The 55,097-nt window shown below is 58.8% G+C and carries 54 protein-coding genes and 1 pseudogene (1 of these 55 running past the window's edge); 30 read left to right on the top strand and 25 right to left on the bottom strand.

The genetic code is table 11. The features are described 5' to 3' along the window. Positions 1-1,201, bottom strand: the 5' portion of a protein-coding gene (locus tag ACH2ED_RS09555; RefSeq protein ID WP_395090529.1) for a Gfo/Idh/MocA family protein. It extends 47 nt beyond the left edge of the window; only the first 1,201 of its 1,248 coding nucleotides appear in the window; the start codon lies at positions 1,199-1,201; its stop codon lies off the left edge, out of view. Between the two features lie 67 nt (positions 1,202-1,268). Further along, complete coding sequence (locus ACH2ED_RS09550) at positions 1,269-2,597, bottom strand: clostripain-related cysteine peptidase (RefSeq protein WP_395090528.1); 1,329 nt, start codon at positions 2,595-2,597, stop codon at positions 1,269-1,271. Between the two features lie 250 nt (positions 2,598-2,847). On the opposite strand from ACH2ED_RS09550, the gene ACH2ED_RS09545 reads away from it, so the two are divergent. Together ACH2ED_RS09545 and ACH2ED_RS09540 are read left to right on the top strand one after the other, a co-directional pair. Then, positions 2,848-3,630 (top strand): sigma-70 family RNA polymerase sigma factor, encoded by a 783-nt coding sequence (locus tag ACH2ED_RS09545; RefSeq protein ID WP_395090527.1) that lies wholly within the window; start codon positions 2,848-2,850, stop codon positions 3,628-3,630. Beyond that, positions 3,627-4,178 (top strand): hypothetical protein, encoded by a 552-nt coding sequence (locus ACH2ED_RS09540; RefSeq protein WP_395090526.1) that lies wholly within the window; start codon positions 3,627-3,629, stop codon positions 4,176-4,178. Before ACH2ED_RS09545 ends, ACH2ED_RS09540 begins: the two co-directional genes overlap by 4 nt. 29 nt (positions 4,179-4,207) lie before the next feature. Here ACH2ED_RS09540 and ACH2ED_RS09535 read toward each other — a convergent pair. Further along, positions 4,208-4,333, bottom strand: a pseudogene (locus ACH2ED_RS09535) (YdeI/OmpD-associated family protein); the annotation flags it as partial. A gap of 131 nt (positions 4,334-4,464) precedes the next feature. Further along, complete coding sequence (locus tag ACH2ED_RS09530; RefSeq protein ID WP_395090525.1) at positions 4,465-5,331, bottom strand: phosphotransferase family protein; 867 nt, start codon at positions 5,329-5,331, stop codon at positions 4,465-4,467. Positions 5,332-5,544: 213 nt separating this feature from the next. Between ACH2ED_RS09530 and ACH2ED_RS09525 the strand changes: the two genes are divergently transcribed. Further along, positions 5,545-5,796: a hypothetical protein gene (locus ACH2ED_RS09525; protein ID WP_309689567.1), complete on the top strand. Its 252-nt coding sequence runs from the start codon at positions 5,545-5,547 to the stop codon at positions 5,794-5,796. A gap of 315 nt (positions 5,797-6,111) precedes the next feature. Here the strand turns inward: ACH2ED_RS09525 and ACH2ED_RS09520 are convergent, their stop codons facing one another. Beyond that, the gene (locus ACH2ED_RS09520; protein WP_395090524.1) at positions 6,112-6,732 is read right to left on the bottom strand and encodes an RNA polymerase sigma factor; all 621 of its coding nucleotides are present in this window, start codon (positions 6,730-6,732) and stop codon (positions 6,112-6,114) included. A gap of 574 nt (positions 6,733-7,306) precedes the next feature. Here ACH2ED_RS09520 and ACH2ED_RS09515 point away from each other — a divergent pair. Further along, complete coding sequence (locus ACH2ED_RS09515; protein WP_395090523.1) at positions 7,307-7,978, top strand: SOS response-associated peptidase; 672 nt, start codon at positions 7,307-7,309, stop codon at positions 7,976-7,978. A gap of 11 nt (positions 7,979-7,989) precedes the next feature. On the opposite strand, the gene ACH2ED_RS09510 is transcribed toward ACH2ED_RS09515, so the two are convergent. Further along, positions 7,990-8,172, bottom strand: coding sequence for a hypothetical protein (locus ACH2ED_RS09510; protein WP_395090541.1), 183 nt, complete (start codon positions 8,170-8,172; stop codon positions 7,990-7,992). Here ACH2ED_RS09510 and ACH2ED_RS09505 point away from each other — a divergent pair. The 4 genes from ACH2ED_RS09505 to ACH2ED_RS09490 are packed head-to-tail and all read left to right on the top strand — an operon-like array spanning position 8,086 to position 9,788. Continuing rightward, the gene (locus ACH2ED_RS09505; RefSeq protein ID WP_395090522.1) at positions 8,086-8,274 is read left to right on the top strand and encodes a transposase; all 189 of its coding nucleotides are present in this window, start codon (positions 8,086-8,088) and stop codon (positions 8,272-8,274) included. The two genes, ACH2ED_RS09510 and ACH2ED_RS09505, sit on opposite strands and share 87 nt — an antisense overlap. Next, complete coding sequence (locus ACH2ED_RS09500; protein ID WP_395090540.1) at positions 8,240-8,338, top strand: PEP-CTERM sorting domain-containing protein; 99 nt, start codon at positions 8,240-8,242, stop codon at positions 8,336-8,338. The genes ACH2ED_RS09505 and ACH2ED_RS09500 overlap by 35 nt, the downstream gene beginning before the upstream one ends. Positions 8,339-8,363: 25 nt before the next feature. After that, positions 8,364-9,434, top strand: coding sequence for a glycoside hydrolase family 172 protein (locus tag ACH2ED_RS09495; RefSeq protein ID WP_395090521.1), 1,071 nt, complete (start codon positions 8,364-8,366; stop codon positions 9,432-9,434). A gap of 36 nt (positions 9,435-9,470) precedes the next feature. Further along, positions 9,471-9,788: a hypothetical protein gene (locus ACH2ED_RS09490; protein ID WP_395090520.1), complete on the top strand. Its 318-nt coding sequence runs from the start codon at positions 9,471-9,473 to the stop codon at positions 9,786-9,788. Between the two features lie 3 nt (positions 9,789-9,791). Here ACH2ED_RS09490 and ACH2ED_RS09485 read toward each other — a convergent pair whose 3' ends face one another. Genes ACH2ED_RS09485 through queD form a run of 8 tightly spaced genes read right to left on the bottom strand, consistent with a single transcriptional unit; the run spans position 9,792 to position 20,086 of the window. Continuing rightward, positions 9,792-10,364 (bottom strand): Uma2 family endonuclease, encoded by a 573-nt coding sequence (locus tag ACH2ED_RS09485; RefSeq protein WP_395090519.1) that lies wholly within the window; start codon positions 10,362-10,364, stop codon positions 9,792-9,794. Positions 10,365-10,397: 33 nt separating this feature from the next. Further along, complete coding sequence (locus tag ACH2ED_RS09480; protein WP_395090518.1) at positions 10,398-11,459, bottom strand: glycosyltransferase; 1,062 nt, start codon at positions 11,457-11,459, stop codon at positions 10,398-10,400. Position 11,460: 1 nt separating this feature from the next. Beyond that, positions 11,461-14,013, bottom strand: coding sequence for a glycosyltransferase family 4 protein (locus ACH2ED_RS09475; protein WP_395090517.1), 2,553 nt, complete (start codon positions 14,011-14,013; stop codon positions 11,461-11,463). Continuing rightward, positions 14,010-15,146, bottom strand: a complete 1,137-nt coding sequence (locus tag ACH2ED_RS09470) for a hypothetical protein (RefSeq protein ID WP_395090516.1) — start codon at positions 15,144-15,146, stop codon at positions 14,010-14,012. The genes ACH2ED_RS09475 and ACH2ED_RS09470 overlap by 4 nt, the downstream gene beginning before the upstream one ends. Next, a complete protein-coding gene (locus ACH2ED_RS09465) occupies positions 15,143-16,543 on the bottom strand; it encodes an ATP-binding cassette domain-containing protein (RefSeq protein ID WP_395090515.1) in 1,401 nt (466 codons plus the stop codon). The genes ACH2ED_RS09470 and ACH2ED_RS09465 overlap by 4 nt, the downstream gene beginning before the upstream one ends. Next, positions 16,540-17,763: a polysaccharide biosynthesis/export family protein gene (locus ACH2ED_RS09460; RefSeq protein WP_395090514.1), complete on the bottom strand. Its 1,224-nt coding sequence runs from the start codon at positions 17,761-17,763 to the stop codon at positions 16,540-16,542. Before ACH2ED_RS09460 ends, ACH2ED_RS09465 begins: the two co-directional genes overlap by 4 nt. A gap of 16 nt (positions 17,764-17,779) precedes the next feature. Next, positions 17,780-19,696: a GumC family protein gene (locus tag ACH2ED_RS09455; RefSeq protein ID WP_395090513.1), complete on the bottom strand. Its 1,917-nt coding sequence runs from the start codon at positions 19,694-19,696 to the stop codon at positions 17,780-17,782. Between the two features lie 9 nt (positions 19,697-19,705). Continuing rightward, entirely contained in the window at positions 19,706-20,086 is a 381-nt protein-coding gene (gene queD / locus ACH2ED_RS09450) for a 6-carboxytetrahydropterin synthase QueD (protein ID WP_395090512.1), read from the bottom strand. Between the two features lie 104 nt (positions 20,087-20,190). Here queD and ACH2ED_RS09445 point away from each other — a divergent pair, with 104 nt between their 5' ends. Continuing rightward, complete coding sequence (locus ACH2ED_RS09445) at positions 20,191-20,646, top strand: GyrI-like domain-containing protein (RefSeq protein ID WP_395090511.1); 456 nt, start codon at positions 20,191-20,193, stop codon at positions 20,644-20,646. A 26-nt stretch (positions 20,647-20,672) separates the two neighbouring features. On the opposite strand, the gene ACH2ED_RS09440 is transcribed toward ACH2ED_RS09445, so the two are convergent. Together ACH2ED_RS09440 and ACH2ED_RS09435 are read right to left on the bottom strand one after the other, a co-directional pair. Continuing rightward, the gene (locus ACH2ED_RS09440) at positions 20,673-21,575 is read right to left on the bottom strand and encodes an aldo/keto reductase (RefSeq protein WP_395090510.1); all 903 of its coding nucleotides are present in this window, start codon (positions 21,573-21,575) and stop codon (positions 20,673-20,675) included. Beyond that, the gene (locus ACH2ED_RS09435) at positions 21,572-22,183 is read right to left on the bottom strand and encodes a hypothetical protein (protein WP_395090509.1); all 612 of its coding nucleotides are present in this window, start codon (positions 22,181-22,183) and stop codon (positions 21,572-21,574) included. The genes ACH2ED_RS09440 and ACH2ED_RS09435 overlap by 4 nt, the downstream gene beginning before the upstream one ends. Positions 22,184-22,368: 185 nt before the next feature. Here ACH2ED_RS09435 and ACH2ED_RS09430 point away from each other — a divergent pair, with 185 nt between their 5' ends. The 4 genes from ACH2ED_RS09430 to ACH2ED_RS09415 all read left to right on the top strand — a co-directional run bounded on the left by ACH2ED_RS09430 (position 22,369) and on the right by ACH2ED_RS09415 (position 27,512). Further along, entirely contained in the window at positions 22,369-22,704 is a 336-nt protein-coding gene (locus ACH2ED_RS09430; protein ID WP_395090507.1) for an element excision factor XisI family protein, read from the top strand. 108 nt (positions 22,705-22,812) lie between these two features. Beyond that, positions 22,813-24,405 carry a site-specific DNA-methyltransferase gene (locus ACH2ED_RS09425; protein WP_395090505.1) on the top strand — a complete coding sequence of 531 codons (1,593 nt, stop codon included), beginning with the start codon at positions 22,813-22,815 and terminating at the stop codon, positions 24,403-24,405. Continuing rightward, positions 24,402-26,798 (top strand): DEAD/DEAH box helicase, encoded by a 2,397-nt coding sequence (locus ACH2ED_RS09420; RefSeq protein ID WP_395090503.1) that lies wholly within the window; start codon positions 24,402-24,404, stop codon positions 26,796-26,798. The genes ACH2ED_RS09425 and ACH2ED_RS09420 overlap by 4 nt, the downstream gene beginning before the upstream one ends. An 18-nt stretch (positions 26,799-26,816) precedes the next feature. Next, complete coding sequence (locus ACH2ED_RS09415; protein ID WP_395090501.1) at positions 26,817-27,512, top strand: hypothetical protein; 696 nt, start codon at positions 26,817-26,819, stop codon at positions 27,510-27,512. A gap of 193 nt (positions 27,513-27,705) precedes the next feature. Here ACH2ED_RS09415 and ACH2ED_RS09410 read toward each other — a convergent pair whose 3' ends face one another. Further along, on the bottom strand, positions 27,706-28,842 hold the full coding sequence (locus ACH2ED_RS09410; RefSeq protein WP_395090499.1) for a heavy metal-binding domain-containing protein: 1,137 nt from the start codon (positions 28,840-28,842) through the stop codon (positions 27,706-27,708). Positions 28,843-29,000: 158 nt separating this feature from the next. Between ACH2ED_RS09410 and ACH2ED_RS09405 the strand changes: the two genes are divergently transcribed. After that, positions 29,001-29,906, top strand: a complete 906-nt coding sequence (locus ACH2ED_RS09405; RefSeq protein ID WP_395090497.1) for a hypothetical protein — start codon at positions 29,001-29,003, stop codon at positions 29,904-29,906. Here ACH2ED_RS09405 and ACH2ED_RS09400 read toward each other — a convergent pair. Then, positions 29,903-30,307 (bottom strand): YbaN family protein, encoded by a 405-nt coding sequence (locus ACH2ED_RS09400; protein WP_395090495.1) that lies wholly within the window; start codon positions 30,305-30,307, stop codon positions 29,903-29,905. The genes ACH2ED_RS09405 and ACH2ED_RS09400 overlap by 4 nt on opposite strands. 103 nt (positions 30,308-30,410) lie before the next feature. On the opposite strand from ACH2ED_RS09400, the gene ACH2ED_RS09395 reads away from it, so the two are divergent. From ACH2ED_RS09395 to ACH2ED_RS09385, 3 genes are read left to right on the top strand one after another with little or no spacing between them, the layout of a single operon-like run. Continuing rightward, positions 30,411-31,109: a pirin family protein gene (locus tag ACH2ED_RS09395; RefSeq protein WP_395090494.1), complete on the top strand. Its 699-nt coding sequence runs from the start codon at positions 30,411-30,413 to the stop codon at positions 31,107-31,109. 36 nt (positions 31,110-31,145) lie between these two features. Beyond that, positions 31,146-31,592: a MarR family transcriptional regulator gene (locus tag ACH2ED_RS09390; protein WP_395090492.1), complete on the top strand. Its 447-nt coding sequence runs from the start codon at positions 31,146-31,148 to the stop codon at positions 31,590-31,592. Positions 31,593-31,618: 26 nt separating this feature from the next. Continuing rightward, the gene (locus tag ACH2ED_RS09385) at positions 31,619-32,680 is read left to right on the top strand and encodes a BMP family protein (RefSeq protein ID WP_395090490.1); all 1,062 of its coding nucleotides are present in this window, start codon (positions 31,619-31,621) and stop codon (positions 32,678-32,680) included. 12 nt (positions 32,681-32,692) lie between these two features. Here ACH2ED_RS09385 and ACH2ED_RS09380 read toward each other — a convergent pair whose 3' ends face one another. From ACH2ED_RS09380 to ACH2ED_RS09360, 5 genes are all read right to left on the bottom strand, one after another. Next, positions 32,693-33,097, bottom strand: coding sequence for a ribonuclease HI family protein (locus ACH2ED_RS09380; protein WP_309686835.1), 405 nt, complete (start codon positions 33,095-33,097; stop codon positions 32,693-32,695). Positions 33,098-33,115: 18 nt separating this feature from the next. Then, a complete protein-coding gene (locus ACH2ED_RS09375) occupies positions 33,116-34,108 on the bottom strand; it encodes an SGNH/GDSL hydrolase family protein (RefSeq protein WP_395090488.1) in 993 nt (330 codons plus the stop codon). A 2-nt stretch (positions 34,109-34,110) separates the two neighbouring features. Next, positions 34,111-35,571 carry a DUF1501 domain-containing protein gene (locus ACH2ED_RS09370; protein ID WP_395090486.1) on the bottom strand — a complete coding sequence of 487 codons (1,461 nt, stop codon included), beginning with the start codon at positions 35,569-35,571 and terminating at the stop codon, positions 34,111-34,113. Between the two features lie 41 nt (positions 35,572-35,612). Next, positions 35,613-37,802 carry a PSD1 and planctomycete cytochrome C domain-containing protein gene (locus ACH2ED_RS09365; RefSeq protein WP_395090484.1) on the bottom strand — a complete coding sequence of 730 codons (2,190 nt, stop codon included), beginning with the start codon at positions 37,800-37,802 and terminating at the stop codon, positions 35,613-35,615. Between the two features lie 166 nt (positions 37,803-37,968). Further along, positions 37,969-39,324, bottom strand: a complete 1,356-nt coding sequence (locus tag ACH2ED_RS09360; RefSeq protein ID WP_395090482.1) for an alkaline phosphatase PhoX — start codon at positions 39,322-39,324, stop codon at positions 37,969-37,971. Between the two features lie 88 nt (positions 39,325-39,412). Here ACH2ED_RS09360 and ACH2ED_RS09355 point away from each other — a divergent pair, with 88 nt between their 5' ends. The 8 genes from ACH2ED_RS09355 to ACH2ED_RS09320 all read left to right on the top strand — a co-directional run bounded on the left by ACH2ED_RS09355 (position 39,413) and on the right by ACH2ED_RS09320 (position 47,774). Then, on the top strand, positions 39,413-39,856 hold the full coding sequence (locus ACH2ED_RS09355) for a Fur family transcriptional regulator (protein ID WP_395090480.1): 444 nt from the start codon (positions 39,413-39,415) through the stop codon (positions 39,854-39,856). Positions 39,857-39,893: 37 nt separating this feature from the next. Continuing rightward, complete coding sequence (locus tag ACH2ED_RS09350) at positions 39,894-40,229, top strand: hypothetical protein (RefSeq protein WP_395090479.1); 336 nt, start codon at positions 39,894-39,896, stop codon at positions 40,227-40,229. A gap of 51 nt (positions 40,230-40,280) precedes the next feature. After that, the gene (locus ACH2ED_RS09345) at positions 40,281-42,749 is read left to right on the top strand and encodes a TonB-dependent receptor domain-containing protein (RefSeq protein WP_395090477.1); all 2,469 of its coding nucleotides are present in this window, start codon (positions 40,281-40,283) and stop codon (positions 42,747-42,749) included. Positions 42,750-42,753: 4 nt separating this feature from the next. Next, the gene (locus ACH2ED_RS09340) at positions 42,754-43,593 is read left to right on the top strand and encodes an energy transducer TonB (protein ID WP_395090475.1); all 840 of its coding nucleotides are present in this window, start codon (positions 42,754-42,756) and stop codon (positions 43,591-43,593) included. 48 nt (positions 43,594-43,641) lie between these two features. Further along, complete coding sequence (locus tag ACH2ED_RS09335; protein ID WP_395090473.1) at positions 43,642-44,739, top strand: multiheme c-type cytochrome; 1,098 nt, start codon at positions 43,642-43,644, stop codon at positions 44,737-44,739. Positions 44,740-44,916: 177 nt separating this feature from the next. After that, complete coding sequence (locus ACH2ED_RS09330; protein ID WP_395090471.1) at positions 44,917-45,729, top strand: DUF1559 domain-containing protein; 813 nt, start codon at positions 44,917-44,919, stop codon at positions 45,727-45,729. A gap of 81 nt (positions 45,730-45,810) precedes the next feature. Next, a complete protein-coding gene (locus tag ACH2ED_RS09325; RefSeq protein WP_395090469.1) occupies positions 45,811-46,062 on the top strand; it encodes a hypothetical protein in 252 nt (83 codons plus the stop codon). Positions 46,063-46,085: 23 nt separating this feature from the next. Further along, positions 46,086-47,774: a tetratricopeptide repeat protein gene (locus tag ACH2ED_RS09320; protein ID WP_395090468.1), complete on the top strand. Its 1,689-nt coding sequence runs from the start codon at positions 46,086-46,088 to the stop codon at positions 47,772-47,774. On the opposite strand, the gene ACH2ED_RS09315 is transcribed toward ACH2ED_RS09320, so the two are convergent. Beyond that, positions 47,771-49,411 (bottom strand): CRTAC1 family protein, encoded by a 1,641-nt coding sequence (locus ACH2ED_RS09315; protein WP_395090466.1) that lies wholly within the window; start codon positions 49,409-49,411, stop codon positions 47,771-47,773. The two genes, ACH2ED_RS09320 and ACH2ED_RS09315, sit on opposite strands and share 4 nt — an antisense overlap. A 36-nt stretch (positions 49,412-49,447) precedes the next feature. Here ACH2ED_RS09315 and ACH2ED_RS09310 point away from each other — a divergent pair, with 36 nt between their 5' ends. The 5 genes from ACH2ED_RS09310 (at position 49,448) to ACH2ED_RS09290 (ending at position 54,594) form a co-directional block, all read left to right on the top strand. Next, complete coding sequence (locus ACH2ED_RS09310; protein ID WP_395090464.1) at positions 49,448-51,247, top strand: ABC transporter ATP-binding protein; 1,800 nt, start codon at positions 49,448-49,450, stop codon at positions 51,245-51,247. Between the two features lie 3 nt (positions 51,248-51,250). After that, complete coding sequence (locus ACH2ED_RS09305) at positions 51,251-52,225, top strand: glycosyltransferase family 9 protein (protein ID WP_395090462.1); 975 nt, start codon at positions 51,251-51,253, stop codon at positions 52,223-52,225. Between the two features lie 66 nt (positions 52,226-52,291). Then, positions 52,292-53,188 carry a nucleoside hydrolase gene (locus tag ACH2ED_RS09300; RefSeq protein WP_395090461.1) on the top strand — a complete coding sequence of 299 codons (897 nt, stop codon included), beginning with the start codon at positions 52,292-52,294 and terminating at the stop codon, positions 53,186-53,188. Between the two features lie 15 nt (positions 53,189-53,203). Continuing rightward, the gene (locus ACH2ED_RS09295) at positions 53,204-53,998 is read left to right on the top strand and encodes a hypothetical protein (protein WP_395090459.1); all 795 of its coding nucleotides are present in this window, start codon (positions 53,204-53,206) and stop codon (positions 53,996-53,998) included. Continuing rightward, the gene (locus tag ACH2ED_RS09290; protein WP_395090457.1) at positions 53,959-54,594 is read left to right on the top strand and encodes a hypothetical protein; all 636 of its coding nucleotides are present in this window, start codon (positions 53,959-53,961) and stop codon (positions 54,592-54,594) included. The genes ACH2ED_RS09295 and ACH2ED_RS09290 overlap by 40 nt, the downstream gene beginning before the upstream one ends. On the opposite strand, the gene ACH2ED_RS09285 is transcribed toward ACH2ED_RS09290, so the two are convergent. Beyond that, positions 54,569-54,859 carry a hypothetical protein gene (locus tag ACH2ED_RS09285; RefSeq protein ID WP_395090455.1) on the bottom strand — a complete coding sequence of 97 codons (291 nt, stop codon included), beginning with the start codon at positions 54,857-54,859 and terminating at the stop codon, positions 54,569-54,571. The genes ACH2ED_RS09290 and ACH2ED_RS09285 overlap by 26 nt on opposite strands. Positions 54,860-55,097 lie beyond the last annotated feature (238 nt).

Genomic DNA, 55,097 nt, shown 5'->3' with positions numbered 1-55,097 from the left:
AGTTGGCATCGCTTGCACCCTCGCCATGGAACTGGCAGGCGTCGGCGTTGAAGTTGAGCACCTTCTTGGGCTGCCAGGAGGCGATATTGCCCATCAGGACAATCTCCGTGAGCGGGCCGGAGTAGCCAAAGTGGGTGCTGCACTTGCCGGGCGTGGAGCCGTGGCCGGGGATACGGCCCAGCGCGACATCCACCCACTCGTGGTAGTGGCTCACCGACTCCACTTTGGGCGGGAGCTTCTCCACCCGCTTGCCGCTGTTGTCCCACACGGAGGGCGTCGCCCAGTGCGGCACCACCATTTTTCCGTGCTCCCCAACCACGACCGAGCCGGTATTGAGTTCCTCAAACAGCTCGGGCAGGAGGCTCTTGGCGGGGCGCGTGTCGCCGTGGTACCAGTGCAGTGCCACGGTGCGCGCTGTGTTGCGCGTCCCTGCGAGCTGCCAGGTGATATGGGCATTGTAGGGGTAGTTCAGCACATTGGGCGGAGCCTCTAGGTGGCTCACCACCGAGAGAGGGGTCGTCAGGCGCGTGCCCGCGAGTACCGGATCGAGGATATGGCAGGCCATGTCCCCCAGAGTTCCCGTGCCAAAGTTCTGCCAGCGCCGCCAGTTGCCTGGGTGAAAAGTCTCCGGGATAAAGCCTACTTTCCGGCTGACGCCACAGTAGAGATCCCAGTCGAGATTCGCGGGAGGAGGCTCGGCCATGCGCGGGGCAGGGACACCGCCCCAGCCCTTACCACAGAACGAGTGGATCTCCTGAATATTTCCCAGCACCCCTGCTTGGAGCCAAGCCATGGCGGTACGATAGGAGCCCTCACCGTGGATTTGGATACCCATCTGAGTGGCGGACTTTGGATGTTTCTCTGCAGCTTGACGTAGGGCGCGGCACTCCCCCACACCACGGGCGAGGGGTTTCTGGACGTAGGCATGGCGGCCCAGTGAGAGTGCCTTCAGCCCTACGGCGGCGTGCATGTGATCTGGTGTGGCGCAGAAGACCGCATCGCACTCCACGGTACTGAGCAACTTCGTATAATCTGCAAACCGCGCCGACTCAGGAACACCGTAGCGCTCCCCAAAGCGTGCCTGTGCTCCCTTATCCGGGTCACAGACCGCGACAATCTTCACCTCTTTGTGCGAGGCGATATTAGGCACATCCCCCCCCGCTTGTCCCCCACACCCCACCAGCGCCAGACGAAATGGCATAGAAAAAATCCTCCTGCACACACCATTCGGTGTGTGCAGGAAGATTTCCTTTATCGAAACGAGGGTCTTACCGGGGACCGTCAGCGAGAAACGCCTGCCAGCTTGCGGCATCTTGTGCAAGCTTCAGCTTGGTGTAGCGCTGCCCGAATCCATTGGCCTGCTCAATGTCAATCGTTTTATAGCGGCTTGGGGTGGGCAAGAAGGCGGCGATTCCCTGGGAGCTTGGCGTGAAGTGCTTCGTCGTGACGTTGCGGACAATCGCCGCCTTCATCGCAGTGCGCAGTACCGCCGTCTTACGCTTGAGCTCCGCATCGTTAACCCGAACCTCCAGCCGATCCAGGAAGTGCAGCAGGTCTTTATTCTCCAGGTACTCGTAAGACTGTGCATCTTCCCGTGCCAGGCTGATCTCGGTTGCAGCGCTCACTTTAAGATCCAGCAGAGTCGCGCCCAGGTCGTTCATTGCACTGACAATCGGCGCGACTTTTGCCGTCTCGACCACGGACTGCGTGATGCCGTACTGGTTGGCAAAGCGCGTTGCCGTGTCATCCGCGTAGTGTATCCCTAGCTCCCGACCATCCATCAGAGGATTACCTGCCAGCTTGCCAATGGTCAAGTCGTAGGCATATCCCTCACCGGGGGGGGATTCTTCGGAGCCGACGATATAATTGGCAGTGTTGCGCCACTCGTAGAGCACCTCGATCATCTGCATCAACGAGCAGTCCACGCTCAGCAAGTCCCATTTCTTCCCCTCGGGATGAACAATTGCCCCCGGCAGTGCAATCGTGTCAATATGATTGTTTGTGGTATCGTCGTAGGAAACGCCACGGGTGACGGGGGGCCGCTGTGCACGCGTCTTCACCGAGCGCCAGCCGGCACCGTGGTTCCAGATCACGAGGTTGTAGCGCTCCGCCGGGAATGTCTCCACGCCCCAGTTAATAAACTCCTGAAGGGTGCTAGGATCGCCCATGTCCAGATTATTTTTCTGGGACAGTACCTGGGAGTTGATTAGAGAATCCTCGCTATCACGGCGGACATAGAAGCGGCGGGTGTCGCTCCAGTCGCCGTTGGAGTTATCGAAGCGCCCCCCGATCCGCTTGAACTGTGTCACAATATTGACATCCGCTGTCGAGCCAATTTTCTCCAGCTGGTTCATGTTCAGAACCCCGTAGGTCTCCAGGTCATTTGCTCCGTTGATGTAGACCAGCACAGTCCATTTTTTCTTGGGCTGTACCCCCACACTCTTCTGCACCGTCCACCCCGTCTGCCCAACCACGCGGCCTCCCTCTAGCAGGTCCGCCGCCGGAGGAATAACGATCCCGCCGCCCCCTCCACAGCCCGGCAGGGCCAGTGTCATTGCGCTCACTCCCAGCAGAGAGAGTAACTCTTTTCGTGTCATGCTCAACGTCCATCTCCTCATCGCAGTACCCCTACTTCTAGGAATGCCTTTCAACACTTTCTGATACATTCCGCAAGCTAATGCTTCAAACTTCATGCCGTGTGTCTTTGTGACAGAGTCAGCGGCCTAACTCTATTATCGGCAGAGTTAGTTCCACAGGCTATAATGAAGTTGGTGTTTTCATCATACCTGGAACAAAACTCGTAAAAATACCTTTTCCGGGTTTTCCACTCCCCAAGCAGTATGCCTCATGATTGATGTACAAAAAACAGATCGCTGGGTCTACCGACCTCTCACCCGTACCCGAAAGGACGACGGAAACCTCTACCACCGTGAGCGACACGCCGAGGAGGAAATCCATAGGCTTTGCGGCCTCGGGCAGCGTACACGAAAAGAAGTGCTTCTGGCGCGGCACCCGGCAGGCGCTCCTGACCGGCTTCGGGAAGAGACCCTGGTCTATGCCTTGCGAGAGTGCACGACGAGAGGCGATGATGAAACGGCGTGGCAGCTTGCGGAGCTATTAACGGAGCGGGTGAGTGGACATATCGCCCGGCAGCTTGCCAAGTGGCGGCTCCCGGAAGCGGATGCAGACGATGTGACGCGGGACTTGTTCGCGCTTCTTTTTGATGCACTGTTCTCACGAGAGCCATCGGGAGAGTTCTGGGAAGTACGTTTCTGGGTTTGCCTGGACCGACGGCTCTGGAACTTAGTGGAGAAGCGGCAGGCTAGTTTAGATGTCCAGCTCAGTGAGAGTGCAGAGCCTGAGACATCGGAGGGCGGGGAATCGTCGTTGATGCGACTCGCCGAGAGACATCCTGGCCCGGAGGCGCTTGCGGAGTATAGTGAGGCACTGACGGTTCTGGCGGAACATGAGCGGCTGGCCGTTTACTTGAAGTACATTGAGGGGTTACCAGAAGAGAGTGATGACCCAGAGCGCCAGAGCGTGGCGAAGATTTTGGGAGTGACGGGACGTACGGTGCGCAACTATCTGCGCCGCGCCGAACAGAAACTGCGGGAGTGGAACGAAAAATGAACGAAGAACGAGCGGATGCAATTTTAACGGAGTTTGCTAGCGACGCCACTGCACAGGTGGGGGACTGGGCGATGCGCTACCCAGCGCAGGCCCGTGAGTTCGCCTACCTGGCAGCGGATCGCACGTTTGCGGCTCCCGCCTCTGATTCCTCCCGTGTCCAGTCTCTTGGCCTCTCCGTGCTACGCGAAAAACGCGCAGCCTACGGCACTACATTTATCAGCCTGAAGTCTGTCGCGGAGGCAAGAGGCCACACCGCCGAGAGCCTCGCGGCTGCGCTGAAGCTCCCCCTCGGGCTGTTCTGGAAGCTGCACCGACGGTTAGTCTCCTTTGAGACGATTCCTCAGGCGCTGATCCACCAGCTCGCCGAAAAATTAGACCATAGCGTGGAAGAGATCGCCCGTTATCTGCGCCAGCCCCCACAGCTCGCCGCCCGTGCCAGCCACCGCAATGACTCCGCCCCACAGGCTACACAAGAGTCTTTCTCAAACGCCCTGACTACCGACCCGGAAACCACCGACACCATGCGCCAGAGCTGGCCGACCCCCTAACCCCCGCCGGGCGGGGGACGCCAGTTAGGTCACGGAACTGACTTCTTTCCCTGGGCTGCAAGTGCGATAATTTCATCAAGGCGCTTCTGCCGTGTCTCGGGGCGCTTGGCGCTGGCGAGTCGAAAAAGAGCGAGCTTGAGGGTGGAGGGGCTGTAGCTAGCAAACGTTACCGGACGTCTAACAACTCTGGAAAGCCCTTCTGGACGCCCGCGCGCGCCGCATCGTCTGTATTAACTGCGAGAGTGGAGAACCACCTCTACATCCGTGACCAGGCTGGCTCGAGCTGCTACGCGGTGTAACGGCTTAATAGTGGGACGCGCTCGGGTGGGACAGAGCAGGCATCCTGAAGCGCCGCGACCAACAGACGGAGACCACGCACGTCGCGCAACAGTGCAAACGTGCGTGAGCCACTCGGGTCAGCGAAGTCCTCGCGACGGAAGAGCAGGTTATCGCCGTTATCGAGCCGGTACCACAGCTCGGGTGCAAGGGCGAGGGCACGGAGCGCAACATAGATCGCTAGCGCCGGAAACCGATCCATAGTGCTCACATACACACGCTGGGGGTGTTGGTACGAGGGATGCCCCCACTCGCCGGGGGGGAGTGCTGCCAGCGATGGTGCCCACAGGCCGTCGTAGTCTAGCAAGCGGAGCTCTCCCCCCGGAGTCACAACAATATTGCCGTGCTGCAAGTCGCCATGGGCAAGCTGGGCTCTGCCAAGCTCTCCGATAAGCGCAGCCCACAGATCCGCCATGGCCTGCAATGCGGCACTCTGGTTGAGGTTTTTCTCCACCCAGGCATTGAGCAGCTCGCCTGCTTGCCAGGGCACCTTCAGCAGAGGGAAGCTGCCTGTGGTTAGGGTAATGCCCGTGGGCTGGTAGGTGAAGGGCAAAAGGCAGCGTGGCCAAGGGGAGTGCACCGCAAGACGAGCATAGCGCTCGCTCCGCACGGCATCCTCGCGCAGAAAGAGGCGCACTGCCCATGTACTGGTGTCATTTTTCAGAGGGTAGACGTTGGCAAAGTTACCTGTGATAGGCTGAGGTAGCCCAAAGAGCCCTGGTGAGGCGACTAGGGCGGTTGCCAGCTCCATATCAGTAAAGCAGTGGTGTGGGAAGGCAAGCGCTTCTTGATAATCGAGCTGGGTAGGCCAAGGCATGCCGAACTCGATTCTATCGTATCTAAGGAGCCTATGGTATACTGAATTTGTTGTGTACCTAAGAGTGCAATGTGTACCTAAGAGTGCAAAGAGTTAGTTTGTCACAAAACCATAAACGGCAGGTTGTTTCCTGACCGTTTTTTTTATGCGAGAGCGGTGGTTTGTGAAAAATTTCGCAAAGGCACTGAGAGTGTGCTGGTAAGGAGTTGAAAAATGAAATCCCCTGTAATGGGCGGCGGACGCCGCGAGCTCACCGTGACCTGCCCTAATTGTAGTTTTACTTGTATGTTGCCCCCCTCCGCCATTATGCGCAATCAGTTTTTCTGCTCCGGATGTGGCAAGCCGCTTGACTTGAAGCAGCTCCTGCGGGCAATGGCAGGTGATGGCCCCAGTGTTGGGCTCGGCGCACGCAACGACCGTGAGAGCCGCTACAAGAGTGCCCGTAAAGCCGCAGGTCGCCGCTAACTTTTTCAATACCGTGGTACAATTTCTGTATCGCAATCCGCAAAGACATCTGGCAGGGAACGGCTTGCCGTCGGTGTGGGCTTACGTTTGATGCGCTCTGCGCGGAGGGGCTTCTTGGCTGTGCACACTGCTATGTCACCTTCCGTAGCCTCATCGAAGCCGCCATTGCCGAGCTGCATGGAGTGATCGTCCCCCGTGCCTGGGCCACGCGCCGCGCCATCCCTCTTAGTACCGAAGTCGAAAATACAGCGGGCGAGGAGCCCGAAAGCTCCCCGCCCACTGTGTCTGCTCCCTCTCCTCTGTCTCGCAGACCCACTAGTCCACAGCGCACGCACTCTGGGTGACATCGGCGTAGGCCTGTCGGATTCCACGGACGTGGTAGGCGACGTTGGCCGATGTGCAGCCCAGCGTGTCGCCGATCTGCCGCCAGGTGTGCCCATCCAGCAACCCCCATAGGATCGCTCGCTGACGCGTGCTGAGGCGTGCCTCCAGGATCTCCAGCATCAGCCGGGTCTCGACGTCTTCGGCACCGGGCAGGTTCGCCCGAGTTGCGAAGCTGCTTTGCGTCAGCTCCTCCGTCTCCACCATCAGTTCATCAAGCGCATCGTGAGAGCGCTTCTTGTTCCAGCGGATGTGGTCAAGAATCTGCCAGCGTGCGTGCTTGAGCAAGTACTGCGAAGGAGTTCCAATGGTCATGTCAACCGTCGGAAGCACCTCGTAGACCGCGACCCAAGCCTCTTGCAGTAAGTCATTGGCATCCATTCCCGTTCGGGAAGCGTAGTAGCCCGCCAGAGATTCCAGGCGGGGAGTGAGCGACTTGCGAAGACGCTCTTGCGCCCGGGTGTCACCCTGTTTGGCACGCTGAAGCGTCAGCGTGTCTTGGTGCTGCGTACCTCTGTTGTGCAGTATTCCCTTGTCTATAATTGCAGTTTTCACGGGATTCTCTCCGTCGGACCTACGTAGAGACACAGCTCTAGCAGGAGCGGGCAGCATAAAACCAGCCACTCTGCCCGGCATAAAGCCTGAGGCAGACCAACACAAAAGTTGGGGCTATCGCTGCGATAAAGTGACGAATGAGCGAAATTGCGGTGTAGGATGGGGGCCTGGCTGCTTTCTCTGCAGCCTCTCCCCTCCTGCGCTTCGCTCTACAGGCGCGTTAGGGGTTGATACCCTGGTGAGACTTGGGTGATTTGGGTACTTCTTGTTCCCAAAATCAAGCCGCGTTCTCGCGCTGCGGAGAGTAGATGGAGTAGGGAGGTCTCACTACAGAGAAACGCCATGGGTGCGTCCATCGGCTTACCGTTATTTAAGAGCCAATTATTGCTTACCATTTTGATCGTTCCTCCTGAGCATTCTGATGGGCCGTCTTTTAGGGGTGCCGTCGTTCACGCACGAGCCCATCGCACACATTATAGCCCGTTCTCCCCCGTTTGCTAAAGGGTAAAACAAAATATTTTTATTTTTATTTTTTGTCCCTATTATCGCCCCGATCAACGGGTATAACAAACTTATGTGTGGACGATTCACGATGCATCACGACGCGGCAGAGATTGTGGCGCGCTTCGACGTGCAGGGCAGCCTCTTTGAGCCGCAGGCCCGCTACAACATCGCTCCGACCCAGCCGGTGGCAGCCATTGCGGCGCAGGGGCCAAGTGCGGAGCGCTTGCTGGAGCCGCTTCGGTGGGGGCTCGTGCCGTTCTGGGCCAAAGATACAGCAATCGCCAGTAAGCTCATCAACGCCCGCAGTGAGACGGTGCAAGAGAAGCCCTCGTTCAAACACGCACTCTCGCGGCGGCGCTGTTTAATCCCCGCGGATGGCTTTTATGAGTGGGATCGGAAAACCAAGCAGCCCACACACTTTCGCGTCCGAGACGGAGAGCTGTTTGCCTTCGCAGGGCTCTACGAAGAGTGGCACGCCCCCGATGGCTCGTCTTTGCGAACCTGCACGGTGCTCACCACGCAGGCCAATGCGCTGGTTGCCCCGATTCACGAGCGCATGCCGGTGATTTTGCAAAACAAAGACGACGAAGCGATGTGGCTGGAGGTCGGGCGCTACAAACCCCTCGATCTCCAGTCACTGTTTTCCCCTTTTCCCACCGACCAGATGGACGCTTTTTTTGTGAGCAAGCGTGTCGGCTCGCCTGCCAACGATGATCCGCTCCTCATTGGAGCAATAATCTAACCACAAACTCACTACCCGACACTTTTTCCAGCTCCTTTCGTGTACTCAGAAAATGTTCTTAGAGGTAGGCCTTTGTTGAGGCAGTATTCTATCCAACTGAGGCCCAGATGAAACAGATTCCAGTCGCAGCGATCCGTGTGGTGGATCAGAGTGGTGGCAAAGTCCTTTCCCATCGCACTCGTCAAGGTAATCATAACCTCAAACGTGTTCTCATCAAAGTGGCTCAAGCAGCGGCTCGTGTAAAGGAGTTAGGAGGTAACTATAGCGGTTTTAGGGAATTCTTCCTCCGCTCCTGAGCCAGGAACCCTGGCGTTTCTGGCTATCGGCGGTGTCGCGCTCACAAAACGACGCAGGAAATAGGCGGCTTGCTGGCGAACCGAGTTCTATGTTTAACGGACTCGGTATGAACCTCGGGAACCTTTCCCGGCTCTCGATGGCAAAGACGCGCTCGATCTCCCCGGAGAACTTCACCGGGGAAAAGGGCAAGGGCGGGATGAGCACCGATGGCCCCGCCAAAGAGTGCGCCCGCGATCTGGGAGTCGGCTGGAAGCTCAGCCCGTATGTCAAGATCGCCGCTGGGAGCACGTTTACCCTTGCGGAGATAGACGGCCCCGGCGCGATCCAGCAGATCTGGATGACCCCGACGGGCAACTGGCGCTATTCTATTTTGCGCTTCTACTGGGACGACGAAGAGACGCCGTCGGTGGAGTGTCCGGTGGGGGACTTTTTTGCCAATGGCTGGTGCCAGTACGCTCCGGTGAACTCGCTTCCCATCTGCGTGAATCCCGGGAGTGCGTTTAACTGCTACTGGGAGATGCCCTTTCGCAAGAAATGCCGCATCACGCTGGAGAACATCGGCTACGACGAGATGGTGCTCTACTACCAGGTCAACTACACGCTCACTGAAATCCCCGACGACGCGGCGTATTTCCACGCGCAGTTTCGCCGCACCAACCCGCTCCCGTACAAAGATGTCTACACGATTCTGGACGGCGTGAGCGGCCACGGGCAGTTTGTGGGGTGCTACATGGCCTGGGGCGTGAACAATAATAGCTGGTGGGGCGAGGGCGAGATCAAGTTCTTCCTAGACGGCGATGGCGAGTTCCCCACAATCTGCGGTACGGGCACGGAGGACTACTTCTGCGGCTCGTACAACTTCGACAGAAACGGCCAGTACACCGAGTTCTCGACTGCCTATGCCGGTCTGCCGCAAGTCATTCGCGGCGATGGTTCGTATAAATGCCAGCAGCGCTTCGGGCTGTATCGCTGGCACATCATGGACCCTGTGCGCTTTGAGCAAGACCTACGAATCACCATGCAAGCCCTCGGCTGGCGCAGCAAAGGCCGCTACCTACCACTCCAAGACGACATCGCCTCCGTTGCCTTCTGGTACCAAGCCGAACCCCACGCCCCGTTCCCGGTTCTGCCAGACCGCGACTACTTAGAGGTAATCTAGAACAATATGGCCTCTGAAGAGATAGAACTCTGGGGAATGTCTCTCACTCCGCGGATGTTGCAACAGCGCCTCCCTTGGCTACAAAACCGTTCCTGGAAGCAAACTCGCTATGAGCAGAAAGCGGCTTTGATCTCACGTGATGGAACTCGTCATGAACTTTATACAGGGCAGACCTTCGATCCCAAAGAGCAAACGCTGGTAGAGCGAGCTTGGACACACGATCACTGCATCATCTGCACCTGGAGTATTGGGGAGAGTGCAGAACTCGCACAAGGCTCAGGCTACACCGACGGCCAACACTGGCTTTGCATAGGTTGTGGCGAGCGATTCGCCCAAGACTCGATACCAGAGTAAGGTTTAAGACTCGAAGAGGTCGTCTACGGGCAATATCCAGCCAGGGACGGCGGGTTCGGCTTCGGCGTGCTCGCCACGGGTGAAGGTTGCGGAGGGTACGGCGGCTCCGGTGGCGGCGGTGTACTTGCGGACGATGACTTCCTCGCCCAGTAGGTCCACATCCCAGACGATTTCACAGCCAGCGGCGAAGTAGTCGTGACGCTTTTGTTCTAGCTCGTGCTCGGCGACCACGCCGTAGTCGTTTTCGGAGCGTACCTCGACGGCAAAGCGTGGAGCGCCCTCATAGAACTTCATCCCCGAGTTGGGGCCTTCGTAGTAGGCGGCATCCGTGGAGAACGAGCGACGGTACGGGAGATTGACGACAAAACCCGCGTTATCTGTGACAGCAACACCAGGAAGCCCGGCGCTACGGATATGCTGACGCAAGGAGACGGCAATCTCGAAAGCGGCGTAGCTGGGAGCGCGTCCCGTGGGCATCAGAGGCACCACACGCCCGTGCAGTAGCTCTGCTTTTTCGGTGTACTGGTAGAGATCCTCCAGAGTTGCCTCACGTTCTTGAAGTGCGGGAAGTGCCATTGCATTGCTCCTGGGTAGATTATAACACAGTGATTAGAGCGTCATTCGTTCGCGCCGAGGGAGCTTCTGATTGAGAATCGCTAGCGGCCAGAGGAACCAGAGGGGGAAGCGGGGCATCTCGCCCGATGGTCGAACGCGGGCGCAGAGCATTCCAAGAAGTGCCGCAGCGCCTGCATCTTTGGAGCGTCCGCCCACAAACGAGGCGAGCCAGAGTCCTTGCCGAAGCCAGGTGCGTTTGTAGGCGGTTTGCCGCTCGGGTGAGCCGTGGCGCAGGGCGACCGTGCGGGAGTTGCGGAAGGTGTAGAACAGCGAGCGCGGCGACTCGCTGCCGCCGGTTGAGGCGCTGCCCTTGTGCCACGCGAGCGCTGTGGGGATCACTTGGCACGTGCCTTTACTTGCCAGCTTCAGGCACAGATCAATGTCCTCGTAGTAGGCGAAGAGCGCCTCATCGAAGCCGCCCACGCGCTTAAAATCAGTGGCACGGACGAGCAGAGCGCAGCCTGAGCAGAAATCCGTGGGGGTATTATTTATTGCTTCTACGTGGCGGGCAATAACAAACTCCTGAAGGCTGAGTGCGCCGCGCTCGAACCAGAAGTGCTCTTCCGCAGGGCACTCCCCCGGCTCGTTCCTCGCCACCCCCTCTCCCTCTTTTTCCTCCTGCGTCGGGAGGAGAGGGGGGAACCCAACGCCTACTCCCCCTCCCTTCGCCCCGACAGAGGAGGGTTTCAGGCGAAGGGAGGGGGCAGGAGGGAGGGATGCAATGCGTGGCGAGACCGCGACCACATTCTCATTGACAAGGGCGGCGCGGAGCTTTTCCAGTGTGTCGAGCGCGAGGGTAGCGTCGTTGTTAAGGAAGAAAAGCTCTGTTGCGCCGTCTTTGATGGCTTGCCATGCTCCGGTGTTGCAGCCGCCCGCGAAGCCGAGATTACGCCCGTTGCGGAGGATCACATCGGCGGTGAGCGTTTCGAGCGAGCCGTCGGTGGAGCCATTGTCCACCAGATAGACGCGGTGCGGCAGCGTGGAGGGGGTGAGGCTTTCCAAACAGCGCCGGGTGTCGTCGCCGCCGTTCCAGTTCAGCACAATCACGGCGAGCATATCAGGCGCGCTCTCGCAGAATCTCCCGCAAGCGCTCCTCGATGCGCCGACCTGCAGCCTGTGGGCTGAAGTTGGTATGAATGTCCTGGCGTGCTTGCGCCCCGATTCGCGCCGCAAGTGCGGGGTCCTCCACCAGTTTCTGCATCACTTCCGTGGCATGACCAGTGTCAGGATCGGCCCAGAGGTTACCTTTTTTGTAGACACCGTAGTCCTGCGCGATCTCGATAAGCTTGTAGCGGATCAGGAGGCTATTATCCTCATTCATAAAGTCCATATTCCCCGAGTAGCCCGTTCCGATCACGGGTTTGCCCAGATACATCGCCTCCGCCATTCCTAGGCCCAGTCCCTCGGTGCGATGCAGGGAGACATAGCTGTTGCAGGCAGCAATCAGGCTGAACATCTCGTAGCGTTCGAGATAACGATCGACAAAAAAGGCATTGATCCCCGCCAGTGAGGCATGAAGTGCCTGCGCCTTCTCGGGGTAGGTCGCGCTGTTGAGGCACTTGATAACCAGGCCCACATCCTTCCGGGCACCAAACGCCTGCTTGAACGCCTCGACCACAGCCATCGGGTACTTGCGCTCGGCATAGCTGTGAAAATCAAAGGAGAATAGAAAAAGAAATGTTTCCTCAGGCAAGCCAAACGGAGCACGTTCGGGAACCACCCGGGTTTCGTCGATCTGAATCGGGTTAAGAATACGGGAAACCTTTGCGCCTGTGGACTTCGCCACGGCCTCCGCGACAAAGGCGGAGGTTGTCCAGACCTCATCGAGCACTTTCAGAGCGGGGAACCAGTCGTCGGGGATTTTCTGAGTCTCCCAGTACCACAGCCCCACGTTGTACTTTCCCCGAAACCAAGCATCCCCGAACTCCTGCCGGATCAGAGGAAGCTCCGGGCCATTGAACATCAGGAGGTTGATCGGGTAGGGCGCCTCGTCGGAGAATGTGGTCAGGGTCTGGTCACCCCAGCGGTGGCTGGCAAGAATGTAGTTACGCAGGACAAAGGGAATCTCAGCGCTCTGGATCGCCCGCACAACACTGCGCCCGGCCTCGGCGAGCCCGAACTCGCCGGTCAGGTACCCGGCGACATTCACCCCAAAGGTGGTGGCATGGGAAAGGGGCTCCGACGAAGGCCGGGGGGCGGCGAGAGCGGCGAGACTCTGCTGTGCCTGTGCCTGGGTAGTACGCTCCACGTAGGTGAAGTAGAGCTGATCCAGTAGCTCGGGACGACCTTTGAGCACGAGGCGGAGTACGCTTCCCCCGGTCTTACGGGCTAGGTGGGCGGTGCGCCGCAGCAGGGAGCCGCGTAGCCCAAGCGCACGATCTCGCTGGAGAGCCGAGGCGGACAGGGGCTGGGGCGAGGGAAGGAAGGCGGGATCGTAGACGGCAGGATCCAGAGTACCCAGCGGTTTGCCGGCTTGTGCCCACTGGGCAAAGGCGCGGCGATCCTGGGCGAAGGGCTCGGGGAAGCGCGAGGCCAGCTCCGGGGTTCGTCGCCACACCTCCCACCACAGGCGGGGAATACCTCCCTTGCAGAGAGCTCCCGAGGGTCCGACCTCCTCCTTCAGGTGCACAAAGAGACAGTCATCGTCGTTGACCAGGAAAGGGCGCTCCCAGCGCCGAGCCATCGCGGCATTCTCCCGGTAGAGCTCCCGGCCCAGCGGCGGAACGCGCACCCCATTGGAAAAGTGCGACCAGCCGTAGCGCCAGGTACGCGCCGCCGCTCCCCCTGCCTGCTCCAGCTTCGCCCGGTAGTCGTCTAGGAGAGGGCGGACAAAGGGATACTCAGCCAGGGGCGCTCGATCCTGGCCAACGGCGATCTCGTCGGGGAAATGAGGGTCGTAGCCCAGGAAGTGAAAGACAACCAGCGTCTGCACCAGCTCCGGGGTTTGCTCATGCAGGTTCCAGTAGGAGATGCCGTAGCCCGGCGCGGAGAAGACAGCACTGGAGCGGGGCCACAAGAAGACTAGGCTGTCGGGCTTGAGCGGCACAAAGTGCGCGGGGTGCTCAAGGTGGTGAAAAGAGAAGGTCCACTCGCGCCACTGCCGCAGAGCATAGCGGTTCTCGACATGGGTCGTCAGCCCGATCAGTAGCGTACTCGCCGCGCCCGCCTGGAGCCAGTCGAAGTGGTTCGGTCGGGCGGAGCCGTGCAGCGGCTGTGTCAGGCGTGGGGTCAAAACAAATCGGTTGCACTCCAGCGCCTCGAGGAGCCCGGTCATGGGCGCATAGAGGTACGAGCGGGCATCCAGATAGACGATTTTCTCCCACGCTCCAAAGGCGATCAGCTCATCGAGAAAGACCGGAGTGGCGGCCTGGCGAAGTGCCTCTTGCTCACAGACAAAGGCGCAGACACGCCAGCGTGGCCAGCTCGCCCGCTGCGAGAGCTGCCAGATTTGGAAGGGTTCGGTAGCGGGATCGAAAGCCCCCTCGGGCTCATCCAGGAGCAGGACGAGGAAATCCGTACCGGGGTGATGTTGTTGCACAGAGGCATGGAGCAGACGAACAGAAGGTAGCTCTGTTTTTGCGGCAATGGTGACGAAGACAGTGGGGCTCATAGTGATCGTTGGGGGGCTTCCCAGTGCGAAAAGTGTTCTAAAGGAAGGCTGAGTAGCAGAGCATTCTGCTCCGCATAGCTCTTTCGGAGAACCTGGGCGATGGTCTTTCCCTGCTCTGGATCGTGCCACTCCGCGTGCTGACCGGCGCGAAATGCCTCCGCAACGGTACGGCGCGGTAGGGTCGGCGGCCGGACATCACGGCGGACAAAGAAGGCATTGACGCCGCCATCCGAGCAGCCCACCAGCTCGTAGCCTCGCTCGTCGGCAAGCCCGGTAAGGGCACGGAGCGAAGCGCCGTAGTAGAGGCGGCTTGGATGAGCCGTATTTTTATCGAAGGTCGGGCTATAAGGCACGGCCACGGCTGCATCCGGGCCGAAACGGAAGTTGTACTCCACGGAGACAAGCTGAGGGGTGACCGCCTCGATTGCTTGCCATACCCAGAGATCGTTGCCGTCAATGTCGATTGAGAGAAGTCCCAGCTCACCGGTAAAGCCATGCTGCATTAGTAGCGCATTGATATTTTCTCGGGTGATAAAAGCGGCGACAGCGGTCAGGTCCCGCATCCAGTAGGCGGCATCTCCTCCACAAAGGGCGGCAATATTCTCCTCACTGCCATCCAGAACAAGCCCTCGCCAGCGATCCTTTTCCAGCAGAAAGCGGGTGTTTGCTTGGCGGTAGTCCTCCACCCCGAACTCCACAAAGCTACGGGGAGCTCCAGGAACCTGTCGGATCAAGTGCTGGAGAAAGCCATCCTCTCCAAACTGCGACGTGACACCAAAGCCCATCGCATCCCAATTCTCGGGGGGAATCGTCTGGGTCTGGCGGCTCTCAATGCGTCCCTGCGCGAGCCGCAGGGGCTCCAGCGCCGCCAGGACATGGCCCCGGCTGTCTAGCTCCGCCTGGAGCAGTAGCTCCAGCTGGGGAGAGAGGGCTGAGAGTGCCGCACGCAGCGCTGTAGTATCGGCTTCCTGTTTCGCCGTGAGCTGGGCTTGGCTCTGCGCGTGCTCTGCGCGTAGCGCCGCGAGCTCCGCACGAACTGCCGCAAGCTCGGTGAGTAGCACTGCCTGCCGATCCCCGATCTCGTCTATGCGATGGAGACGGTTGGAGAGCTTGGCCAGGAGCGGACGGATCATGTATTCCACTCCACAGCAAGAAAAGCGACTCCATGAGTTACACACGAGTGGGTCACGCTAAAGTGTACCGCATCCGGGAGGACATCTTCGGGAGCCACAGACCAGTCGGGCTGGGTGGTGTCGGGGTAGACATTGACCTGAACCCGGTAGGTGCCCGTGGGCAGAGTGAGGGAGGGGATGGTGAACCGGAGGGTGCCTGCTCCACTGGCATTGGCATAGGAGACACAGTGATCAAAGTTGCTGGTGGTAAAGACATGCAGGTTGTCGGGTACGCGAAAGAGGTCGAAGCCGATAGCCGGCTCCGGAAGAGGGCGGCCAAAGAGGTAGCTGATCTCGATACCAACACGCTCCCCCACTTGAAAGGCCGTGCGGGCCACCCCGTGAGCGTCGCGGAGGGTGACCCCGGTCAGTCGCGCACGGGTGGGGGTAGCTCTGCGAGCGGCCTCTGCTTCCTGGAGGAGAGCCTCGCCGGCGCGGCGCTCGGTCTCTTGGGCGGCAAGGCGCTCTTGCTCGACTCGCTCCGCGTCGTAGGCTTCACGCTGAACACGCTGCGCCTCAAGCCGCGCTTCCTCGGCGATGCGGCATTTCTCAGCTTGTTGGGCCTCCCACTCCACGGGATAGAGGCGTGCGAACTCAGCGTCCTCGCGCTCGTTGACCACGTCGTGGTAGAGCATAATTGCTTTTTCGGTGGGGCCAAAGAAGCGTGCTTTACCATGATCCAGCCACAGGCAGTCCTCGCAGAGAAGCTCCACTTGCCCCAGTGCGTGGCTGACAAAGACCACCGTGCCGCCTTTCTTCACAAACTCTTTTAAGAAGCGCAGGCACTTGTTCTGAAAAAACGCATCGCCCACGGCGAGCACCTCATCAATGAGCAGCACTTCCGGGTCTAGGTGCGCGACAATGGCAAAGCCCAGGCGCATGTACATCCCCGACGAGTAGCGCTTCACGGGGGTCTCCATAAAGTCCGCGAGTCCGGCAAAGTCCACGATCTGGTCGTAGCGCTCGCGCACTTGCTGGCGGGTGAGCCCAAGAATCGAGCCCGCCAGAAAGACATTCTCGCGGCCCGAGAGATCCGGATGGAAGCCCGCGCCCACTTCGATCAGCGCCCCGATACGCCCATGAACCGCGAGGCTACCACTGGTGGGCTTGAGAATCCCGGTGAGGAGCTTGAGGAGGGTAGACTTCCCCGAGCCGTTGTGTCCGATGATCCCGACAGGCTGGCCGGGCTTGACCGTAAAACAGACATCGTCCAGCGCGAGAAACGCCCCGCTGGGCTGCTTTTCCCCGCGCACACGCCGCGCAAAACGCTCACGCAAGTCGCCACCGCGTCCGGCAGTGCGCTGGAAGCTCTTGGAAACACTCTGAACAAGAATCGAGGGGGGGGAGGGCTCGCTCAAAGCTTGAAGATACTGCGCAGGAAGAAGAGTCCCTGCACCCCCCCCACAATTTGATTGATGACCGTATTGGGATCCGCGTGACGCACCGACGGCACATAGACCAGATCCTGCGGCTTGATCTCCGGGTTGCGCTCCGGCTTGAAGTCCTTGAGGTACTTGCCCCAGTCGAACTCACCTAGAAGCGTGTACTTGCCATCGGCTCCCAGGCGGGCGACTTTAATGGCTCCGATACGCGCCTGCCCCGTGGTGATACTGGCGTTTGCCATGATGTCCTGGAGATAGGTCTTACGGTCCTGGGGCAGCGGGTACTTGCGCGAGCCGCCCAGCTCTCCCCAGACATAGACAAACTCCAGCGAGGCGGGAATCTCCAGGGTGTCTAGGTCTTGCAGCGGCACGTCCGCGACACTCTCATCTGTGAGCAGCGCGTAGAGATCGAGCTTGGTGATGGTCTCCGGGGAGTTCACATCGCCCGCAATACTCTTGCGTTTTAGCACAACATGGTGCAGGTCACCCGATGCATTCACGACACTGTAGCCAAACTGTGTCAGCACGGCACGTAGCCCGAAGCGCTCGTCTATTTCATGGAGCCCACGAGGGCCTTCGCCCTTGATGAAGAGCCGCTTTCGGAGTGGCTGGTCCATCGTGAGCGTGTCGCCTTCGAGGAGCGCGACATTTTGAGGATGATCGGGAGTTTTCAAGATCGCCGCAATGTCCAGCAGGAGCGGTGCAGGGCGCACGGGGTTGATGAGGCGCACCGTGATGCGATCTGGCTGAGGAATTCCGCCCAGCATGGTGATCAGCTCCGTCACCCGCCAGCCGTTTCTCAGATCCAGATCGCGCCCCCAAGTGGCATTTCCCCGAACATAGATGCGGCGGACGCGCGTCCCGACAAGGGCTACCTGAACCTGCCCTTCGCGCAGGCGCAGCTTGCCCTCTTTTTGCAAGGCATCCGTGATCTTAGTGGCAATCTGGGCGCAGGTGAGGCCTCGAACGGGAATAGGCGTCAGAAGGCGTGGCAGGCGCAAAGCGCCATCAATAGGGACGCGCATTGCCCGGTTGAGGTAGCCATGCCGATCCACCTCAATCTGCACCACATCGTCGGTGTCGAGCTTGTAGTCCGTCGGGACATTGACAGCAAGCACACTGGGAGGAACGGGCAACGGTGGCTGCTGCGTCTCCTGAGCGCTTAAAAGTAGAAATGCGGCAAGAAGCGGGGTCATGGTTTGCTTGTCTCCGTCATGGCTTTGTTGTCTCCATTGCAACAAGTGCGGGTAGCTCCTCGGCGGCGACCACACCGTGAAAGCGCGGGGTGTAGCCATTGGTCAGGAGCCGCCGTGCGCGGGCGACGCTTTCTTCCAGAGGCGTGTCGGGTGAGGCGACTAAAACCACCCCCCCTGCCAGCTTCTCCAGCGGCCCAACGGCGCGAACATTCCAGACCGCAGGCCCCGCCAGTAGGATCAGATCGTTGCCCGCTGCCGTGAGGTTCGCAAGCTGCTTGGGAAGCTCCGCTAGCGACGGTGCATCCACTTCCAGATGGGCCACCCGGATACCGTCCTGGCCGAGCACGTCAGCAAGCTGCGCTGCCAGCGTCGCCGCACGGTCATCGGAGCGAACCCCGAGCAGAAGATGCACAGGGACGGACCCGCCGGGCTCACGGTGCGCCAGCCAGTAGCCGATCTCCCGGAGCCGGTCCTCATCGCGTGTGCTCAGGTTACCTGGCGCGGCGGCGGGTGCGGTTCCAAGAAGGGGAATACCCCCTACTAAGGGTAGAGCGGGCAGCGGCTCCTCGAAGAACGGTGGTTCTTGCTCGGGTTTGGTCGAGAAATACTCCGCCAGCAGCGACAGCCCGATTCCCAGAAAGAGACCCAGAAAGACGGAGAGAATCGTGTTGAGGAGCGGCTTGGGGGAGAGAGGCATATCTGGCTTGCGACCCCAGTCAATCACGCGCACATAGGGCTGCCCCGTAGCCTCTTTGAGCGTGCTGGCGATCAGGCCGGTCTGCGCTGTTTTGTCCGCTTCCGCGGCTGCCTCAAAATCGGTGCGTAGCCGCAGGTACTGGAACTGCTTATCCGCGAGCCCTGTCTGCTCTTTTTCCAGCGCGTTTAACAGGTTTTGAGTTTCGGCGATTGTCTTGCGCAGGGTCGCCAGAGTGGAACGGGCACGGAGGAGCTCACTTCTCGTATTGATGTAGTCCGGGTTGAGACCGACATTCTTATTGCCGATAGAAAACGCATCTTTCTGCGCCTCCTCAATGGCTTTTTGCTTGGCGGCAATCTCGGTATCGAGAGTCTGCACCTCGGGGCTATCTTCCTGATAGTCGAGAAGCTTAATCTTTCGCTGAGTCTTCAGGAGGGCGATCTCACTGCGAAATCCATCAATGACGGTGTTCTTGATAAGGCCATAGCTATTGATGAGCTCTTTAGGCAAGCTCTTAGACTGTTTCTCCTGGGTCTGGATCTGCGTCACGAGGGCCGCTTCTTGCTTGCGCGCTTCCTCCAGGTCTCTACGTACCAGGATCGTCCGCTCTGCGCGACCCCGGAAGTAGGCCGTGGGATCGGAGGCGGCCATCCCCTTGTTGAAGCGCTCTAACGCACGCTCTGTGCGGTTTTTTCCCTGACGAGCAAGGGCGGAGGCATCGAGCAGGCGCTTACGGTCGAGCTGGATCCGGTCTTTTGCGTCCTTGCGAGCCAGCTCGATGTAGAGAACGGCGGCACTATTGGCGATTTTTTGTGCTTGCTCCGCCGTTAACCCGCGGGCATTGAAGTTCATCACCTGTCCCCCACGTCCGGCGGAGAGCTGGAGTCGCCACTGAACCTCTTCGAGCCCCATCTCCCCCAACCCCGCGAGCTGGCGGAGCTTCTTGTAGAACTCCTGGGTCTCGATCTTCTCCATCTCCGTGTCTAGCGAGGCATTGCCACTGCCCCCGCCGGTGACTAGGCCCAGAAGGCTTCCCAGTCCACTCGATGAACCACTGGTGCCGGACTCTAACAGCACCCGCGACTTGCTCTCGTAGACCGGTGTGATGCGCTTCGTAAGTAAGTAAGTGGCAACGACGGTCAGGAGAAAAACACTGACCGCCAGCAGCCAGCGACGGCCGACAATACGCGTCAGCTCACGCAACGTGATGGGGGGCGGAAGTGCTCTCTCGTCCATGGTTCTCTTTTATCCTGCCTGCGGCAGTGGGTAGTAGGTTGCGGCTTGCCCAGGCGTTTCCCAGACCTCGACTTTGTACACATATGCGCCGCCCAGCTCCTGTGCACACAGCGTCTCCGCGATCCACCGGGCGATATTCTCTGTGGTCGGGTTTTGTGTGGCGAAGGCGGGCAGCTCGTTGAGAGGGTAGTGATCCAGCTCCTCTAGTATTTCCAGCAGTGCCTTTTTCAGCACCCCGAAGTCTACGAGCATGCCACGCGCATCCAAACGCTCGCCACGGACATAGGCCCGGACGATAAAGTTATGCCCATGAAGCCGTGAACACGGCCCTGGGTAGTCCGGCAGAAAATGCGCGGCGGAAAAATGCCTCTCAACAACCAGTTCGTACATTGCAACCGTTTATTATATCCTGCCCAGAGAAAAGAAAAAATCCGAAGTTGTCTTCTTGTCTTCTTGCCTTTCCGGGCGAGAGGCATCTTTGGTAGTATGCGGTTATGCAATCACAAATTCAAAAGCTTCCCGCCTTCGTGGTCGTGGGAGCTCGTCATCAGGGCGGCATTCACGGCGGCGAGATTCCCGCGCTCTGGGAGTGCTGGGGAAAAGATCTCAGCACCTTGCCCACAGCCGATCCGGGGATTTTCTACGGCCTTACCGTCGGCTTTGAGATGTCAACCATGACCATTGACTATCTCGCCGCCATTCCCGTCGCCGACGATGCCACCGTTCCCGAGGGCATGATGCGCTGGGAAGTGTCCGCCCAAACCTACGCGGTCTTTGACTGCACACTGGCGACGATCAGCCAGACCATTATGGCCGTCTACAGCGACTGGCTCCCTGGCTCTGGCTACACGCGGGGCTCCGGCCCGGAGCTAGAGCGCTACGACGAAACCTTCGAGCTTCCCGAGAAACCGCTGACCTTCTGGTTGCCGATTACGAAGCCGGGCGGGTAACTGTTGGCAGGTCAACTGCGCTGGCGCTAGCCTGCGGCCTCGGTAAGGCGACGCTTGGCCTCGGTGTAGACCTCGGGGGTGAGCGGGCCTCGGGACGCGGCGAGCACGTTGTCGGCGAGGTGGGCCGGGTTCTTGGTGCCAACAATATTGGTGTGCATGCCGGGGTGCGTATTGGTGAAGCGCAGGAGCCACTGGGTGCGCGTCTCGCCCTCGTCTAACAGCTCGTCGAGGTTGGCTTTCTCCCATACCGTCCAGCGATCCGTGTTGCCCAGACCCGCACCGGGCTCGCCACGTGCGACGCCGCCACGGATAATCACGCCCGCGCCAGAATCTGCAGCCGCCTGGATGGCCTCCTCGTGGACACGCTCCAGCGCCGAGTAGGGAATCTGGAAGACATCAAAGACGCCAGAGGCGATGTAGGTCTCGATATGGGGGTGGGTTGAGCTAATTCCCACCCAGCGCACTTTTCCCTGCGACTTCATCTCGGCAAGTGCGGCAACCAACTCCCCCGATTCAGTCTGCTCGACACTGGGGTTGTGGAGCTGCATGATGTCTATGTAGTCCGTCTTCATGCGCTCTAAGCTCTCATGCAGGCCACGAAAGAGATTCTCCCGCGTCCAGACATGGGGCGTCTCGTCGGTGTGCTCGTCTTTGTGAACCACGGTGCAGCCGCACTTGGTCGCCAGAACAAACTCGCTGCGCCGGTGCGCGAGAAACTTACCGATAAACTCCTCGGAGCGCCCGTAGTCGTTGGCGGTGTCAATGAACGTGATGCCGGAATCCAAGACGGCGTTCAGGATCGTATCGGCTTCTTGCTCCGTGACAGCCCGCCCGCCCCAGATGCGTGTGCCGCGCACTTCCATCGCACCGTAGCCAAGTTTCGTGATATTCAGGCCGGTTCGGCCAAAGGTGTTTGTTGGAATGCTCATAATGTGCTTTCTTTACGCAACATGCGTACAAAAATCCCTAAGATACTCTCGATTTCAGAGATGTCATATTCCTGCAAGGCGATGGTTGCGGTGGTTTCGTGCAGGGAAAGAAACTTCCAGTCGGTTCCGCTTGTGACAGCGCCGTAGACGGTTTCTACCGTTTTATCGTGGCGTTGGTTAAAGCGCAAGGCGGCAACCATCTCGGCAAGACACTGGGCCAGGCCGGAGCTGAGGTCGCCTTTTTTAGCTTCCACCAGAGCAATCACCGGCGCTTGAACCGTGAACTGGATTGCGGAGGCGCTGATGAGGTAGTCGCAGAAGCCATCGAGTCCCTGGCTGCGATCCACATTGAACTCTACCCCAGGAAAGAGACTGACTTGTAGCCCGAGCTGCCGCCGTACTTCCAGCAGAACGGGAGACACCAGTAGCTCCGAGCGGGAGCGCTCCGACCCGAAGGCCAGCACTACCGGCAGGTTATTGTGGAGCGTTTCCTGAAGCAGTGGGCTGGGAGTGACCGGGGCAACACTGGGAAAGAGGGTATCGGCCTGTACATAGCGCAGCCCAAAACGCTCCGAGAGAAGCTCCAGGGTAAATTTACTATAGGCCATGTGCGTATTGTAGCACCAAAGCTCCCCAACCCCCTGACCCCCGCCGGGCGGGGGAAATACAAGGAAAGAGATTCTTCCTTATTGTCCCCCCGTCGGACGGGGGTTAGGGGGCGGGTACAATGCTGCTCTATCTCGCCATTCCGGCGCGTCTGTGTGTATAGAATTGAAGAGGAGAAGATAGTACAGTGGATTCCTTAAATCATCTACGTGACGTTATACGCCAGGTTTTTATGTCTTGGGAAGAGCTTGCAAAGCAGGGCATTGGATTTCATGTCGTGACATTTCTCGATACGCAAAACGACCGCTACTTGCTTCAACAAGTTCAGACAACCGGCGAGCGCTATCAATCCCAAACTCTGGCACATCTGGAGATTCGCGACAATAAGATTTGGATTCTCACGGACAACACAGAGCAGGGCATTGCCACCGAGCTTGTCGCGGCGGGCCTAGAGAAGTCGCAGATTGTTCTAGGTTTCTATCCGCCCCGTGTCCGCTTGCGCGGTGAGTTCGCCGCCGCGTAACGTCATTGCCCCCTGCCCCCCGCCGGGCGGGGGAAATACAAGGAAAGAGATTCTTCCTTATTGTCCCCCCGTCGGACGGGGGTTAGGGGGCGGGTACAATACCGCTGTATGCCTGAGCTGACTTGGACGGGGAAAAGCGCCGTCAAAAACCACCACGAATCCGTCCCGTTTCGCCTTCTGAAACCCGAACCGAACCTGTCGCTGCCGCAGGGGGCATCGTCGCTGTCGGAGAAGGGGAACCTGCTGGTGCAGGGGGACAATCTGCTGGCGTTAAAGGCGTTGCTGCCGTACTACGCGGGGCAGGTGAAGTGTATTTACATTGATCCGCCGTATAACACGGGCAATGAGGGCTGGGTTTATAATGATAATGTGAACTCTGCTGAGATGAAGGAGTGGATTCACAAGACGGTGGGCAAAGAGGCGGAGGATTTGAACCGTCACGATAAGTGGCTGTGCATGATGTATCCGAGGCTTCAGTTGCTCAAGCAATTCCTACGTGATGATGGTGTCATTTTTATCAGTATCGACGACAATGAAATTTCAAATTTAACAATAGCTGCCAATGAAATATTTGGTACATCTAATCTACTAGGAAATTTTATTTGGCGCAGAAGACCTGTGCCTGACGCTCGAAACCTAACTGGTATCTCCACGGATCATGAGTATGTTCTCTGCTATGGAAAAGGAAAAGCAAAAAATTTCAAATTTCGTGGCTCCGAAAAGGATTTATCGAAATATTCAAATCCAGACAATGATCCTCGTGGCTTATGGATGAGTGATAATCTAACTGGTCTTGCAAATGAACGAGAAAGACCGAATCTACATTATGATTTAATTGATCCAAAAACAGGAAAGATATACAAACCAAATCTTTCGCGTGGTTGGTCTGCTGGTAAAGATAGAATGCAGATGCTAATCACTGAAAATAAGATTCTATGGCCTAAATCAGATTCAGGAAGACCAAGGTTGAAACGTTTTATTACAGACATGCAATCTGATACTACAGGGTTTTCAACAATTCTAACGAGTGCTACAAATGTTGAAGGCTCAAAAGAGCAAGTCAGTATTTTTGGAGAAAAGGTTTTTGCTTTTCCTAAGCCTGTTGGATTGATTAAAGATTTACTACGGCAAGTTTCATCCGACAATGATTTGGTTTTAGATTCTTTTGCAGGTTCTGGAACGGCGGGCCATGCGGTGCTGGGGCTTAACAAAGACGATGGAGGCAACCGGCGGTTTATTCTGGTGGAGATGGACTCCCATATTGCGAGCAACATCACAGCGGAACGGCTGCGGCGGGTGGCTTCGGGGTACGGAGATATGCCGGGATTGGGTGGGGAGTTTACGTTCTGCACACTGGGAGAGACGCTTCTGGAACCAGCGGGGGCGATCAATCCGAAGGTTTCTTGGGGAGAGCTAGCACGACATATTTTCTTCTCAGAGACAGGAACGGCGATAAGCGGGGCGCTTGATGAAAGCACAGGGCTTTTAGGCGTGCATAACGGGACGGCGTACTATCTGCTTTGGAAAGGCGACGGCACCGGGGCGCTGACAAATAAGAGCTTGAAGACGCTTGCGCCGCACCCTGACGGAGAGGGGCAGCCTCGGGTGGTGTTTGCGGAAGCGTGCTTGATTGCACCGGGGCGACTGGCGACCGAGGGGATTTTGTTTAAGCAGGTGCCCTACGAGGTAAAAACACGATGAGCCTAGCCCTGAAACCCTACCAGAGCGCGGCACTGTTGGCGCTGGCAAGCTACTTGAAAGAGTGCCACCGGCTCGGGGACGTAGACACGGCGTTTATTAAGGCTAGAAAGGAACAATACTTGTTTGTGGAAGGCATAAGTGGGATTGAGAGTATTCCTCATGTCTGTCTGCGAATTCCCACGGGTGGCGGTAAGACACTGGTTGCCTGTCATGCAGTCGGAACTCTCTTGCAGGAGTGGAAGCAGGCAGACCGGGGAATTGTGCTCTGGCTGGCTCCCACAAATATCATTGTGGAGCAGACTCTGCGGGCGCTTCGTGCGCGAAAACACCCTTACCGGCAGGCACTGGAAACCGCAACCGATGGGCCGATAGAAGTCCTCACGGCCTCTGAGGCGCTCTCGCTCTCTCCCGCAACGGTGGCGACAAGCACGGTGATTATTGTGGCGACAATGGCAGCGTTTCGTGTGGACGAAACCGAGGGGCGGAAGGTCTACGACGATAACAGTACACTCAGTGGGCACTTTTCGGGGCGCAGTGCAAAGGAGCTTTCGGAGCTAGAGCCTTTTCCTGGGGCAAGTAGACCCAAATACTCTCTGGCAAACTTGCTGGCAATGAGCCGCCCTGTGATCATCGTGGACGAAGCACATCGGTTCTCGACGGGGCTTTCGTTTCAGACACTCGGGCGCTTTTCCCCTGCGGTCATCCTAGAGCTTTCCGCGACTCCTGATAAGCAGAAGTGGGATACTAATGTTCTGCACCGCACCAGTGCGTATGAGCTCAAAAGCGACTCTATGATTAAGCTGCCTCTTTTCATGCAAGAGTCGCCGCACTGGGAGGAGTCGCTGCGTGATGCTTTGCTAAAGCGCGCGGAGCTAGAGGCCGAAGCACTTGCACAGGAAAGAGCGGGAGGGCAGTACCTGCGGCCTATTCTTCTGCTTCAGGCGCAAAAGAGCAACGAACCACTGACCGTTGAGTTTTTAGAGACCTACCTCACCGAGAAATCAGGCGTGCCTAAAGAGTGGGTCGCCGTGGAGTACAAAAACCGGGCGGACTTGGAAAGCGTGGATATTTCGTCGCCCACTTGCTCCATTCGGGTGATTATCACCGTGGATAAGCTCAAGGAAGGCTGGGACTGTCCCTTTGCCTATGTGCTTTGCTCAGTGCGCGACAGCAAGTCCGCTACCGCTGTGGAGCAGCTACTGGGTCGGGTGTTGCGAATGCCGGGGGCAAAGAAGCAAGCAAAGGCCAGCTTAAATAAAGCCTATATCTATGTCACTGGAGAGTTTGCCCGCTGTGTAAAGCAGCTAGAAGACGCGCTGGTTGAGAGTGGCTTTACGTTAGGCGAAGTAAGGCAGATACTCCAGACGAAGCTCAACTTACCCAGCAATGATGCAATGCGCGAGCTTTTCGAGAGAAAACAAGCCCCCGCCCAGCGTGGCGAGCGTTTCTCGGTGCCTCAGCTCACACTCTTTGCAGAGGGTAAGGCAGAGCCGCTGGAGCCTGAGCAGTTTCTCTCTAGTGCCTGGAAGCTCTCCGAGTGTACTGCCACCCTCTCACAGACCGAGTTTGAGCCAGAGCCACCCCGTGGAATCACAGCGGAGCTTGATATTACTGAGCGCGGACAGCTAGACATTCAAAAACTTGCCGAGCGCATGGCACAGTACAGCTTTGAGGGTTTTATAGTTGGCCAAGAGACAACCTACTCGCTCGCAGTCTGGCTAGATCGGCATATCAAAGAGCACCGCATCCCACAGACACAGAAAGTTTTCTTCTGCCAGAAAGTTCTGGAGTACCTGGTACAGACACGCGGCCTCACTCTGGAAACTCTGGCAGGGCAGCGGATGCGCTTGCGTGCCGCGATAGAGCACAAAATCGCGGAGCATATTGAAAGTGCCATGCGAGAGCAAGCGCAGGTAATGCTCTTTGATACACCACAAACAAACTTACAAGTGAGCGCCGAGCGTGTCTTCACGTTTGACCCCGATGCCTACCCGGTGAACAAGCCACACCCTAATATCAGTGAGTTTCGCAAGCATTACTACCCCGAGATAGAGCTGATGAATAGCGAAGAAGTGCCGTGTGCAAGATTTTTGGAGAGCGACGAAGCAAAAGTGAAGTTTTGGGTGCGTAATATCCCCCAACGAGAGCGCACGTCTTTCTGGTTACCACTCCCCAACGGCTACAAGTTCTACCCCGACTTTATCGCTGCACTAGATAATGGTAAAACACTGGTGATAGAATACAAAGGTGCCCACTTAATTGATAACCCAGAAGAGCGGGATAAAGAGCGAGTGGGAAAACTCTGGGCCGAGAGTAGCAAGGGAGAGTGTCTGTTTATCTATGCGAATCAAACAGACTTAATTCAGCAAGTCACTGCCCAGCTACGTCGTTAAACAAAAAGGAATAACAAGATGGCCCGACGAGACTCCGATGCCGCTATTCAAACGGCACGCTTAATTCAGACTGTAGATAATGGACGTAACTCCAATGATTCGTTTCGCTTATTACCAACACTGCGCCACGAACTAGATCAACGGCTTACGTCACTGATTAACTTAGAAAACCAACAGCAAGGAGCAACAGGGAACCGGCTGAGAGACTCTGAGAAATTAAAAGAGACGCTTCCGATCCTGGCGAACTTGCTCCGCGATGGCTACAACCACATTAAAGCTCTGCCGAGCTACTCCATCACCCCTGCCGAACGAAGTGCCGCCTTTGCTGCCTATGGCTGGACATCGGGGAACATCGGTAGCCTCCAAGGACTTGATCGGGTGCTTGCCCTTGCACGAAAGGCACTCGCGGCCACACCAGAGATCGAACCCCTTGCAGCCCGTTACCCTGCCGAGCTTCTCTCCCGTATCCAGGTCAGCTTAGATATTTTGGATACCAGCGGAGCCGGGTCAAAGGTAGGGACACGTCAGCAAGCCACCAAAGCCCGCAACGAAGCCCTTCGCTTGCTGATCCTAGTCAATGCTCGTGTCCGCCTCTTCTATGGCTCCGCCAGCGATGATTTAGACAAGACCGCCGAGCTTGCCAAGATCGGTCTGAACCCACGCAACACCAGCGGTCAGCGCCGCGTGGCAGGGGAGCCTGCTCCGACCCCCTAACCCCCGCCGTAAGAGCCTCCCCCCACTCGCACTGCTCGTGACCCCCTCCGGCTGATCATTCGTTCCTCACTGCGAAGGGGGAAAGCATGGTGACGAGAAGCAAGTGCAACGTTCGTACCCTCTTCGCGAAGCCGGAGAGGGTCGCGCGCTAAAGCGCGGGGAGAGGCAATTAAAACGTGTGGGGCAACGGAGGTTATCTTTTGCTCTCGTTCAGATTCGCCCCCAGAGTTTTCTCTGCGGCGTTGTAGAACGTGTCCTTGTCTTTAATCACCGCTTGGGGTGGGAGCGCGTTGGTGAGGGGTTTGGTACCCGCTACTTTCTTGACCGCAGTGCCAATGGCCATGAACTCGATCAGGCCGCTGCCAAGGTTATAGACATAGGTCTTGATTCCCACCACGTCGTCGGCTCCAACCAGCTCCGCATCGGCGCGGATGCGGCGAATGGCATTCTCACGGGCCTCGTAGATCAGGGAGCTCAGCTCGGGGATCTCGCCACGCACGAACGACTTAAACGCGGCGGTGAAGCTGCCCACAAAGCCCAGCGAGTAGACTGAGACACCCAGCACAAGCTGAATCGGCTGGTAGCCCATGTACCAGATATTCCAGAGCTCCTCGTTGGTCAGATCACTGGTAATAGGGCTCTCGAAGTGGCGCGGATCCAGGTCGGCGTGGCGCGAGGCGGTGCCTACCATCACCATCTCCTGCATCCCATTGAGCGGCAGAATGGAGGTCTGGATACCGAGAACGGCGTTGGCCCCCACTTCCCGCGCCTCCTCGGTGATACGCCAGAGCGCCCTGTGCCGCGTCTCATTGAAGACATCGGAGAACTCCTTGACCTCGCCACGCGAGAGTGAGCGCAGGCCACCCATGATCCCACCGCCCACCCCAATGGAGTAGGCGACATTGCCGAAGACGAACTTCACCGGCATGAAACCGCAGTCGAGCTGGCAGTAGAGCTCCTGGCCGTCGGCGGAGGTTGAGAACGCCAGCTTCTCAGACTTATTGCCCTCGTGGTGGATGCACGAGCCAATCGAGAGAAACTCTACATTGCCGGCCTGCCAGATCAGCTCGCTGGAGACTCCGGTGATGCCGATTCCGCCGTGGTGCTCTGCCTCTTTTACCATACGCGACAGTGCGCTCTGTCGCCCCTCATGGATGATCTTGGTGACCTGTTCGATCTCACCACCCATCATTGTCTTCAAGCCCGCTCCTACGGAGCCGACAAAACCCATTGAGTACACACTATTGCCAATCACCAGCTCGCCGGGCGCGAAGCCCTTCAGGTGCAGGCAGAACATCTCATTGCCGGAAAGCCCGGTCATAATCGCCATTCTTTTGTCCTCTTCTTTTCTCCGACAACTGAGTTTATCGCCTGGTTGCATCAATCATGCCTCGCATTTTGTGTTGGTTGAACTTTTGGTAAGGCCCGGGGAGTTATAAAGTGAGGGGTGCCGGCCCGGTGCCCAAAAAACAACTCAGGAGACTTTCCATGAAGCATCTGCTTTTTCCCGGTGCGGCGCTGTCTGCCCTCGCGCTTCTTTCAGGCTGTGGCGGTGGCAGTTCTGTTACACCGACTCGTGCGGTTTTGAAGATCACGAACAATGGCTTGCCGACACTTGCCAATGGCTATCACTACGAAAACTGGGTGCTTGTGGGCGGCAAGGCACTGCCCGCAGGCAAGTTTAATATCAATGCGAGTGGTCAGATTGTTAACCTGGATGGCACCGTGGTGAGCAATGGCGAGTTTGCCACAGGAAAAGAGCTGACAGGCGCAACTTCGATTGTCGTGACCATTGAGCCGACAGGCGACACGGACACCAGTCCGGCAAAGACGCATATTATCGCCGGAGATGTCTCGGCCAATGCGGCCAGCCTAACTATTGGACATCCGATGGCGCTGGGAAATAGCTTCGCCACGGCAGCGGGCAGCTTTATTCTGGCGACGCCTACCGATGGCGATGGTACGAATGAGAATAGCGGCGTCTGGTTCCTAAAGATTGACAGTGGCCCCAAGCAGGGTCTCACGCTCCCCACGCTCCCTGAGGGCTGGAAGTACGAGGGCTGGACGGTCATCGGGGGCAAGCCGGTCTCGACGGGGCGCTTCCGTAGCCTCAACACTACGGATGAGAGTGCGCTCTTCTCGGGCACTTCCGCAGGCCCCGCCTTCCCCGGCGAGGACTTTCTGCGCAACGCTCCTGCAGGATTAACTTTCCCCACCGACGTTCGAGGGGGCAAGGTGGTGATCTCCATTGAACCGGACAGCGACGATAGCACACTGCCTTTTGAACTCAAGCCACTTGTGGGCAATATCCCCGCCGACGCCGTGGATCACACCAACCTGCCACTGGGCAACAATGCCAGTGTCTTCCCCAGCGCCAGCGCACAACTTCTCTAAGCCTGGTTAGAATCAGAGTGTTTCCTCTCCGCAAGAACCTTCTCGCGGAGCGGAACACGAGTCCAAATAAACCAGAGTCCGATTAGCCCGAGCGTGATACAGCTCGCTTTGGCCCAGGGCATGCGGATCGCAAAAATGGCGCTGATGCTCACAGCAAGAGAGAGACTGACTGAGGCGAGCCACTTGGTTTTGAGGGGCATTCCTAGCCCCGCCCGGTAGTCGCAAAGAAGCGGCCCGACAAGCGGCAAGTGGAGGAGCCAGCTGAGAAATTTCTCGCTACTGCGGGAGAAGCACCAGGCCGCCGCGACAAAGAACCCCGTCGCGGGTAGCCCCGGCACGATAATTCCCACAAACCCCAGTCCCACACAGAGAAATCCCAGAGTCAGCCAGAGATAGCGCATCCTCTAGCGAGTATACCGCGTCGCTTCCAAGCAATTCTAAAATCATTCACAACTGGAACTATTTTAACCGTTTGGGGTTTAATAACTCTGGAGGATGACGAAGATGATGACAATACGGCGCTCTAACGAGCGAGGGCATGCAGATCGCGGGTGGCTCAATGCCTACCACTCTTTCTCGTTCAATACATACTACGATCCCACCAACATGGGCTTTGGGCCACTGCGGGTTATTAACGAGGACAAGTTCGGGCCGGGCCGGGGCTTTGGGATGCACCCGCACGAGAACATGGAGATTATTACCTACGTGCTCTCCGGGGCGCTGGTTCACGAGGATAATACCGGCGGCAAAGGCGTGCTGAAGCCCGGCGATATTCAGCGGATGAGCGCCGGGACCGGGGTCTTTCATAGCGAGGCCAACGCCTCCCCGACCGAGTGGCTCCACTTATTCCAGATCTGGATCGAGCCCAGTGTACTGGGAGCCGCACCCCGCTACGGCGAGAGCCACCTCTCGGAGAGCGAGAAGCGCGGCAAGTGGGCGGTGGTCGTCTCCGGCACGGGCCGCGACGGCGCGATGCACATCCACCAAGACGCCGAGCTTCTCACCACCATTCTGGAGCTTGGTGAGAGCCGCGAGCACACTCTGGCGGTGGGGCGGCGTGCCTACGTGCATGTGGTCTCCGGCGAGGTGAGTGTGAATGGGCAGGTTCTGAGCACGGGAGATGCGGGGAAGCTGGAGCAAGAGAGCCAGATAACTCTCCAGGCAAGTGCGCCCAGTGAGGTTCTCCTCTTTGATCTCCCGTAGGGGTCGCTCTGCCCTAGGGATTGGTATAATGCCCGCATGCCGACCCATTTTGAAGGACCTGACGATCAGAAACGGGCACTGGATACCTACATCAAGCTCATGCGCGCCGCCGAGTCCGTTGCGCGGCGCGCCCTCGTGCATGTCCAGGCAGCGGGACTTACGGAGGGACAGTTCGGGGTACTGGAAGCACTGCACCACCTGGGGCCGCTGAAACTCTCCGAGCTGGCCCGAAAGCACCTGCGGAGCCCGAACAACCTCACCGTTATTGTCAATAATCTAGAGAAAAATGGGCTGGTGGAGCGTCGGCGCTGCGCCACTGACCGCCGCATCATCTTTGTGCACCTGACTGGGGCGGGTGCGGAGGCGATTGCGCATCTCTTTCCGCTCCATGCCGCGGCGGTGGCGCAGGAGCTGGCGCTACTCACCAAGGAGGAGCAAGTCCTCCTCGATGGCCTGCTACGTCGGTTGGGCAAAGGTCAGTAGCCTGCATTCGACGGTATACTGCTGGCATGAACCGTCGTTATTTTCTTGCGCTGGGGCTCACGCTCTCAGGTGCGCTCCTGACAAGCTGCGATAAGAACAAGCCTACCGACTCTCCCAAGCCGACTCCGGGGACGGGCAAAGGTACGAATAAGCTCAAGGCCGGACTGGTCACGGACACCGGGGGGGTGGGAGATAAGTCGTTCAATGCACAGGCGTGGACAGGGCTCCAGGCAGCGCAAAAAGAGCTGGGCGCGGAGGTCAAGTATGTTGAATCCAAACAAAATGCGGACTATGTTGCCAATCTGACCAAGTTTGCAAAGGCGAAGTATGATGTGATCTTCGCCGTGGGTTTTCTGATGCAGGATGCTCTGCGTGAAGTAGCGGGCAACTACCCCAAGATCAAGTTTGCGATCATTGATGGCGATGCTCCTGCACTCTCTAACTGTGTTGCCTATAAGTTCCGTGAGGAAGAGGGCTCGTTTCTAGCCGGAGCACTCGCGGCATCTATGAGCAAGACGGGGGTTCTGGGATTTATCGGGGGGATGGAGATGCCACTCATCAAGAAGTTTGAGTTCGGCTATCAGGCAGGTGCCTACACCATCAAGCCAGAGATCCAGACCCGCGTTGCCTATGTGGGAGACTTCAATGACTCGCAAAAAGGCATGGAGCTAGCGCTCTCCCAAATGAGCGGGCAGGCAGATATTATCTACCATGCTGCGGGCAAGGCGGGCATTGGGGTCATCAAGGCGGCCCAGATCAAGGGGGAGGGCTTTTACGCAATTGGGGTTGACAAAGACCAAGACGATGAAGCGCCTGGGCGGGTACTGACTTCGATGGTCAAGCGCGTGGATGTCGCTGTTTTGGAGGTCTGCAAGAAAGTGGCCACGGATCGCTTCGAGAGCGGCGAGGTTATTTTAGGTCTCAAAGAGGGGGGCGTGGGCCTCTCCGAGATGAAGAACACAAAGGGCAAGGTTCCTGCGGAAGTGCTGAAGAAAATCGAGGAGCTTAAGCAACAGATCATTGACGAAAAGCTACACCCACCCTACGATGCCCGTGGCTTTCTGGATTTCACCAAGCCTGCGAGCTAGGCTGAGCTCCGTCTAAAGCGGCATTTTGACACCCTGGTTGGCAAGCTTGTCGGCCAGGGTGTTTTGTTCTCTGCGGACGTGCACCACTTTGGCTTTGTCGAACTTGCTCATCAGGCGCTTGGCCTCCGCGAAGAGCGGCTGCAGGTCGGCGGACTTCACGGCGTAGAGCCCGGCGATCTGCTTTGCCATCAGCTCGGAGTCCGTGCGCACTTCCACCTCGCTCGCGCCTTTGAGCAGCGCCTCTTGCAGGCCCCGTAGCAGCGCGGTGTACTCCGCCGCGTTATTCGTGGTGTCGGGAAGCCGCTCCGCCAGGGTGTGAAAGGGCTCCGCCTCGCCGTCGCGCCAGAACGCCACGCCAATGCCTGCGGTTCCGGGGTTACCCTTACTCGCCCCATCGGTGTGTAGAATAAACTTCATGCGGGGCATTGTATCGCGTCAGAACCTCATTGCTTCAAATGCTTGCGCGTAGAGCCAGTGGCCGAAGTCGTTGGGGTGGTTGATATTATTGCCCAGCAGCGACGGCTGATCTTTGCGCTTCAGAACCCACTCCCACGTACTAAACACATCCGCATAGGCACAGCCCGCCTCGCTCGCTGCTTGTTTTGTCGCCGCCGCGAACTGTGCCATACGGTGCGTCCCGTAGTGCCAGTCGTCGTTGGGGGGAAACGCCGAGAACAGCACCACGCTTGCGCCTTTACGCTCGCCAATCAGCTTCGTCAGTGTGACCAAATTACTCTTGAATACCTCTGGCTCCGCGCTTCCCCGGTTGTGATCGTTCATTCCAAAGCCAACAAGCACCAGATCGGGGCTCTCACAGGTTCCCAGCGTCGTTACGGGCCGTAGCGCTTCGGGTTTCTTGTCGAACCAGTCAGTGCCCTGCCGCGATGAGTACCCGGAGAGCGAGAGATCCTCTACCGTGATCGTCGCCTTCGGAAACTTCTTGCCAAGAGACGCCGCCCAGCGCCACTGAAAGCGCAGTGCGTCCTCCGAGGCTTCCCCGCCCGCCGTGATGCTATCGCCGTAGCTGACTATCTTAAACGCACCGCCCGTTTGGAGCTTTTTCTTCACGGTACTCAGAGCGCGACTCTGATCGTTGCGCCGTGCCCAGGGTGTTTTAGCGTTGGTCTTGTAGTCTACCCAGACAAACCACGGGTGGTTGGTAAAGCCCGGAAACTTCGTATGGTCAAAGTCCTTCTGGCCGTAGAGCATGTTGGTCGCAAAATCCGGAATGCGCGAGCCCGGGGTGCGCGCCAGAGTTCCCTTGGCGTAGTCCACCACATAGTCCTGGCCCTCGGTGTAGACCACGGAGCCCGGCTTCTCTGCGCGAAACGTACTACGGACGCTCACGCTGCCCTTAGCAATTCTCTCGACGCAGAACTTGCCCGGCTCGGTGCGCGTGAGCACGAAGCTCTCAGCGTGAATGTCCATATTTACGCCACGACTCCTCGGATGATACTGGTCGGTAGCACGCCGGTGAGCTTCTCATTGAGGCCGCCGTGGGGATAGGTCAGCCGTGTGTGATCCAGGCCCATCAGGTGCAGAATGGTCGCGTGTAAGTCTCGCAGGTGATGCCGATTGACCACCGCCGCCTCGCCGAGCTCATCAGTCTCGCCGTAGCTCGTGCCCGGTTTCACCCCCGCACCCGCCAGCCAGTAGGTGAAGCCCTTTGGGTTGTGATCGCGCCCGCCTGGCTTTCCACCCGTATTGAAGGTCTCTGAGACCGGCATGCGGCCGAACTCCCCACCCCAGACCACCAGTGTCTCGTCAAGCAAGCCGCGCTGCTCCAGATCCGCGAGCAGCGCGGCGATGGGCTGATCCACCTCCGGACAGTGTAATTTCAAGTTCTCCTCGATCCCGTGGTGCCCGTCCCAGGTGTTTTGCCCACCCGCTCCGCCGCCGCCTGAGTAGATCTGCACAAAGCGCACGCCCCGCTCCACCAGCCGCCGGGCCGTGAGGCACTGCCGTCCAAATGCCGCTGGGCCCTGTGCGAGCGAGTGCCAGGTGGGTTTAGGCGCGTTGATGCCGTACATTTCGAGCGTCCGCGAGTCCTCTTTCGAGAGATCCAGCGCTTCAGGAGCCGTGGTTTGCAGCTTAAAGGCCAGCTCATAGCTCGCAATCCGCGCTGAGAGCTCGGAGTAGCCCGGGTGGGATTTCTCATGCTCGGCATTCACGGCCTGCAAAAAGTCCAGCTCCCGCCGCTGCTGCTCCGGGCTGGTTCCAGCGGAGGGCTTGAGATTCACCATAGGCTGGCCGTCGGTGCGCAGAACAGTCCCCTGAAACCTCGCGGGCATGTAGCCACTGCTCCAGTTCGGTGCACCCGTGGTCGGGCCGCCGCGTGGATCAAGCATCACGACATAGTCCGGCAGGTTCTTATTGAGTGTCCCGAGGCCATAGCTTAGCCACGCGCCCAGCGACGGATGACCTTGCAGAATGCGCCCACTGTTCATCTGGAGTAGAGCGCTACCGTGTGCGAAAGAGTCGGAGTAGAGCGATTTCACCACGGCGAGTTTATCCATGTGCTGCGCAATATGGGGGAACGCATCCGAGCACCAGAGCCCCGATTTCCCATGCTGCTTGAAGCTGCGACGGCTTGCCTGGAGTGTAGCTTTGGTCTTTGTCCCGCGCCGGAACTCATTGTCAATGGTCTGGCCATCGCGTTTTTGTAGCTCGGGTTTGTAGTCAAAAAGATCTACTTGGCTTGGGCCACCGAACATGAACAAAAAAATGCAGGACTTGGCTTTCTTGCGCGTATTTTGCCTCCCCCCGGCCCCCTCCGGCTTCGCGAAGGAGGAGTCAGAGAGCATGCCGGCCAGGGCGAGGGCGGGAAAGCCCGCGCCCTGCTCCCAGAGCGGCGTGTGGCGCGGCAGAAGTCGGTGGTCTTCAGGGTTCATGTCAGCCCCCTAACCCCCGCCGGGCGGGGGTTAGGGGGTAATTAGTCCACATAGATTACCTCGTTGAGATTGAGCAGGGCGCGGCAGAGGCCGATCCAGTCGGCGCGGTCGGGTGTGGCCGAGAGCAGATGCTCGGCGGCGGCGCGCTCGGTGGGGCGTGGTGTGCGCTGCAGCGTGAGGGCAAAAGCGCGGGTGAGCTTGTCGGTGCCGCCCTCGGTTTCGAGGCGTGTGACGAGCGCCTCGGCCTGCTTCTGGACAAAGGCATCATTGAGGAGCATGAGTGCCTGCGGGGCCGTGGTTGTGATTGAGCGAACTCCGGCGGGCGAGGTGCTATTGGCGAAGTCCAGCGCATCGAGCAGCGGCACTTTCAGCGCACGCTTCACGACCAAATAGACACTGCGCCGGTTCTGCTCCGCCTCGGGGCTGTCTTTCCAGCCCGCGTTGGCAGGGTTGCCTGAGTCGCGAACCTCAGGCGGAAGGCTTGGGTAGGCACTGGGACCGCCTTGCTTAAAATTTAGCTGGCCGCTGATCGAGAGCAGCGTATCGCGTACGGCCTCGGCTTCGATGCGCCTCAGATTCTGCCGCCAGAGGAGCGTGTTGTCTTGGTCCACGTTGAGTGCTTTTGGATTGGCCGTGCGCGACGACATCCGATAGGCGCGGCTGGCGACAATGAGTTTGTGGAGCCGCTTGAGCTTCCAGCCGCCGCTGACGAGCTCCGAGGCGAGGTAGTCTAGCAGGGGTAAGTTGGTCGGGCGCAGGCCGACCTGCCCGAAGTCATCGGGAGTGGGGACGATGCCCCTCCCAAAGTGGTGCTGCCAGAGCCGGTTGGCCAGCACGCGCGCCGTGAGTGGGTTCTTATCACTTGCAATCCAGTTGGCGAGGAGCATCCGGCGACCTGTGGTGGGCGCGTTGTCGAGGAGCGTGGGAAGCGTGGGTGCGGGCAGGCCGAGCACTTCGGGGAAGGCGGGCATGACTTCGTCGCGTGGGGAGCCTACCTCGCCCCGAGCAAGAATAAAAGTCGGCTTGGCTTTAGGGCCGTTCTCATTCACCGCCAGCGCCTGCTCCGTCGGGTTGGCGAGAGGCCGCGTGATCTTGCCCGTGCCGCGCCCGCCGCCGCCGGTCTTGTGCTGGCCGTAGGGATCCACGCCGCGCAGAAAACTGAGCAGCGAGTAGTAGTCGCGCTGGCTCACGGGATCGTACTTGTGGTCGTGGCAGCGTGCACAGCCAATCGTGAGTCCGAGAAACGCCGCACCGGTCGTCACCATGACATCGTCCAGATCGTCGAACTCCGCCACCAGCGTGCTATCGGGCTCATCGTCCCAGACATGCAAGCGGAAGAAACCCGTGGCGATAATGCCCGCATCGCCGCTCCCCTCAAGCTCATCGCCCGCGAGCTGCTCTTTGATAAATCTATCGTAGGGCTTGTCGACATTGAACGCATCAATTACGTAGTCACGGTAGCGCCAGGCGTGGGGCTTGTCGCTGTCGCGCTCGTAGCCGTTGGTCTCGCCGTAGCGCACGAGATCCAGCCAGTGCCGCCCCCAGCGCTCCCCGTAGTGGGGCGAGGCGAGTAGCTTGTCTGTGAGCTGCGCCCACGCGGCGGCGGTTGGGGTACGCTCAAACGTCGCGACTTCCTCGGGGCTGGGTGGCAGTCCCCAGAGATCAAAGTAGAGCCGCCGCACTTGCTCACGCGGCGTCGCGGGAGGGCTGAGCGCCAGTCCCTTGGGCGTAAGTTTCGCCAGTAGCAATTTATCAATGCTTGTCGGTGCGGTGGGGGACTTGACTGGCTGGAATGCCCACCACTTTCGATCCGCCTCGCTGATGACAAAATCACGGCTCCGTAGCTTTGGCCCTAGTGCGGGGCTGGCCGCTGTTATCTTAGGCGCGACTCGCGGGTCGGGAGCACCGAGCTTTACCCATGCCTCCAGCGCAGCTTGCTCGCTGGCGGGAAGCAGGCCGGTGGGCGGCATCGGCGCGGTTTTGCTCTTAATGCGCTCGATCAGACGGCTTTTTTCGGGCTTGCCAGGCACAACAACCCCGCTGGCTTGCCAGCCGGTTTTGCTATCCAGGCGCAGGCCGCCTTGCTGTTTCTCCGCACCATGACAAGGTGTGCAGCGCTTGAGCAGCAGCGGTCGGATTTTTGCCTCGAAGAGCTGAGCACGGGCGGGAGGCGCGAGAAAGAGCAACAGGCCCAGTGCCAGAAACGCCTCAATGCGTGCAGTGTTTGTCATTGCACGCTTTATTTCAGCGACGTGGCAAGAATCTCCTTGTTGTCGCGTGCGTAGAGCGTCTCACCAATTCGTGTCGCCCTGACCGGAGATAACAAGGCGTTGATCCGAGAGCACCCGTGGCGTCGGGACATTAACCACAAACGCCCCATCGTATTTCCCAGAGCGGCTAGAATGGGCCGCGCTCCCATGGTCCCCAGATCGCCAGCGTGACGCCAGGAAGCTGTAGGTTCACAAAGAGCGTCTGGCCGTCAGGGGAGAAGCAGGCTCCAGCGAACTCGCTCTCTTCGTAGCCAAGATAGGCATTTCGGGCGAAGCTAAAGATCTCGCCTTTTTTTGTCAAGCCACGCAGGTAGCAATCCCCGCCGTAGGTGTCTTCGCAGAGCACCAAGCCGCCGCGCGGCGTGACGCAGAGATTATCCGGGTTCCATAAAACGCTCTTGGACTTAGACTCGAAGAGCAAGATCAGCTCGCCTTTATCCGCACCCTTGGGCTGGTAGCGCCACACCTGGCCCAGTTGTTTATCACCGCCCGTCGTGGCATTGATATAGACGTAGCCATTGCCCCACCAGCAGCCTTCGAGCCGCGCAAAAGTGGCCGCGCCTTTGGCTTTCCCGGACTCATAGACAGCTAGCGGGTTGGTTGAGGTGGCAGCAGGATCGGGGTCGTCAATATCTATCCAGACACACGCAAGCGGCTCACCAACGGTTTGCTTCTTGCGGAGATCGGCCTGGGGCTTACCCTCGACCACCAGCATCTGGAGCCGTCCGCCCTCGATAAGTTGCCCCGGCTTGGTCGGCAAAAAGCGATAGAATCCGGCGCTGGTGCGGTCCTCAGTCTCGTAGATAATCCCGGTGGCAGGGTCTACGGCAATCGCCTCGTGTACAAAGCGCCCCATGGCTTTGAGTGGTATGGGCATCACGGGGCTATCACTTGCAGCAGGGACCTCGAAGATATAGCCGTGTTCTCTCTCGAAGCCACCAATCGGCTTGCCTTTATCGTCTTTGCCTCGTGCCGCCCCGAGAGTTGTTTCCTCGCACGAGAGCCAGCTCCCCCACGGCGTGGGGCCGCCCGCACAGTTGGTGTGCGTTCCGGCTAGGCTAATATGGCTCTCTATCAGCTCGCGGGTTACTGGGTCAATCGTGAGGGTTGTCACTCCACCGCCCGCGCTTGTATCGTAGGCATGCTCGTCTTGGAGAATTGCGGTACCAGGCCGGGCGAGTGTGTTGGGAACCTCGTGGTTGCGCACCAGGCGCAGTTTGCCATTGACTAAAAACGCGCCCATTCCATCGTGCTTGGTGGGCGTGAGATTCCCATCGGTCATCCGGGTTCCCTGTCGCCCAAGCACGTTGTAGGAGAACCCCTCTGGCAGCTCTAAGAGCACCTCCCCCGTGTTGTGCGCCGCCGTGGGCACCAGATTCCCGTAGCCAAGTGCTACCGCGCTCCGGTCCAGCGCCAGCGCCCCACGGGTCACTAGGCCCGTCAGGCCAACTCCACCGCCCAGAAGAAGCTCTCTACGATTCATGTGCTTAGCGTACCCTCTCAGACACACTTACAGCTCAAGTGAGGATTAAGAAAACAGCTCCTCCATGATATAATTTTGCCTAGTAACGATGACTAAGGATGAGCGCCTCCAGTGGTTTGAAGCCACCCTTGAACGAGCGGGTATGCGACGAACGCTCCCACGACGGGTTCTTTTGCGCCTGCTAGCCGCCAGTGAGCGTCCTCTCTCTGCTCAAGATATTTATGAGCAGACCGGAGCGGATATTAATCTCGTTACGATCTACCGGACGCTGAATGAGCTTACCCGCCTAGAGTTACTCACCCGTACTGAGTTTGGCGAAGGCTTCTACCGCTACGAGCCCGCCCCTGGCCCCTCGGATACGGATCATCACCACCATCTGGTCTGTGATAGCTGTGGCTCGATTGCCGACTTTCGGGGCTGTATGGTAGATGCCATGCTCACCCAAACCTCTCTGCCCAATAACTTCCAGGTCGCCAGCCACACGCTGACGCTGCACGGAACCTGTGGGCGCTGTCAGACCTCCCCAAAGTAGTTTTTGTTATTGTGTTATAATAAACACACAAAGACATATGGCTACTACTTGCAAAAAACAACGAGTTCTAAAACGCCTCGCCTCTGTGGTCGCGGCGCTCTGGTTGTTCGTCTGCCTCTGGTGCCCTCTTACTCACTACAAAAGCCACACACCACAGCCTGAAGGGACACCCGCACACCTGACACTCGGTGCGGGAGATCCTTGTGCCATCTGTTCACTCCAAGCGGCCCCGACTGCTCTGGCAAGTTCCTCCCTCACACTTCCGGCCCCAACCGTGGCGCTCAAAACGTCGCGGGTAGCTCTCTTGCTTCCCACTACGGCTCTGATCTCTCCACGACACACCACGCGCGGCCCACCAAGCTCTCTCTCCTAAAAAAACATTTATCGTCGTCTTTCTTTTTCTTTTTCAGGAGTTTGATACCTCATGCGTCTTTCGTCTGTTGCCCGTTTTGGGCTTGTCCTTGCTCTTTCTGTCTCTCTTTCCGCCGCCGCCCATGCCGATGTGGTGGGCCGCTTAAAAATCAAAGTGCTCAACGCCGAGTCCGAGAAGCCGCTTGTCGGGGCTAAAATTATTCTCACCGACAGTGCGGGGGTACGCACCCCGCTGACGGTCACCACGGGAGCCGATGGCACGGCGCTCACTCCGCCGCTCGAAAATCGTGTCTGGAAGCTTTCGACATCCGGCGGGGAGTTCCAGAAGGACACCCAGTCCGTCACCGTGGTCGCCGATGCCACAACCGAGGTTGAGATTCTGCTGGAGCCTCTCAAAGAGAAGACCATCAAGATCACGGCGGAGCGGGATCGGATTCGTAGCGGCGATGCGTCCTCGGCAAAGTCTCTTTCGAGCGAGGCTGTTCAGAAGTTCCCGCTGACGGCAGGCAACCGCCAGAGCCTCACCAAGGCAGTGCGCGCGGTGCCCGGTTTTGCGGAGGACTCGGTGAACCAGGCCCACCCCCGCGCCGAGCACTCCGCGACCTCCATCTACCTCAACGGGTTTCTGCTTCCTGGCGCGTTTCAGGGCCGTGCGGGGCAGTTTCTTGCGCCAGATGCACTCCAGACCATTGATGTGATTACCGGGGGCTTTGCGCCCGAGTACGGCTCGGAGACGGCGGCGGCGCTGAACCTCACGCTACGCTCGGGGACGCTTGTGCCGTTTCGCTCTTTAACGGTGACAGGTGGTGGGTTTGGCACCGGAGAGACCAGCTTTACCGCAGGTGGTCAGACAGGCTCCGAGAAGAAAAAGCTGGGCTATCTCATCAACTACACGGGCCGCACCACCGACAATGCCATCGAGGCTCCCCAGCCTGATAAGCAAACCCGCCACAACGGCCAGACCTCCCAGACTCTCTTTGCCAACTTTGACTACGACCTCTCTAGCGCAGAGAAGCTCTCACTCACGGTCAACTCAGCTCCAGCGCGAACCCAAATAGCCAACCGCACGGGTCTGGGCGCAAAGTTTGAGCCCGTCGGGCAGGGCTTTGGCTACGGGGGGCTTAAAAACGCCAGCAGCGGCCTCGCCTCCCAGGACGCGCTGGGCCAAGACATCTATCAGCAAGACAACAACGGCTTTGGGACACTTCAGTACCGCAAGCAGCTCAATGCCAAGACCACAGCGGTTGTCACCTACGGCTCGTCGGAGTCCCAGCAGGATCTGCTCAACAACACAGCGAGCAATGGCGCGACAATCTCCTCCAGTAGTCTTGCTGCTGACTCGTCCATTGAGTTCCACCCGACTATCAAGCGCACGTACAACCAGAGCCAGCTTCAAGCCAACCTCACGCTCAATGAGGGTAAGCACACCTACAAGTTTGGCGGAATCTTCTCCGATCAGCGCGGCAACGAGAGCTACCAGATCGTCCCTGGCAGCCAGAGCGCACTCAATACCCTCCATGAGCTTGATGCGCGTCTTGTGGCTCCAGGTGGCAGCATGGTCGGCGATGATTATATCGTCGGAACTGCCACCGCCACGCCCACGCTTCGGGTCAAGCGCAAGGGCTACTACGGCGCGGCCTACGCCCAAGACACGTTTAAAGCCACTGAGAAGCTGACGGTCAACTACGGCCTGCGCCTGGACACCTTCAACTCACAGCAGACGGTAGATGGCACGGCGGGTGCGTCTCTCACCGCAACAGACCTCTCGCCGCGTGTGAACCTGGCTTACAGCGTGGCTCCTAAGACCATTGTCCGCGCCTCGTACAACCAGCTTTTCTCGCAGCCGCCACTGGCCCAAGGAGGGCTGATCGGAGAGGCAGTCAAGCCGCAGCGTGTCAAGATGATCGAAACCAGCCTAGAGCGCCAGCTCCCCCAGAATCAAACCATCAAGCTTGCCGCCTACCGCAAGTGGTTCCACGATCAGCTCGATACCGCGATCTTGATTCCGGGGACGCAGATAGGGGTGTTCTCGACGGTCAATATCAGCACGGGCTCGTTTGCCAATGGCCTGGAACTCTCTTATGATAAAACACCTAAAAACGGAGTCGGGCTAGGGAGTTTCTTCACCTGGGCCAATGCCATCAACAAGCTCGTGAATGGGGAAGAAGCCTACTCCGACCACGACCAGCTCAACACACTCTCGGGTGGCCTGAACTATGGCCTCAAGAATGGCTCGAATGTCGCCCTGAGTGCCTACTACGGCAGCGGCGCGTTTTCGTCCCCGATTATCAACCCGCAGGATGCGGATGCAACCGTGGACGGTGGCAAGAGGCAGGCGCGTGCGGAGTTCAACTTTCGCTACTCCACAGGCAGCAAACTCCTTCCCAATGGCCTCCAAGCTGACCTCTCCGTGGAGAACTTGCTCGACAGCCGTAGCGTGATGAACTTCAACTCGCCCTTCACCGGCACTCGCTTCCAGCAGGGTCGCCGCGTGATGCTCAGCCTCACCAGCAAGTTCTAAAGCTATGGAAATCCTGAAAGACAATCTTCGCCCACGCTTTGGTACCGCCCTCGGGCTCTCCCTCGCGTTCAATGCGGTGTTTCTTGTTGCCGTGATGCGCATCTCAATAGCCCATAGTGGCCACCGAGACTCGCATCCAGGGCCGCTGGAGCTTGTCTTTCAGGACTGTCCTGAGTGTAAAACGACCACCACGCCCGCTCCAAAAGCCACCCCAGCTCCTACTCTAACGAGCACTCCGCCGCCTTCCCCGCCCACGGCTCGTTCTCTCTCGCCCAAGCTTGCTCTCATGGCCTCATCAACACGCACCGCTCCTGCACCAGAGGAGCGCCCTGTTCTCACTGCTGTCGGTGGAGCTGCGGCAAAACCAGCTATCCCTACGCAAGCAGCTCAAGCGTCGCCCGTAGCAGCGCAAGCCACACCCGGTGCGCCTGCGGCAACCCCGAAGCCGACTCCAGAGCCTACCCCCACCCCGCGTCCCACCCCTAGGCCCACGCCGGAGCCAACTCCCACCCCGCGCCCGACACCCGCCCCGACTCCGAAGCCAACACCCGCTCCCACACCAAAGCCCTCTGGGCCAACACGTGAGGCCGAGCCGGGTCGCCAGGTTCAGCCCAGCATTCCTGACTCTCTCAAGAAAGGCGAGTTCAAGTCGTTTGTGCGCGTGGTAGTGGAGATCGAGGCCGATGGGAGCTTCGAGATCAGCCTACGCACGTCGTCGGGGAATACGGAGGTGGATCAGCGCGTGCTGGAGGCCCTCAAAAAATGGACGTGGAAGCCTGCTCTCAAGAATGGCCAAGCAGTTGCCAGCACCCAGCGCTTCAAGTTTGAGTTTGAGGTGCAATAACCACGATTCGCCCTAACTTCGCAGTAAAATTCGGTACAATCCCGCAAGATGCGCTACCGTACTGCTCCTGGGAAATTGTTCGGGCTGGGACTGACTCTGGTTCTGTTGGTCATGGCGGGCTGCCTGGGTGATCCCAGTCTGACACCCGCTTCTCCCAAACCAAAGGCCACTTTATTGACGACCGAAGCCTTTGTGGGCAATGCCGTCTGCGCCGAGTGCCACCCCGATATCGCTCGCAGCCACGGACAGAGCTACCATGCCCAGACCCTGAGCCTGCTCTCCGCACGCGACCTCGGAGCACGTGTGCCGCCCCGAGGCAACATTGCCCAATCAGAGTTCGTGCTCCATGAGACAGCGGGAGTGTTCACCGTTGCCGCTCCGGCCCTCTCGGATCAGAAAGTGCCACTGGATCTTGCCGTGGGGTCGGGGAAAACCGGAGTGACCTATGTCGCCTTTATGGACGATAACAAAATGGCGGAGTTTCGGATGAGCTACTTTCCGGTAAAAAAAAGCTGGTACATCACCCCCGGCCAGGAAAAGCTAGCACCAGGCTCTCTGGGCAAGGTGCACCCGGTAGCCAATGGGAAAAAATGCATGCTCTGCCACGCTGTCGCGGTACCGGAAACGGGTGGAAAGCCGCAGAAGCGCTTTTTCGGCGTCGGGTGTGAGTCCTGCCACGGTGCGGGGGCGGCGCATGTCACCGCCGCCCGCTCTGGCAAGTTCGACAGCGGGAAGATGGAATCTTTAGGGAAGCTTCCGGCGACCCGGCTCAACTTGCTGTGCGGGAAGTGCCACGGAACGCGCCAGGATGTCGAAGCGGCGCACCTTCCTAAATCTGTCAGCAACCGAATGCAGACCTACGGCCTGATGGAGAGTAAGTGCTTCCAGAAAAGCTCCGAGACGCTCTCCTGCCTCACCTGCCACAGCCCCCATGAGAACGCCAAGAGCGCAACCAGGGAACCCGCCTTCTACGAGCGCGCGTGCCTGACGTGCCACTCCGCGCAGGCCCCGCCGCAAAAGCCCTGCCCTGTCAACCCGACGGCTAAGTGCATCGGTTGCCACATGCCCGCGCGAAAGGCACTGGAAGGCTCTGCTATCCCTATGACTATGGCGGACCACAACATCCAAATCCTCCGAAAAAATTAACACGATTTTCACATATGGCATAGACATTGCTAAGATGACGTGGTATATATTGGTGTTAAGTCGGGCTCCTAAGAACGCTTCGAAGCGTCTCATCCTATGCTGGTCAATATCGCCCGATAGTGCTTGTGCACAAACACTGGAATCACTACGAAAACTTACTGAAATAAGAGGTTTTGAATGACTCGTTTTTCTTCTGCCAAAAAAGCGTTTACGCTGATTGAGCTTCTCGTCGTCATCGCGATTATCGCGATTCTCGCCGCTATCTTGTTCCCTGTCTTCGCGCAGGCGCGTGAGCGTGCTCGTGCTATCTCCTGCATCTCCAACCTCAAGCAGATCGGCCTTGGCTTGATGATGTATTCCCAGGACTACGACGAAACGCTGCCCGTGGCTTTCCCCGCCAACCCCCCTATCAACGGGGGCCTTCAAGCAGTCACTCCCTTTGAGTCCATGATCGAACCCTATACCAAGAACACGGACATGTGGAAGTGTCCTAGTGTCAACCGCACTGCAGGCGCAAACTACGGCCTGGGCAACTACTACGACGGCAAGTTCAACTTAGCGCCCAAGACCCGTACCTATAGCTCCGTAGGCCGCATCAACACCCGCCAGGCAAACGGAACCGACCAGAACACGGGTATGTCCAACTGGGGCGGCACGCCCACCGCACTCGCCGCGATGGATGCCCCCGCGGAGACCATCGAGGTTGTGGATGTCAACGGGGGAGATATCAACTACGGCTCGCCGTGGGGCTCGCTCTTCACCGGCTGCGACACCTGGAAGCTCGCCGGACGCAAGATTACCCAAGATGCCGCCACCTCGGGCAATTGTGCTGGTGCCTACAATTCCAACCCGGGAACCAAGGGACACATGGAGAATGGCAACTATGTCTTCTCTGATGGCCATGCCAAAGCACTGAACTGGGGAACCGTTCGTAAGAACGACTTCTACCTCTTCAAGAACGCCAAGCCCACTGTGATCTTCACCCCGTAGGCTCGCAGCACATCACTAACAAGACGTACCGCCTCTCTGATGCGGTGCGTCTTTATCTTTGATTGAAAAGGAAAACCTCTCATGACTAAAACACTCCGCTCTTCGCTTCTCCTCGCCCTCCTCGCGACCACGTTATGCCTGCTGGGCTGCCAGAAGGACGAAGTTGCCAAGGACTCGGCGGCAGCTATTACTGCAGATGCTAAGGCAGGAGGTACCCCCGCAGTCGTGCCCAGTGAGGCGAAAGGCCAGATGAATGCCGCCCTCAACGACCCCAACACGCCGCCTGAAGTGAAGGCGAAGATTAAAGCACAAATGGGCGGCGGCGGGCAGTAGGTTTTCGGTATACTCTGGCAAGTATGCCCGCACACCGTACCCGTTCTCAGGCCGCAGCGCGTCAACGACTCCGTTGGCTCGGTGCGGCCCTTGCTTTTTCCCTGCTCGGCCTGGGAGTACGCTCGGTCGTCCAGGCCAACCACGCCACCTGGCTCCGCGAGTCGTATCTTGATGAGCTGGAGCGCTACACCCTGAAATCGCCCAAAGATGGGCAGGCACTGGCGCTCCTGGGGGCGCGGCTCGCGGAGATCAACCGCTTCGCCGAAGCCGCGGAGGCTCTCTCCCTAGCCATTCAGACCGGAATGCGCGACGAGCTGCTCTGGCGGACATGGGCCGCGTGTCTGACGGCCTCCGGCCAGCGCCCTGCCGCGCGTGCCGTTCTCGAAGAGGCGCAAAAAGGCGGCGCCAGCAACACCGCCTCGGTTGCCGAAGCCCTCAAGCGTGCCGAAGCGCTTCCCAAGGGTGCCACGGACCTTGACATTGCCAAGGCGCTCTGCCCCCAAGGCCCCGGTGAAGTTACTCAGCGCTACTCACAGGGGAGCTATCTCAATAGCTACTCCGATGGCAAGGCGCGCCGCGACCGTGCGCACAGCGGCTTCTCCTACCGTGAGCGGCTCGCCCGTGCCAACCCGGACTCCCTAGAGGCGCAGCTTCTCTGGGCCGAAGCGCTCCGGCGCAACGGGCGCTACCAGGATGCAGAGCGGGCGGCACAAAAAGCACAGTCTCTTGCCCCGGACTCCCTTGAGGCGCAGCGCGTCTACGCCGATGTCTTGCTAGCGGGCGGCGCAGCGGTGAAAGCGGCGCTCCAGTACAAAAAAATACTTGCCAAGCGCCCGGACTGGCTCCCCGCAGTGGTGGGGCTGGGGCGGGCAGCGACGGAGAAAAAGCTCCACCGGCTCGCTCTGGAGAACCTGGAGAAAGCGGTCAAGCAGGCCCCGAGCAATATCGAGGTCTGGATCGCACTGGGCAAGGCGTACTTCTATCAGGGCCTGCGCTACGATCTCTCCCTGGCGGCGTACCAGAAAGCGGCCCAGCTTGACCCCGAGCGCACCGATTTCCTCACTCCGATGGCCGATGCCTACCGCGCCAACTACAAGCCCGCCGAGTCTGAGGCCCTGCTGCGCCGCCGCCTTGCCGCTGTTCCCCGCGATGCCCAGGCGCACTACATGCTGGGCTACCATCTGACCACGCAGCAGAGTACCCCCGCCCGCGTCGCCGAGGCGGAGAAGCACCTGCGCCTCTCGATCCAACTGGAGCCGGATGCCCTCACCGCCAAGCAGGCCCTCGCCCAGATTTTGCTCGATAAAAACGATGCCAAACAAGCTGCCGATGCGGGGATCTTGCTCACGGAAGTTCTTGAAGCGAAGCCGCGCGATATCAGTGCGCTACGGCTCATGGCACAAGCCTATCGCAAGATTGGCAAGCCGGAGAAAGCCAAGGAAGTGCAGGCAATCGCCACCGAGGTCTCTCGTGTCGAGGACGAAATCCGGCGGCTGGTTGAGCAGGAGCTGGCACACCCGGCAGACAGCGCCATCCACCAGAAGCTCTCTCAGCTCTACCGACAGACCGGGGAGCTGGAGAAGGCACGTCAGCAAGACGGCATGATCCAGATGCTCAAGACTCACCCCGAGCAGGCAGCACGCGGCCTTCAGGCGCTCATGGACGCCACGATGCGCGAGACGGCGGCGGTGGACACCTCGAAAAAACCCTAGCGCGGCGACTGGCCGGGCGCGAGGGTTAGGTAGCGCCCCGTGGGAAAGCCTTTCCAGGTCTCACTCTTGCCCGACGGCCAGCGCACAGTAAGACTCTGGGCTTGCCCCGTGCCTAGCCCAAAGTGCACACGGGAGTCGGAGGCGGAGAGATAGGAACCCGCACTCTGGCACTGACGCACACGGGTTTGTCCATCGGCAAGCTTCAGAGTAAGTACCGCACCGTAGCGCCCCCCACAGTCAAAGCCAACCCAACCCTGCGGGGTGCTCTCGTTGTGTAAGAGAAGCGGCTTGCCCTCACTGTCCACAATCAGCGCGTCCACGCGACCGTCGTTGTCAAAGTCGCCTACTGCTAGGCCACGGCCCACAATCGGCGCAAGATTGCCGATACCCGAGGTGGCTCCGGCATCGGTAAAATTTCCTTTCTGATTGTGCAAAAAAAGCGTCTTCTGGCGGTAGGTCGTGTCCTCGATCAGCTCGATATTGTCCTGCACATGGCCGTTGGTAATAATCAGATCCAGCCAGCCGTCGTTGTCCGCATCTAAAAACTTGCAGCCAAACGCAACATACGGCAGCGCCGCTTGCCCGATCCCAACGGCGTTGCTCTTGTCGCTGAACGCCTCGTCGCCGTCGTTGTGGTAGAGATTTTTCACTTCGTTGCGGAAAGTGGCCACAAAAAGATCGAGCTTGCCGTCGTTGTCGTAGTCGCCCCAGTCAATGCCCATTCCCCCATGAACTTTCCCCTCAGAGTCCGTCGCCACGCCCGATGCCTGCCCTGTGTTCTCGAACTTGCCACCGCCACGAGCACAGAACAGGTCCCCGGGTGCCTCATCGTTGGCGAGCGCCACACTGGTCAGCCCCTTGCCCGTAATATCAGCAAACGCCACCCCGAGCCCGCGCCCGTTCTGCGTGCTAAAGCCCGATGCCTGCGAGACATCCGTAAAAGTCTTGCCATTGCTTTGCCAGAGGGTGCCGCGTAGCCCGATATAGCGCGTGGGGCCGCAGGAGCTGAGCACCTCACCGTGCTTCTCCGTGCGGAACTTGCAGAGCTGCGGCTGCGTCGTCGTGCTGAACTGCGCATAGTTGGCGATATACAGATCCAGCTTCCCATCCCCATTGAGATCGGCAAACCCGCAGGAAGTCCCCCAGGGCTGGGGTTTTAGTCCCGAGAGCGCGGTGACATCTGCGAAGCGCTTTCCCGACTCATTGTGCAGCAAGCGTCCCTCACGGTAGCCAGAGAGGTAGAGATCCGGGAAGCCGTCGCCGTCGTAGTCGCCCACCGCGCAGCCCAGAAAGTAGCCCGACAAGCTCCCTAAGACCGAGGCCGTCACCTCCGTGAAGTGCCCTTTGCCGTCGCCCTGAAACAGTGCAGGCTTTGGGCCCACCAGCAGGATATCTAAGTTGCCATCGTTATTAAAGTCCAGAAAGGCGCACCCATTGCCAATGGTCTGAAGGATTGTCAGAGGACGCTTTCCCGGGGCAGTCCAGGTGTACTTCACCCCGGATGCCTCCGCGACTTCAGCAAAACGAACGCCGGACGGCGGAGCAGCGGGCTGAGCCGGAGCCAGGGGCTTCTGGCAGCCCGAAGCCAGGGTAAGGAAAGAAAGGGCGGTGAGTAAGCGATGGCGGCGTAGGTGCATATCAGGACATTTTATCAGTTACGGTACAATCCCCACATGGGTTTTCGCATGGGGGGGCCGGGCGGGGCGGGCGGAGCGCCGAAGAAGCCAAATCCGGAGACGATCAAGCGGGTATTCGGGATTTTTGTTCCGTACCGTAGCCAGCTTGCGTTTATTTGTGTGCTTGTTTTGGTCTCCGCAGGAGTGGGGCTACTCCCGCCAGCGTATCTACGGACTATCGTAGATGAAGGATTTGGGAAGAAAGACTTTGAGGTCGTGACGCACTACACGCTCCTCACGCTCCTTACCACCATTGCATCCAGCGGCTTCTCCCTCTGGTTTGGGTATCTCTCGGTGCTGGTGGGCCAGAAGATCATGCGCGATCTGCGGCTCAATCTCTTCGACCACTTGCAGGGCATGAGCCTGCGCTTCTTCACGAGCACGCGCACGGGCGAGATTCAATCACGCCTCATCTCCGATGTGGGTGGGGTTCAGGGCGTGCTCTCGGACACGATCGCCAACTTCCTCAATAACATCACCGTCGTCATTTCCACGCTCATCGTCATGATCGCACTGGACTGGCGACTCACCCTTTTAGCGCTGAGCATTCTGCCGATCTTTGCTATTGTCTCGGCCAAGCTCGGGATGAAGATGGGCGAGATGCGCAAAATCTCGGCGGGGCAGAACGCGGATCTCTCGGCGACGATGCAGGAAACCCTCTCTGTTTCGGGCGTGCTTCTCACCAAGACAAGCGGGCAGCAGGTGCGGACACTGGCAAAATTTGCCAAAGAGAACGAGGCGCTCACGGCCACGCAAATCATGCAGTCCACGATCATGCGGATCTTTTTCAGCCTGATTCCCCTGACGTTCTCTCTCACGCCCGCACTGGTCTACTGGCTGGCGGGTTACTTTATGGCCCACGGCGAGAAGCTCACCGTGGGGCTAATCGTCGCGTTCACGGCGCTCCAGGGGCGGCTTTTCTTCCCGCTCACCAGCCTCTTCAATGTGCAAGTCGAAGTGCTCACCGCAATGGGGCTCTTTGAGCGCATCTTTGAGTACATGAACCTGAAGCAAGAGATTCAGAACCCCGATCCCAAAGACGCCATCGCACTCGCGGCCTCGGAGGTTCGTGGGGAGGTGCGCTTCGAGAGTGTCTCGTTCGCCTACGACGACAAGCAGACGCTCTCCGAGATTACGTTCACCGCCCAGCCGGGCCAGCTTATCGCGCTGGTCGGACACAGCGGCTCGGGCAAAACCACCATGACCTATCTGATCCCGCGCCTCTACGACGCCGACTCGGGCACCGTTCGCATAGACGGCCACGAGATCAAGCGTCTCCCGCTGGCAACACTGGGGCAAGCTATCGGGGTGGTGACACAGGAAACCTACCTGGTCCACGACACCATCCGCGAAAACTTAAGATATGGTCGCCCCGACGCCACCGATGAACAGCTCATTGCCGCCGCGCAGGCCGCCGCGATTCATGAGCACATCGCCAGCCTCCCGGCGGGCTACGATACCGTTGTCGGGGAGCGTGGCTACAAGCTCTCGGGCGGGGAGAAGCAGCGCATCGCCATCGCCCGCGCCATCCTCAAGAACCCACAGATTCTGATTTTGGATGAAGCCACAAGCGCACTGGACACCCAGAGTGAGCGCCTGATCCAGGATGCCCTCACCGGGCTGTCCAAAGGCCGCACGACCTTTGCCATCGCCCACCGCCTCTCGACCATTCTCGCCGCTGATTTGATTCTCGTGATGGAGGCTGGAAAGATCGTCGAGCGCGGCACCCACACCGAGCTTTTAGAGAAAAACGGGGTCTACGCCCAGCTCCACGCCGCACAGTTCACGGTAGAATAGGCCATGCGCATTGTCGTTGTCACCAAGCACAAGTACATGGGCGACACGCTCATTGCCACGCCGCTCCTGCGGGGCATCAAGCAAGCCTACCCGGACAGCCACGTGACTCTGGCGGCAGGCGCGGCGGCGATTCAGCTTCTGGAAAATTGCCCCTACACGGACTCGCTTATCGCCTACAAAAAAGACGATGGACTGCTCACACTCGCCCAAAAACTCGCCAAGCCTGATATCTGCTTTCTCGTAGACCGCTCTTTTCGTGCCGGAATGCTCGGCGTGGCGTGCGGCGCGAAGCAGCGCGTGGGCTTCAACGCCGAGGGGCGAGGCTTTCTGCTCACGCACCGCGTCCCGTATCTCTGGGATAAGCGCGAGATTGTCGCCTACTTAGACTTGCTGCAAGCTATTGCACTCGGAACCTACGATCCGTCGCCGATTCTCTGGGTGCGTGATGACGAAAAAGCCGCTGCAACAGCACGGTTAGCTAGTGAAGGAGAGCGCTTTATTGGGATGCAGCCCGGAGCCAACGACCCCTATGTTCGGGAGTGGAAAGCCGAGCACTATGCGCTTGTCGGGGATCGGCTGAGTGAGAAATACGGTGCGCGGGTGGTTCTCTTTGGCACCGACACAGAGCGTAAGGCCGCCGACGCCGTGGCGGCGCAGATGACCCACACGCCGCTGATGCTCGCTGGACAGACCAAGCTACGCGAGGCCATGGCGCTCATCTCCTGCTGCGAGCTATGGATAGGCAACGATGGCGGCCTCTTGCATCTTGCCGCAGGAGTTGGGCTACCTACCGTGGGAATCTTCGGCCCCACCAAGTACGCCCGCTGGCACTACGACGGCCCGCGCCACCGAAGCCTCGCATCCCATGTGCCTCCTGGCATAAAAGTCACCGATGATGCCATTCGCGCCGGACTCGACGCGATCACACCGGATCGGGTAGAACAAGCCGCACAGGAGCTCGTTGGACACTCGCTCTGATGGGTTTCGCCCCCGTTCATGGGGGCGAAACCCACCGGGGCGATAAAAATAGAGAATAGACTCAATATGACCTCAATTATCTTTGACACTGACATGGGCAACGACGTGGACGATGCCCTTGCCCTCGCCGTTCTCCACAGCTTGCAGAGCCGGGGGGCGTGCAAGATTCTCGCCGTCACTCTCACCCGCGTGGACCCGTGGTCGGCTCGCTACACCGATGCGGTCAATACGTTCTATGGCCGCCCCGAGATTCCCATCGGAGTGAAGCGCGACGGCAAGCCCGCCGATCCGAGCGCCTACCTGCGCGTGGCGGAGAAGTTCCCCCACCGCATCAACCCGGACAAAGCCCCCGATGCCGTGGACTTGATCCGCAAGACCCTCCAAGCCCAACCCGACGGCTCTGTCGCGATTGCACAAGTGGGCTTTTTCTCCAACCTCGCCAAGCTGCTCGACGATCCCAAAGACCGTGACTTGGTCTTGAAGAAAGTCAAGGTGCTCTCGATCATGGCGGGCGCGTTTGCAACGGTGGAGAGCAACAATCACTTCTGCGAGTACAACGTGACGCAAGACATTCCCGCCGCCCAGAAGCTCGCCAAAGACTGGCCCACGTCTATTATCTGGGGTGGCTTTGAGATCGGTGACGCCCTGCGCTACCCGCTCAAGAGCATCGAGCAAGATTTTGGCTATGTTCCCGCCCACCCGATCCCGCTGGCCTACAAAGTCTACTGTCAGCCCGGTGAGGAGCGCCCCTGCTGGGATCTGGCAAGCTGCCTCTACGCCGCCCAGCCCGACCGCGACTACTTCGCCCTCTCGCCCCACGGCCAGGTCACCGTCGAAGGCGACGGCTTCACGCGCTTTACTCCCAAAAACGGCGGGCGAGATCGTTTTCTGATCCTCGACCCTGTGCGCCGCACCCGCGTCCTCGAAACTCTCGTCCAGCTCACCAGCCAGCCTCCCAAATAGGGGATAAAATAACCCATGGCTATCGGGCAACGATTTCTCTTTGGCTGTGTCGGAGTGCCGATTCTGCTCATTGCGGGCTGTGTGGGCAAGATGGCCCTCGACAAAGCCCTCTACGAGCTGCCCGGCGAGGTGCTGCGCTCGTCGGTGCCGCCCACGCAAAAGCTCGACTCCGCAACGCAAGTCGCGGAGGCACTGGATGCCTATGTCCAGCCCCGCTTTGAGATCCTACGTGATAAAAACTTCGGCGCGATTCGCATTGTCTACCGCAAGCACGCCGGAATCGTCCAGCTAAAAGTGGATAGCGACGCGGAGAAAACCCAGCTCGCCAATATCAACGCCACAGGCCGTGACTACGCCATCGGTCTTTTCCACGGTGCCCCCAAGCCCAACCGAACCCATGCCTCAGAGCGACTAGAGCTACTCTATTTCAACCAGAATCAGCTTGTCAAAGACTGGGATCATGTCATGATGACCGAGAACACGGAGAAGCTCCTTAAAACCAACCGGCTGGATTTTGAGGCACTCGAAAAAACCGCACAAGACGAGATACAGACGCTACTTTCAGGCAAAGAGAAGCGCACGCAGCAAGGCGAGTGGACGGTTCTGATGCGTCCCGTTCTCGCTGCCAAACCTGAGTGCCTGAGCTGCCACACGGGTGCCAAACTAAACGCCACGCTCGGCGTGATGGTCTATGCCGTCCGCAACTCGTGCCCAATGGGGCACGACGGGTCTAAGGATCGCTGCCTCCCCGTTCCACGATACAATTGCGTATGGGCACTTCCGATGATGGCGCGTTCCTACGAGCACTGAGCCACACAAGCCTTGGGCTGGTTCCCTTGGTTCTGGCTGTGGTATTTGGCGTGGCGGCCTACCAAATTCAACAACGCTGGCGGATGCAGCGACATCCTCCGCTCCTGCTCGGACTGATCGTGGTCTGGGTCTTTCTGCTCACCAACGTCCTGCTGACACTCGCGGGGCTCTTCCATGTCGGCTGCGCACAGCTAACAGGCCGACGTGCGGGCTGCCACGCCGTCATGAAATCGCTCGGTGAGGCCGCGATGCAGTATGCTCAAGACTACGACGACACCTTCCCGCCTGTGGCGCACTGGGAAGTGGCGCTGAAACCGTATCTGAAAATACCGCTCAAATGCCCGTCGGTGAAGCGGGGGTCAAGCTACGCGATGAACAAAGCTCTCAGCAAGAAAAAGCTAGAGGCGCTGGAGAACCCCGCCGAAGTCATACTTTTTTTCGAGAGCGACAACGGCACAACGGTCGCCCAGAAACGGCATGGCGGCAGCCAAAACTTCACCTTCGCCGATGGTCACGCGAAACGCGTCTCAGAGAACAACCAGAAAGTGTTGGCATGGGACACCTTCAAGCCTACGAAAAAGGCGTCACGGCGATAAATTCCATGCTCTGCGCCAGAACCCAGCCTTCCAGCCCATACGACGACGCGATTTCAAAGCCACGCACTTCGTTCTCACTAAGATACGCTTCCAGATTTGCTTGAAGCTTCCCTTCGATTTGTGGCCAGCCGTAGGGACGGCCTGCGTCGAAAAGCACTTTATGGTCGGTCAGGATGTTGGCAGTCGCAACTTCCTCAATACCAAAAATAATGTTCACCAGCGTATCTTGCTGAAAGTGGTAGGCAAAGACGCCATGAAAGACCACGTCGGTGTACTCGTAAGGGTCGGTAATAAGCGCGACATCCCGAAACTCCGTGTGCAGTCGAATCTCGCGCTTTTAGCAGAGCACTTCGTAGGAAACCAGAAGTAACTGCTCAGGTCTTGCCTGAGTGCCTATCTTACAGTATACTCCCAGCCAAGAATGAACCGAGAGGAATTTGACAGACTTACCCGAGAAGATCCCGATGCCATCTGGAAGATCATCGCGGATCTCGCGGCACAAG

The organism is Armatimonas sp., from assembly GCF_043757465.1.
Taxonomy (GTDB): domain Bacteria; phylum Armatimonadota; class Armatimonadia; order Armatimonadales; family Armatimonadaceae; genus Armatimonas.
This window is presented reverse-complemented; position numbering and strand designations above follow the sequence as displayed.

Bases quoted from the DNA above. Each gene is read 5' to 3' on its own strand.
- ACH2ED_RS09550 (WP_395090528.1), bottom strand. From the start codon at position 2,597: ATGACACGAAAAGAGTTACTCTCTCTGCTGGGAGTGAGCGCAATGACA.
- ACH2ED_RS09545 (WP_395090527.1), top strand. From the start codon at position 2,848: ATGATTGATGTACAAAAAACAGATCGCTGGGTCTACCGACCTCTCACC.
- ACH2ED_RS09540 (WP_395090526.1), top strand. From the start codon at position 3,627: ATGAACGAAGAACGAGCGGATGCAATTTTAACGGAGTTTGCTAGCGAC.
- ACH2ED_RS09530 (WP_395090525.1), bottom strand. From the start codon at position 5,331: ATGCCTTGGCCTACCCAGCTCGATTATCAAGAAGCGCTTGCCTTCCCA.
- ACH2ED_RS09525 (WP_309689567.1), top strand. From the start codon at position 5,545: ATGAAATCCCCTGTAATGGGCGGCGGACGCCGCGAGCTCACCGTGACC.
- ACH2ED_RS09515 (WP_395090523.1), top strand. From the start codon at position 7,307: ATGTGTGGACGATTCACGATGCATCACGACGCGGCAGAGATTGTGGCG.
- ACH2ED_RS09505 (WP_395090522.1), top strand. From the start codon at position 8,086: ATGAAACAGATTCCAGTCGCAGCGATCCGTGTGGTGGATCAGAGTGGT.
- ACH2ED_RS09510 (WP_395090541.1), bottom strand. From the start codon at position 8,172: ATGATTACCTTGACGAGTGCGATGGGAAAGGACTTTGCCACCACTCTG.
- ACH2ED_RS09495 (WP_395090521.1), top strand. From the start codon at position 8,364: ATGTTTAACGGACTCGGTATGAACCTCGGGAACCTTTCCCGGCTCTCG.
- ACH2ED_RS09490 (WP_395090520.1), top strand. From the start codon at position 9,471: ATGTCTCTCACTCCGCGGATGTTGCAACAGCGCCTCCCTTGGCTACAA.
- ACH2ED_RS09485 (WP_395090519.1), bottom strand. From the start codon at position 10,364: ATGGCACTTCCCGCACTTCAAGAACGTGAGGCAACTCTGGAGGATCTC.
- ACH2ED_RS09480 (WP_395090518.1), bottom strand. From the start codon at position 11,459: ATGCTCGCCGTGATTGTGCTGAACTGGAACGGCGGCGACGACACCCGG.
- ACH2ED_RS09475 (WP_395090517.1), bottom strand. From the start codon at position 14,013: ATGAGCCCCACTGTCTTCGTCACCATTGCCGCAAAAACAGAGCTACCT.
- ACH2ED_RS09470 (WP_395090516.1), bottom strand. From the start codon at position 15,146: ATGATCCGTCCGCTCCTGGCCAAGCTCTCCAACCGTCTCCATCGCATA.
- ACH2ED_RS09460 (WP_395090514.1), bottom strand. From the start codon at position 17,763: ATGACCCCGCTTCTTGCCGCATTTCTACTTTTAAGCGCTCAGGAGACG.
- ACH2ED_RS09455 (WP_395090513.1), bottom strand. From the start codon at position 19,696: ATGGACGAGAGAGCACTTCCGCCCCCCATCACGTTGCGTGAGCTGACG.
- queD (WP_395090512.1), bottom strand. From the start codon at position 20,086: ATGTACGAACTGGTTGTTGAGAGGCATTTTTCCGCCGCGCATTTTCTG.
- ACH2ED_RS09445 (WP_395090511.1), top strand. From the start codon at position 20,191: ATGCAATCACAAATTCAAAAGCTTCCCGCCTTCGTGGTCGTGGGAGCT.
- ACH2ED_RS09440 (WP_395090510.1), bottom strand. From the start codon at position 21,575: ATGAGCATTCCAACAAACACCTTTGGCCGAACCGGCCTGAATATCACG.
- ACH2ED_RS09435 (WP_395090509.1), bottom strand. From the start codon at position 22,183: ATGGCCTATAGTAAATTTACCCTGGAGCTTCTCTCGGAGCGTTTTGGG.
- ACH2ED_RS09425 (WP_395090505.1), top strand. From the start codon at position 22,813: ATGCCTGAGCTGACTTGGACGGGGAAAAGCGCCGTCAAAAACCACCAC.
- ACH2ED_RS09420 (WP_395090503.1), top strand. From the start codon at position 24,402: ATGAGCCTAGCCCTGAAACCCTACCAGAGCGCGGCACTGTTGGCGCTG.
- ACH2ED_RS09415 (WP_395090501.1), top strand. From the start codon at position 26,817: ATGGCCCGACGAGACTCCGATGCCGCTATTCAAACGGCACGCTTAATT.
- ACH2ED_RS09410 (WP_395090499.1), bottom strand. From the start codon at position 28,842: ATGGCGATTATGACCGGGCTTTCCGGCAATGAGATGTTCTGCCTGCAC.
- ACH2ED_RS09405 (WP_395090497.1), top strand. From the start codon at position 29,001: ATGAAGCATCTGCTTTTTCCCGGTGCGGCGCTGTCTGCCCTCGCGCTT.
- ACH2ED_RS09400 (WP_395090495.1), bottom strand. From the start codon at position 30,307: ATGCGCTATCTCTGGCTGACTCTGGGATTTCTCTGTGTGGGACTGGGG.
- ACH2ED_RS09395 (WP_395090494.1), top strand. From the start codon at position 30,411: ATGATGACAATACGGCGCTCTAACGAGCGAGGGCATGCAGATCGCGGG.
- ACH2ED_RS09390 (WP_395090492.1), top strand. From the start codon at position 31,146: ATGCCGACCCATTTTGAAGGACCTGACGATCAGAAACGGGCACTGGAT.
- ACH2ED_RS09385 (WP_395090490.1), top strand. From the start codon at position 31,619: ATGAACCGTCGTTATTTTCTTGCGCTGGGGCTCACGCTCTCAGGTGCG.
- ACH2ED_RS09380 (WP_309686835.1), bottom strand. From the start codon at position 33,097: ATGAAGTTTATTCTACACACCGATGGGGCGAGTAAGGGTAACCCCGGA.
- ACH2ED_RS09375 (WP_395090488.1), bottom strand. From the start codon at position 34,108: ATGGACATTCACGCTGAGAGCTTCGTGCTCACGCGCACCGAGCCGGGC.
- ACH2ED_RS09370 (WP_395090486.1), bottom strand. From the start codon at position 35,571: ATGAACCCTGAAGACCACCGACTTCTGCCGCGCCACACGCCGCTCTGG.
- ACH2ED_RS09365 (WP_395090484.1), bottom strand. From the start codon at position 37,802: ATGACAAACACTGCACGCATTGAGGCGTTTCTGGCACTGGGCCTGTTG.
- ACH2ED_RS09360 (WP_395090482.1), bottom strand. From the start codon at position 39,324: ATGAATCGTAGAGAGCTTCTTCTGGGCGGTGGAGTTGGCCTGACGGGC.
- ACH2ED_RS09355 (WP_395090480.1), top strand. From the start codon at position 39,413: ATGACTAAGGATGAGCGCCTCCAGTGGTTTGAAGCCACCCTTGAACGA.
- ACH2ED_RS09350 (WP_395090479.1), top strand. From the start codon at position 39,894: ATGGCTACTACTTGCAAAAAACAACGAGTTCTAAAACGCCTCGCCTCT.
- ACH2ED_RS09345 (WP_395090477.1), top strand. From the start codon at position 40,281: ATGCGTCTTTCGTCTGTTGCCCGTTTTGGGCTTGTCCTTGCTCTTTCT.
- ACH2ED_RS09340 (WP_395090475.1), top strand. From the start codon at position 42,754: ATGGAAATCCTGAAAGACAATCTTCGCCCACGCTTTGGTACCGCCCTC.
- ACH2ED_RS09335 (WP_395090473.1), top strand. From the start codon at position 43,642: ATGCGCTACCGTACTGCTCCTGGGAAATTGTTCGGGCTGGGACTGACT.
- ACH2ED_RS09330 (WP_395090471.1), top strand. From the start codon at position 44,917: ATGACTCGTTTTTCTTCTGCCAAAAAAGCGTTTACGCTGATTGAGCTT.
- ACH2ED_RS09325 (WP_395090469.1), top strand. From the start codon at position 45,811: ATGACTAAAACACTCCGCTCTTCGCTTCTCCTCGCCCTCCTCGCGACC.
- ACH2ED_RS09320 (WP_395090468.1), top strand. From the start codon at position 46,086: ATGCCCGCACACCGTACCCGTTCTCAGGCCGCAGCGCGTCAACGACTC.
- ACH2ED_RS09315 (WP_395090466.1), bottom strand. From the start codon at position 49,411: ATGCACCTACGCCGCCATCGCTTACTCACCGCCCTTTCTTTCCTTACC.
- ACH2ED_RS09310 (WP_395090464.1), top strand. From the start codon at position 49,448: ATGGGTTTTCGCATGGGGGGGCCGGGCGGGGCGGGCGGAGCGCCGAAG.
- ACH2ED_RS09305 (WP_395090462.1), top strand. From the start codon at position 51,251: ATGCGCATTGTCGTTGTCACCAAGCACAAGTACATGGGCGACACGCTC.
- ACH2ED_RS09300 (WP_395090461.1), top strand. From the start codon at position 52,292: ATGACCTCAATTATCTTTGACACTGACATGGGCAACGACGTGGACGAT.
- ACH2ED_RS09295 (WP_395090459.1), top strand. From the start codon at position 53,204: ATGGCTATCGGGCAACGATTTCTCTTTGGCTGTGTCGGAGTGCCGATT.
- ACH2ED_RS09290 (WP_395090457.1), top strand. From the start codon at position 53,959: ATGGGCACTTCCGATGATGGCGCGTTCCTACGAGCACTGAGCCACACA.